At 73.7% G+C, this 57,671-nt stretch carries 44 protein-coding genes, 1 pseudogene and 1 riboswitch (1 of these 46 cut by a window edge); of the genes and pseudogenes, 17 read left to right on the top strand and 28 right to left on the bottom strand.

Annotation, left to right across the window (positions count from 1 at the left end):
- Together ACFWBD_RS16395 and ACFWBD_RS16390 are read left to right on the top strand one after the other, a co-directional pair.
- Window positions 1-9,709 carry the final stretch of a non-ribosomal peptide synthase/polyketide synthase gene (locus tag ACFWBD_RS16395; RefSeq protein WP_385667256.1) on the top strand. 12,605 nt of this gene lie to the left of the window's left edge, so only the last 9,709 of its 22,314 coding nucleotides appear in the window; its start codon lies off the left edge, out of view; the stop codon is at window positions 9,707-9,709.
- Between the two features lie 65 nt (window positions 9,710-9,774).
- Window positions 9,775-9,978 carry an MbtH family protein gene (locus ACFWBD_RS16390; protein WP_385667255.1) on the top strand — a complete coding sequence of 68 codons (204 nt, stop codon included), beginning with the start codon at window positions 9,775-9,777 and terminating at the stop codon, window positions 9,976-9,978.
- 73 nt (window positions 9,979-10,051) lie between these two features.
- On the opposite strand, the gene ACFWBD_RS16385 is transcribed toward ACFWBD_RS16390, so the two are convergent.
- The 3 genes from ACFWBD_RS16385 to ACFWBD_RS16375 all read right to left on the bottom strand — a co-directional run bounded on the left by ACFWBD_RS16385 (window position 10,052) and on the right by ACFWBD_RS16375 (window position 14,904).
- The gene (locus tag ACFWBD_RS16385) at window positions 10,052-11,122 is read right to left on the bottom strand and encodes an iron-siderophore ABC transporter substrate-binding protein (RefSeq protein WP_385667254.1); all 1,071 of its coding nucleotides are present in this window, start codon (window positions 11,120-11,122) and stop codon (window positions 10,052-10,054) included.
- 102 nt (window positions 11,123-11,224) lie between these two features.
- Window positions 11,225-12,886 (bottom strand): ABC transporter ATP-binding protein, encoded by a 1,662-nt coding sequence (locus tag ACFWBD_RS16380; RefSeq protein ID WP_385667302.1) that lies wholly within the window; start codon window positions 12,884-12,886, stop codon window positions 11,225-11,227.
- 269 nt (window positions 12,887-13,155) lie between these two features.
- Window positions 13,156-14,904, bottom strand: coding sequence for an ABC transporter ATP-binding protein (locus ACFWBD_RS16375; protein WP_385667253.1), 1,749 nt, complete (start codon window positions 14,902-14,904; stop codon window positions 13,156-13,158).
- 211 nt (window positions 14,905-15,115) lie between these two features.
- On the opposite strand from ACFWBD_RS16375, the gene ACFWBD_RS16370 reads away from it, so the two are divergent.
- Window positions 15,116-15,871 carry a cobalt-precorrin-6A reductase gene (locus ACFWBD_RS16370; RefSeq protein ID WP_385667252.1) on the top strand — a complete coding sequence of 252 codons (756 nt, stop codon included), beginning with the start codon at window positions 15,116-15,118 and terminating at the stop codon, window positions 15,869-15,871.
- Between the two features lie 17 nt (window positions 15,872-15,888).
- Here ACFWBD_RS16370 and ACFWBD_RS16365 read toward each other — a convergent pair whose 3' ends face one another.
- From ACFWBD_RS16365 to ACFWBD_RS16355, 3 genes are read right to left on the bottom strand one after another with little or no spacing between them, the layout of a single operon-like run.
- Window positions 15,889-16,722, bottom strand: coding sequence for an ABC transporter ATP-binding protein (locus ACFWBD_RS16365; RefSeq protein ID WP_385667251.1), 834 nt, complete (start codon window positions 16,720-16,722; stop codon window positions 15,889-15,891).
- Window positions 16,719-17,771: a FecCD family ABC transporter permease gene (locus ACFWBD_RS16360; protein ID WP_385667250.1), complete on the bottom strand. Its 1,053-nt coding sequence runs from the start codon at window positions 17,769-17,771 to the stop codon at window positions 16,719-16,721. Before ACFWBD_RS16360 ends, ACFWBD_RS16365 begins: the two co-directional genes overlap by 4 nt.
- Complete coding sequence (locus ACFWBD_RS16355; RefSeq protein WP_385667249.1) at window positions 17,768-18,841, bottom strand: ABC transporter substrate-binding protein; 1,074 nt, start codon at window positions 18,839-18,841, stop codon at window positions 17,768-17,770. Before ACFWBD_RS16355 ends, ACFWBD_RS16360 begins: the two co-directional genes overlap by 4 nt.
- Before the next feature lie 88 nt (window positions 18,842-18,929).
- Window positions 18,930-19,055: riboswitch (cobalamin riboswitch) on the bottom strand.
- A 159-nt stretch (window positions 19,056-19,214) separates the two neighbouring features.
- On the opposite strand from ACFWBD_RS16355, the gene ACFWBD_RS16350 reads away from it, so the two are divergent.
- Both ACFWBD_RS16350 and ACFWBD_RS16345 read left to right on the top strand, forming a co-directional pair.
- Complete coding sequence (locus tag ACFWBD_RS16350) at window positions 19,215-20,129, top strand: HipA family kinase (RefSeq protein WP_385667248.1); 915 nt, start codon at window positions 19,215-19,217, stop codon at window positions 20,127-20,129.
- Window positions 20,126-20,413, top strand: a complete 288-nt coding sequence (locus tag ACFWBD_RS16345; protein WP_385667247.1) for a SelT/SelW/SelH family protein — start codon at window positions 20,126-20,128, stop codon at window positions 20,411-20,413. The genes ACFWBD_RS16350 and ACFWBD_RS16345 overlap by 4 nt, the downstream gene beginning before the upstream one ends.
- A 22-nt stretch (window positions 20,414-20,435) precedes the next feature.
- Here the strand turns inward: ACFWBD_RS16345 and aceB are convergent, their stop codons facing one another.
- Both aceB and ACFWBD_RS16335 read right to left on the bottom strand, forming a co-directional pair.
- The gene (aceB, locus tag ACFWBD_RS16340) at window positions 20,436-22,070 is read right to left on the bottom strand and encodes a malate synthase A (protein WP_385667246.1); all 1,635 of its coding nucleotides are present in this window, start codon (window positions 22,068-22,070) and stop codon (window positions 20,436-20,438) included.
- 184 nt (window positions 22,071-22,254) lie between these two features.
- Window positions 22,255-22,866: an NTP transferase domain-containing protein gene (locus ACFWBD_RS16335; protein ID WP_385667245.1), complete on the bottom strand. Its 612-nt coding sequence runs from the start codon at window positions 22,864-22,866 to the stop codon at window positions 22,255-22,257.
- 190 nt (window positions 22,867-23,056) lie between these two features.
- On the opposite strand from ACFWBD_RS16335, the gene ACFWBD_RS16330 reads away from it, so the two are divergent.
- Window positions 23,057-23,371, top strand: coding sequence for a DUF5955 family protein (locus tag ACFWBD_RS16330; RefSeq protein ID WP_385667244.1), 315 nt, complete (start codon window positions 23,057-23,059; stop codon window positions 23,369-23,371).
- A gap of 66 nt (window positions 23,372-23,437) precedes the next feature.
- On the opposite strand, the gene ACFWBD_RS16325 is transcribed toward ACFWBD_RS16330, so the two are convergent.
- On the bottom strand, window positions 23,438-24,235 hold the full coding sequence (locus tag ACFWBD_RS16325) for an IclR family transcriptional regulator (protein WP_385667243.1): 798 nt from the start codon (window positions 24,233-24,235) through the stop codon (window positions 23,438-23,440).
- 267 nt (window positions 24,236-24,502) lie between these two features.
- On the opposite strand from ACFWBD_RS16325, the gene allB reads away from it, so the two are divergent.
- Both allB and alc read left to right on the top strand, forming a co-directional pair.
- Window positions 24,503-25,840 (top strand): allantoinase AllB, encoded by a 1,338-nt coding sequence (gene allB, locus ACFWBD_RS16320; RefSeq protein ID WP_385667242.1) that lies wholly within the window; start codon window positions 24,503-24,505, stop codon window positions 25,838-25,840.
- A 73-nt stretch (window positions 25,841-25,913) separates the two neighbouring features.
- Window positions 25,914-27,029: an allantoicase gene (alc, locus tag ACFWBD_RS16315; protein WP_385667241.1), complete on the top strand. Its 1,116-nt coding sequence runs from the start codon at window positions 25,914-25,916 to the stop codon at window positions 27,027-27,029.
- 176 nt (window positions 27,030-27,205) lie between these two features.
- Here the strand turns inward: alc and ACFWBD_RS16310 are convergent, their stop codons facing one another.
- Entirely contained in the window at window positions 27,206-27,952 is a 747-nt protein-coding gene (locus ACFWBD_RS16310; RefSeq protein ID WP_385667240.1) for an SDR family oxidoreductase, read from the bottom strand.
- 126 nt (window positions 27,953-28,078) lie between these two features.
- Between ACFWBD_RS16310 and ACFWBD_RS16305 the strand changes: the two genes are divergently transcribed.
- Window positions 28,079-28,900, top strand: a complete 822-nt coding sequence (locus ACFWBD_RS16305; RefSeq protein ID WP_385667239.1) for an AIM24 family protein — start codon at window positions 28,079-28,081, stop codon at window positions 28,898-28,900.
- A 102-nt stretch (window positions 28,901-29,002) separates the two neighbouring features.
- Here the strand turns inward: ACFWBD_RS16305 and ACFWBD_RS16300 are convergent, their stop codons facing one another.
- The gene (locus ACFWBD_RS16300; RefSeq protein WP_385667238.1) at window positions 29,003-29,389 is read right to left on the bottom strand and encodes a ribonuclease domain-containing protein; all 387 of its coding nucleotides are present in this window, start codon (window positions 29,387-29,389) and stop codon (window positions 29,003-29,005) included.
- Between the two features lie 110 nt (window positions 29,390-29,499).
- The gene (locus ACFWBD_RS16295; protein WP_385667237.1) at window positions 29,500-29,700 is read right to left on the bottom strand and encodes a hypothetical protein; all 201 of its coding nucleotides are present in this window, start codon (window positions 29,698-29,700) and stop codon (window positions 29,500-29,502) included.
- A gap of 153 nt (window positions 29,701-29,853) precedes the next feature.
- Between ACFWBD_RS16295 and ACFWBD_RS16290 the strand changes: the two are divergent.
- Window positions 29,854-30,675 (top strand): annotated as a pseudogene (locus ACFWBD_RS16290) (cytochrome P450); the annotation flags it as partial.
- 63 nt (window positions 30,676-30,738) lie between these two features.
- Here ACFWBD_RS16290 and ACFWBD_RS16285 read toward each other — a convergent pair.
- Complete coding sequence (locus tag ACFWBD_RS16285; RefSeq protein WP_385667236.1) at window positions 30,739-31,755, bottom strand: Gfo/Idh/MocA family oxidoreductase; 1,017 nt, start codon at window positions 31,753-31,755, stop codon at window positions 30,739-30,741.
- A gap of 128 nt (window positions 31,756-31,883) precedes the next feature.
- On the opposite strand from ACFWBD_RS16285, the gene ACFWBD_RS16280 reads away from it, so the two are divergent.
- The 6 genes from ACFWBD_RS16280 to ACFWBD_RS16255 all read left to right on the top strand — a co-directional run bounded on the left by ACFWBD_RS16280 (window position 31,884) and on the right by ACFWBD_RS16255 (window position 41,999).
- On the top strand, window positions 31,884-32,621 hold the full coding sequence (locus tag ACFWBD_RS16280) for a GntR family transcriptional regulator (RefSeq protein ID WP_385667301.1): 738 nt from the start codon (window positions 31,884-31,886) through the stop codon (window positions 32,619-32,621).
- A gap of 553 nt (window positions 32,622-33,174) precedes the next feature.
- Complete coding sequence (locus tag ACFWBD_RS16275) at window positions 33,175-34,323, top strand: ROK family glucokinase (RefSeq protein WP_385667235.1); 1,149 nt, start codon at window positions 33,175-33,177, stop codon at window positions 34,321-34,323.
- A gap of 69 nt (window positions 34,324-34,392) precedes the next feature.
- Window positions 34,393-34,986 (top strand): sugar kinase, encoded by a 594-nt coding sequence (locus ACFWBD_RS16270; protein WP_385667234.1) that lies wholly within the window; start codon window positions 34,393-34,395, stop codon window positions 34,984-34,986.
- 139 nt (window positions 34,987-35,125) lie between these two features.
- Complete coding sequence (locus tag ACFWBD_RS16265; RefSeq protein ID WP_385667300.1) at window positions 35,126-37,960, top strand: DEAD/DEAH box helicase; 2,835 nt, start codon at window positions 35,126-35,128, stop codon at window positions 37,958-37,960.
- Window positions 37,960-40,443 (top strand): SWIM zinc finger family protein, encoded by a 2,484-nt coding sequence (locus ACFWBD_RS16260; protein WP_385667233.1) that lies wholly within the window; start codon window positions 37,960-37,962, stop codon window positions 40,441-40,443. Before ACFWBD_RS16265 ends, ACFWBD_RS16260 begins: the two co-directional genes overlap by 1 nt.
- A gap of 293 nt (window positions 40,444-40,736) precedes the next feature.
- Window positions 40,737-41,999, top strand: a complete 1,263-nt coding sequence (locus ACFWBD_RS16255) for a sulfite oxidase (protein WP_385667232.1) — start codon at window positions 40,737-40,739, stop codon at window positions 41,997-41,999.
- Window positions 42,000-42,218: 219 nt separating this feature from the next.
- On the opposite strand, the gene ACFWBD_RS16250 is transcribed toward ACFWBD_RS16255, so the two are convergent.
- The 5 genes from ACFWBD_RS16250 to ACFWBD_RS16230 form a co-directional block, all read right to left on the bottom strand.
- Window positions 42,219-42,839, bottom strand: coding sequence for an NAD(P)-dependent oxidoreductase (locus tag ACFWBD_RS16250; protein ID WP_385667231.1), 621 nt, complete (start codon window positions 42,837-42,839; stop codon window positions 42,219-42,221).
- A gap of 73 nt (window positions 42,840-42,912) precedes the next feature.
- Window positions 42,913-43,722, bottom strand: a complete 810-nt coding sequence (locus tag ACFWBD_RS16245) for an inositol monophosphatase family protein (protein ID WP_385667230.1) — start codon at window positions 43,720-43,722, stop codon at window positions 42,913-42,915.
- A 451-nt stretch (window positions 43,723-44,173) separates the two neighbouring features.
- Window positions 44,174-44,701, bottom strand: coding sequence for a hypothetical protein (locus tag ACFWBD_RS16240; RefSeq protein WP_385667229.1), 528 nt, complete (start codon window positions 44,699-44,701; stop codon window positions 44,174-44,176).
- A 150-nt stretch (window positions 44,702-44,851) separates the two neighbouring features.
- Complete coding sequence (locus tag ACFWBD_RS16235; RefSeq protein ID WP_385667228.1) at window positions 44,852-45,010, bottom strand: hypothetical protein; 159 nt, start codon at window positions 45,008-45,010, stop codon at window positions 44,852-44,854.
- A gap of 165 nt (window positions 45,011-45,175) precedes the next feature.
- A complete protein-coding gene (locus tag ACFWBD_RS16230) occupies window positions 45,176-45,985 on the bottom strand; it encodes an inositol monophosphatase family protein (protein WP_385667227.1) in 810 nt (269 codons plus the stop codon).
- Window positions 45,986-46,110: 125 nt separating this feature from the next.
- Here ACFWBD_RS16230 and ACFWBD_RS16225 point away from each other — a divergent pair, with 125 nt between their 5' ends.
- Window positions 46,111-47,022 carry a LysR family transcriptional regulator gene (locus ACFWBD_RS16225; RefSeq protein ID WP_385667226.1) on the top strand — a complete coding sequence of 304 codons (912 nt, stop codon included), beginning with the start codon at window positions 46,111-46,113 and terminating at the stop codon, window positions 47,020-47,022.
- Window positions 47,023-47,183: 161 nt separating this feature from the next.
- On the opposite strand, the gene ACFWBD_RS16220 is transcribed toward ACFWBD_RS16225, so the two are convergent.
- The 10 genes from ACFWBD_RS16220 to ACFWBD_RS16175 form a co-directional block, all read right to left on the bottom strand.
- Window positions 47,184-47,366, bottom strand: coding sequence for a transposase (locus ACFWBD_RS16220; protein ID WP_385667225.1), 183 nt, complete (start codon window positions 47,364-47,366; stop codon window positions 47,184-47,186).
- Window positions 47,367-47,401: 35 nt separating this feature from the next.
- Window positions 47,402-48,601 (bottom strand): threonine aldolase family protein, encoded by a 1,200-nt coding sequence (locus ACFWBD_RS16215; RefSeq protein WP_385667224.1) that lies wholly within the window; start codon window positions 48,599-48,601, stop codon window positions 47,402-47,404.
- A gap of 70 nt (window positions 48,602-48,671) precedes the next feature.
- Complete coding sequence (locus tag ACFWBD_RS16210; protein ID WP_385667223.1) at window positions 48,672-49,949, bottom strand: MFS transporter; 1,278 nt, start codon at window positions 49,947-49,949, stop codon at window positions 48,672-48,674.
- The gene (locus ACFWBD_RS16205; protein ID WP_385667222.1) at window positions 49,942-51,198 is read right to left on the bottom strand and encodes an acetyl-CoA carboxylase biotin carboxylase subunit family protein; all 1,257 of its coding nucleotides are present in this window, start codon (window positions 51,196-51,198) and stop codon (window positions 49,942-49,944) included. Before ACFWBD_RS16205 ends, ACFWBD_RS16210 begins: the two co-directional genes overlap by 8 nt.
- Window positions 51,195-52,826 carry a class I tRNA ligase family protein gene (locus tag ACFWBD_RS16200; RefSeq protein ID WP_385667221.1) on the bottom strand — a complete coding sequence of 544 codons (1,632 nt, stop codon included), beginning with the start codon at window positions 52,824-52,826 and terminating at the stop codon, window positions 51,195-51,197. Before ACFWBD_RS16200 ends, ACFWBD_RS16205 begins: the two co-directional genes overlap by 4 nt.
- A complete protein-coding gene (locus tag ACFWBD_RS16195) occupies window positions 52,823-53,926 on the bottom strand; it encodes an NAD(P)/FAD-dependent oxidoreductase (RefSeq protein WP_385667220.1) in 1,104 nt (367 codons plus the stop codon). Before ACFWBD_RS16195 ends, ACFWBD_RS16200 begins: the two co-directional genes overlap by 4 nt.
- The gene (locus ACFWBD_RS16190) at window positions 53,919-54,296 is read right to left on the bottom strand and encodes a cupin domain-containing protein (protein WP_385667219.1); all 378 of its coding nucleotides are present in this window, start codon (window positions 54,294-54,296) and stop codon (window positions 53,919-53,921) included. Before ACFWBD_RS16190 ends, ACFWBD_RS16195 begins: the two co-directional genes overlap by 8 nt.
- Window positions 54,293-55,522 carry a lysine N(6)-hydroxylase/L-ornithine N(5)-oxygenase family protein gene (locus ACFWBD_RS16185; RefSeq protein WP_385667218.1) on the bottom strand — a complete coding sequence of 410 codons (1,230 nt, stop codon included), beginning with the start codon at window positions 55,520-55,522 and terminating at the stop codon, window positions 54,293-54,295. The genes ACFWBD_RS16190 and ACFWBD_RS16185 overlap by 4 nt, the downstream gene beginning before the upstream one ends.
- Window positions 55,523-55,538: 16 nt before the next feature.
- Window positions 55,539-56,762, bottom strand: coding sequence for an ATP-grasp domain-containing protein (locus tag ACFWBD_RS16180; RefSeq protein WP_385667217.1), 1,224 nt, complete (start codon window positions 56,760-56,762; stop codon window positions 55,539-55,541).
- Between the two features lie 446 nt (window positions 56,763-57,208).
- A partial coding sequence (locus ACFWBD_RS16175; RefSeq protein WP_385667216.1) for a sensor histidine kinase occupies window positions 57,209-57,671 on the bottom strand: 463 nt, incomplete at its 5' end.

The following is a 57,671-nucleotide window of genomic DNA, read 5'->3' as shown; positions in this document are numbered from 1 at the left end:
CGCCTGGAACGACACCGCCCACCCGGTCGAGACCCGCTCCGTCCCGGAGATCCTCGCCGACACCGCCCGCCGCCACCCCGAGCGCACCGCCCTGGTCACCGGCCCGGCCGACGCCCCGCGCCGCACCACCTTCCGCGGACTGCGGGCCAGGGTGGACGAGCTGGCGGCGCGACTGCGCGCCCACGGCGTCACGCCCGGCACGGTCGTGGGGCTCGCGCTGCCCCGCGACGAGATGGTGCCCGCCCTGCTCGGCGTCCTCGCCTCCGGGGCCGCCTACCTGCCCCTGGACCCGGAACTCCCGTCCAGCCGGCTGCGGTTCATGCTCACCGACGCGGCACCCGTCTGCCTGCTCACCACCACCGCGCTCACCGACCGCCTCCCCGCCGCCCCGGCCGTACCGCGGCTGCTGCTCGACGCCCCGTGGCCGGCGGCCGAACGGAGTGCGGACGGTCCGCCGCCGCACCCGCGGCAGGCCGCCTACACCCTCTACACCTCCGGCTCCACCGGCCGCCCCAAGGGCGTCATCGGCACCCACCGCGGCCTGAGCAACCTCTACGCCTCCCATCTGCGCGACCTGATCGAACCGGCCGTCCGCGACACCGGACGGGACGCGCTGCGCGCCGTCCACGCGGCCTCCTTCAACTTCGACGGCTCCTGGGAGCCGCTGCTGTGGCTGCTCGCCGGCCACGAACTGCACGTCGTCGACGAGGCGACCGTGCCCGACCCGGCCGCCCTGCTGAGCCGGCTCACCGAGTCGGCGATCGACTTCGTCGACCTGACCCCCACCTACCTGCGCGAACTACTCCACCACGGCTTCCTGGCCGCCGACGGCCCGCACCCCGTCCCGGCCGTCATCGCCGTCGGCGGCGAGGCCACCCCGCCCGCCCTGTGGCAGCGGCTCACCGCCCTGCCCGGCACGGCCGCGCACGACCTGTACGGCCCCACCGAGTGCGCGGTCGACGCCTACGGCTGGCACCACGGCGACAGCGACTGGGCCGCCCCGCTGGACAACATCCGCGCCCACGTCCTCGACGAGCGCCTGCGGCCCGCCCCGGTCGGCGTGCCCGGCGAGCTGTACCTCGCCGGCGAGGGCCTGGCCCGCGGCTATCTGGGCCGCCCGGCCCTGACCGCCGAGCGGTTCGTCGCCGACCCGTTCGGGGCGCCCGGCGAGCGCATGTACCGCACCGGGGACCTGGTGCGCCGCCGGGGCGACGGCACGCTCGTCTTCCTCGGCCGCGCCGACGGTCAGGTCAAACTGCGCGGCTTCCGCGTCGAGCCCGGTGAGATCGAGGCCGCGCTGACCGGGCACCCCGCCGTCTCCGCCGCCGCGGTCGTCGTCCGCGAGGACCGGCCCGGCGCACCGCGGCTGGTCGCGTACGTCGTCGCGGACCGCGCGAGCGGGGCGGAGCCGGACCCGGCCGCCCTGCGCGCCCACACCGCCGCCGCGCTTCCGGAGCACATGGTGCCCGCCGCGTTCGTCGCCCTCGACGCACTGCCCCGCACCGTGAACGGCAAGCTCGACACCGCCGCGCTGCCCGCCCCCGACCCCACGGCGAGCGCCCCCACCGGCGGACGCCTGCCCCGCACCCCGCGCGAGGAACTGGTGTGCGCGGAGTTCGCCGCCGTCCTCGGCGTCGAACGCGTCGGACCCGACGACGACTTCTTCGCGCTCGGCGGCCACTCGCTCATCGCCATGCGGCTGGTCAGCCGGATCCGCACGGTCCTCGGCGCCGCCGGGGGAGGAGTCTCGCTTCGGGCGGTCTTCGACGCGCCGACGCCCGCCCGGCTCGCCGCCCGCCTCGACGCGGACCGCGCCGTGGTCCGTCCCGCGCTCGACGCCGGACGCCCGCACCCCGAGCGGCTGCCGCTGTCCTTCGCCCAGCGCCGGCTGTGGCTGCTGCACCAGGTGGAGGGCCCGAACCCGGCCTACAACATCCCGGCCCTGTGGCGGCTCACCGGCACCCTGGACCGGGCCGCCCTGGAAGCCGCCCTGAACGACGTCGTCGCCCGGCACGCGCCCCTGCGCACCGTGTTCCCGGCGGTGGACGGAGTGCCGTACCAGCACGTCCTGGACCCCGCGCAGGCCCGCGTCCGGCTGGCCACCGCACCCCACGAGGAGCTCGCCGCGCAGGCCGCCCACCCCTTCGACCTCGCGCACGAACTCCCGCTGCGGGCAGTGCTGTTCGAGACGCCGGCACCGGGAGACCGCGACGGCGGCGCGGACGGCCCCGGGGAACACGTCCTGCTGCTCCTGCTGCACCACATCGCCACCGACGAGTGGTCCGACCGGCCGCTGCTCGCCGACCTCGGCACCGCGTACGCGGCCCGTACGGCCGGACGGACCCCCGACTGGGCCCCGCTGCCCGTGAGTTACGCCGACTACACCCTCTGGCAGAGCGACCTCCTGGCGGAGACCGGCGCCGGCCTGCTCGCCCACTGGACCGAGGCCCTGCGCGGGCTCCCGGCCGAACTGGCCCTGCCCACCGACCGTCCGCGGCCGGCCGAGTCCAGTGGGCGCGGCGGCACCGTCGGCTTCACCGTCCCACCGGGCCTGGAACGCGCCCTGCGGGTTCTCGCCCGCGACCACGGCGTCAGCATGTTCATGGTCGCCCAGGCGGCCGTGGCCGCGCTGCTGCACCGGCTCGGCGCGGGCGACGACCTCCCGCTCGGCGCCCCGGTGTCCGGCCGCGACGACGAAGCCCTCGCGGACCTCGTCGGGTTCTTCGTCAACTCCCTGGTCCTGCGCACCGACCTGTCGGGCGATCCCACCTTCGCCGGCCTGCTCGCCCGCGTCCGGGAGACCGACCTGGCCGCCTACGAGCACCAGGACCTGCCCTTCGAACGGCTGGTGGAGGCGCTCAACCCCGAACGCTCCCTCGCCCGGCACCCGTTGTTCCAGGTGATGGTCGTGCACCTCGCGGGCCAGGGCGGCGGCCCCGCCCTGCCCGGGCTGACGGCCCGCCGGGAGAGCGTGGGCCAGGACACCGCCAGGTTCGACCTCAGCTTCGACTTCGTCGAGCAGGGCGACGGCGCCGGCATCCAGGGCTGGATCGAGTACAGCGCCGACCTCTTCGACCAGTCCACCGTCGGACTCCTGGCCCGGCGGCTCGAATCGCTCCTGGAACAGGTCGCCGCGGACCCCGGCCGCCGCGTCGGCACCCTCGACGTGCTGCGCGAGGACGAGCGCGCCCTGGTCCTCACCGAGTGGAACGACACCGCGCGGCCCGTCCCCGGCCTCACCCTGCCGGAGCTGTTCCGCGCCCAGGTCGCCCGCACCCCCGGGGCCACCGCGGTCGTCTTCGAGGACACCGCCCTCACCTACGCCGAACTCGACCTGCGGGTGGAGCGTCTCGCCCACACCCTCGCCGCCCACGGGGCGCGGGCCGAGGCCACCGTGGCCGTCGCGCTGCCGCGCTCCCTCGCCCTCGTGGTGGCGCTGCTCGCGGTCCACCGCTCGGGCGCCGCCTACCTGCCCCTCGACACCGGCTACCCGGCCGAGCGGCTCGCGTACACGCTCACCGACGCCCGGCCGGTCTGCCTGGTCACCGCCGACGGGGTCACCCTCCCGGACACCGGCGTGCCCACCCTGACGGTGGACGCCGACGGCGGCCCCGACCGCCCGGCGCACGCGCCCCTGCCCACCGCCCACGACCCCCGCCACCCCGCCTACGTCATCTACACCTCCGGCTCCACCGGCCGCCCCAAGGGCGTGACGGTGCCCCACGAGGGCATCACCAACCGGCTCCTGTGGATGCAGGACACCTACCGTCTCGGCTCCGGCGACCGGGTCCTGCAGAAGACCCCGGCCGGGTTCGACGTGTCGGTGTGGGAGTTCTTCTGGCCGCTCGTCTCCGGCGCCGCCCTGGTCGTCGCCCGCCCCGAGGGCCACCAGGACCCGGTCTACCTCGCCGGCCTGATACAGCGGCAGCACATCACCACGGCGCACTTCGTGCCGTCGATGCTGCGTGCCTTCCTCGACGAACCGGCCGCGGCCGGGTGCACCGGGCTGCGCCAGGTGATGTGCAGCGGCGAGGAACTGCCCGCTTCGCTGGCCGCCCGCTTCCACCGGACCCTGCCGGGCAGCCGCCTGCACAACCTGTACGGCCCGACGGAGGCGTCCGTCGACGTCACCGCCCACGAGGTGCCCGCCGACCCGGCCGCCGTGCCGATCGGCCGCCCGGTGTGGAACACCCGCACCTACGTCCTCGACGCCGCGCTGCGCCCGGTGCCGCCCGGCGTGAGCGGCGAACTGTACCTGGCAGGAGTCCAGTTGGCCCGCGGCTACCTGGGCCGCCCCGGCCTGACCGCCGAGCGGTTCGTCGCCGACCCGTACGCGGTCGAGCCCGGCGCCCGCATGTACCGCACCGGAGACCTGGCCCGCTGGACCCGGGACGGCGCCCTGGAGTACCTCGGCCGCGCCGACGACCAGATCAAGCTGCGCGGCTTCCGGATCGAGCCCGGCGAGATCGAGACCGTCCTCGCGGCGCACCCGTCCGTCGGCCACGCCACCGTCGTCCTGCGCGACGCGCACCTGATCGCGTACGTGGTCCCGGCCGGGGACGGCGCGCCGGTCAACGCGACGGCGCTGCGCGCCCACGCCGCCGCCGTGCTGCCCGACCACATGGTCCCGGCCGCCGTCGTCACCCTCGACGCCCTCCCGCTCACCCCCAACGGCAAACTGGACCGCCGGGCGCTGCCCGCCCCCGACTTCGCCGCCGAGGTGAGCGACACCCGGCCGCGCACGCCGCTGGAGGAGACCCTAGGCGCGCTCGTCGCGGACGTCCTCGGCCTCGAACGGGTCGGCGTCGAGGACGACTTCTTCTCCCTCGGCGGCGACAGCATCGTCGCCATGCGGCTGGTCGCCCGCGCCCGCGCCGCCGGACTCGCGTTCAGCCCGCGTGACGTGTTCCGGCACAAGTCCGTCGCGGGACTGGCCGGCGTGGCCGCCACCACCGGCCCCGTCCCCGCCGACGCGGACCACGACGACGCCCCCCTGCTCGACCTCACCGACGACGAGCGCGCCGAACTCGCCGCCCTGCCCGCCGGGACCGAGGTCCTGCCCGTCTCCCCGCTCCAGGCCGGCCTGCTCTTCCACGCCGCCCTCGACTCCGGCGAGGAGGGCCCCGACGTGTACACCGTCCAGGTCTCCTACGACCTGGAAGGACCGCTGGACGCCGACCGGCTGCGCGCCGCCGGACAGGCGGTGCTCGACGCGCACGAGAACCTGCGCAGCGGCTTCCGGCACCTGTCCTCCGGGCGGCCCGTCGCCGTCGTACCGCGCACCGCCGTGCTCCCCTGGCGGCAGCTCGACCTCACCGGCCCGGACGCCGGCCCGGACGCCGGCCCGGACGCCGGCCCGGACGCCGGCCCGGACGCCGGCCCGGACGCCGGCCCGGACGCCGGCCCGGACGCCGGCCGGGTCGACGACGCGGACGCCTGGACCCGGCTGCTCGGTCAGGAGCGGCGCCGCTTCGACCCCGAACGCCCGCCGCTGCTGCGGCTGTTGCTGGCCCGGCTCGGCCCGGACCGGCACCGGCTCGTGCTCTCGCACCAGCACCTCCTGCTGGACGGCTGGTCGCTGCCGCTGCTCACCGCGGAGCTGTGGGCGCGCTACGAGGGCCGCACCCCGGCCGCGCCGGCCCCGTACCGCGAGCATCTGCGGCTGCTGGCCGCCCAGGACCCGGCCGCCTCGGCCGCCACGTGGGCCGACGTCCTCGGCGGTCTCGCCGAGCCCACCCGGCTCGCGCCCGTCGACGCCGACCGTGCCGCCGCCGTGCCGCACACCCACACCGTCGAACTGGACGCCGTCCGCACGGCGGAGCTGGAGGCGTTCGCCCGCGGCCGGGGCGTCACCCTGAACACCCTCGTCCAGGCCGCCTGGGGTGTCCTCCTCGGCCGGCTCACCGGACGGGAGGACGTGGTGTTCGGCGCGACCGTCGCCGGCCGCTCGCCCGAACTGGCCGGGGCCGAGTCGATGATCGGCCTGTTCATCAACACCGTGCCCGTCCGGGTGCGGGTCCGTCCGCAGGAGAGCACCGCCGGTCTGCTGGCCCGGCTCCAGGACGAGCAGTCCCGGCTCATCGCCCATCAGCACCTCGGCCTCGCCGACATCCAGCGGACCGCCGGACTCGGCGAACTCTTCGACACCCTGGTGGTGTTCGAGTCGTACCCGGTGACCGAGGCGGACCAGGAGGGCGCCGGACCGCGCGTCACGGTCCGCGACCACGAGGACTCCACCCACTACCCGTTCGCGTGGGCCGTCGAGCCCGCCGAACGGCTTCGGCTGACCGCCGAGTTCCGCCCCGAGCTGTTCACGCAGGCCACCGTACGGCGGATCACGGACGCCCTGACCGCCCTGCTCACCGGCATGGCGGCCGACCCCGACCGCCCGGTCGGGCGGCTCGACCTGCTCGGCCCCGCCGACCGGCACACCGTCCTCGAGACCTGGAACGACACCGCGCCGCCCGTACCGGCGGCCGGGCGGCCGGGCACCGTGCCCGAACTGTTCGCCGCCCAGGCCGCCGCCGCCCCGGACGAGGTCGCCGTCACCGACGACTCGGTGACCTGGACGTTCGCCGAACTCGACGCCCGCACCGACCGGTTGGCCCGGATCCTCGCCGGGCACGGCGCCGGCCCCGAGCGGATCGTCGCCCTCGCCCTGCCCCGCACCGCCGACCACATCGCCGCGATCCTCGCCGTGCTGAAGGCGGGCGCCGCCTATCTGCCCCTCGACCCCGACCTGCCCGGGTCCCGGCTCACCGGCATGCTCGACGACGCCCGCCCGCTCCTGGTCCTGGCCACCGAGGAGGCCGCCCGCGCGCTGCCCGCCACCGACGTCCCGGTGCTGCTCCTCGACGCCCTGGCCGACGCCCTCACCGACGCGTCGCGCGCCGCCCCGGCCGACGGCCTGCCGGAGGCGGAACCCACCGCCCCCGCCCCCGACCACCCCGCCTACGTCATCTACACCTCCGGCTCGACGGGCCGCCCCAAGGGCGTCGTCGTCACCCAGCGCGGTATCGCCAACCTCTTCCACAGCCACCGCCACGACCTGCACGAAGCGGCCCGGCGCCGCACCGGACGCCGGCACCTGCGCGTCGGGCACGCCTGGTCCTTCTCCTTCGACGCCTCCTGGCAGCCGCAGCTGTGGCTGCTGGACGGGCACGCCCTGCACATCGCGGACGACGACACCCGCCGCGACCCCGAACTCCTCACCGCCTTCATCCGCGACCGGGGCATCGACTTCATCGAGGTCACCCCCTCACTGCTCGCCCGGATGGCGGACAGCGGGCTGATCGGCCCGGAGGGCGACTGCCCGCTCTCCGTGGTCGGCTTCGGCGGCGAGGCGGTGCCCCCGTCGCTGTGGGCGCGGCTGGCCGCGCTGCCGGACACCGAGGCGGTCAACCTGTACGGCCCCACCGAGGCCACCGTCGACGCGCTCGTCGGCCGGGTCCGCGACAGCGCGAGCCCGGTCGTCGGACGCCCCGTCCACCACTCCCGCGCCTATGTGCTGGACACCGCGCTGCGCCCGGTCCCGCCCGGCGTCACCGGCGAGCTGTACCTGTCGGGACCGGGCCTGGCCCGCGGCTACCTCGGCCGGCCGGACCTGACCGCCGAACGCTTCGTCGCCGACCCGTTCGGGGCGCCCGGTGCGCGCATGTACCGCACCGGCGACCTGGCCCGCTGGACCGAGGACGGCCTGCTGGAGTTCGCCGGCCGCACCGACGACCAGGTCAAGATCCGCGGCTACCGGGTCGAACTCGCCGAGATCGAGGCCGCGCTTGACACCCACCCGGCCGTCGCGCAGACGGTCGTCGTGGCCCGCGAACACCGGCCCGGCGTACGGCAGCTCATCGCGTACGCCGTCGTCCCGGACGGTACGCGGGACCCGGCCGCGCTGCGCGCCCATGCCGCCGCCGCGCTGCCCGACTACATGGTCCCGGCCGCCGTGGTCGCCGTGGACCGGCTGCCGCTGCTGTCCAACGGCAAGCTCGACCGGGCCGCCCTGCCCGCCCCGGACTTCACCGCCGCGGGCGGCGGCCGGGCCCCTGCGAGCGACGCCGAGCGCACCCTGCGCGACCTGTTCGCGGACGCCCTCGGGCTGCCCGCCGAGGCGGTCGGCACGGACGACGACTTCTTCTCCTTCGGCGGCGACAGCATCATCGCGATGCAGCTCGTCGCGCGGGCCCGGGCCGGCGGCCTGCGGGTCACCCCCCGACAGGTCTTCCAGCACCGCACCGTCGCCGCGCTGGCCGCCGTCGCGGTCCCGCTCGGCGCCGACGAACGGCACGCCGCCCACGACGACGGCACCGGCACGGTCCCGCTCACCCCGATCATGCGCGCCCTGCTGGAACGCGGCGGCCCCCTCGCCGCCTACCACCAGGCGGCCCTGGTCCGCACCCCGGCCGACCTGACCGAACCCGGACTGCTGGCCGTGCTCACGGCGCTCGCCGCCCGGCACGACATGCTCCGGGCCCGGCTGGTCCGCGACCCGGAGCGGACCCTGCGGGTTCCCCCGGCCGAGGACACCGACGTCAGCTCCTGGCTCACCCGGGCCGACGTGCGAGGCGCGGACGAGGCCGGACTGCGCGCCGCCGTCTCCGCCCACGCCGAGACGGCACGGGCCGGGCTCGACCCCGATGCCGGGGCGATGGTGCGGGCGGTCTGGTTCGACGCCGGACCCGGACACCCCGGCAGGCTGCTGATCCTCGTCCACCACCTGGTGATCGACGGCGTCTCCTGGCGTGTCCTGCTGCCCGACCTCGCCACCGCCTGGGCCGCCGTCCGTACCGGCCACCCCGCCGAACCGGCCCCCGTGGAGCTGTCGTTCGCCCGCTGGTCGCGGCTGCTCGGGATCCGCGCCGGCGATCCGGCGGCCGAGGACGAGCTGCCGTGGTGGACCTCCGCCCTCGCCGAGGGCGCCGGCCTCCCCCTGGCCCGCCCCCTGGACCCCGCCCGGGACACGGTCGCCACCACCCGCTATCTCTCCCTGACCCTGCCCGCCCACCGCACCGGCCCGCTGCTGAGCCGGGTCCCGGCCGCCTTCGGCGCCACCGTCAACGACGTCCTGCTCACCGCGTTCGCCCTCGCGGTCGGCGACTGGCGGGCCCGGACCCAGGGTGCCCAGGGGCCGGGCGGACCGGTCCTGGTCGACCTGGAGGGGCACGGCCGCGAGGAGGAACTCGCGGGCGACGCCGACCTGTCCCGTACGGTCGGCTGGTTCACCAGCGTCGTCCCGGTACGGCTCGACCCGGGCGCCGCCGACCCGGCGGACGCCTTCGCGGGCGGCCCCGCGCTGGACGAGGCCCTGGCCCGGATCCGCGCCCACCTCGCGGCCCTGCCCGCGTCCGGCATCGGCCACGGCCTGCTGCGCCACCTCAACCCCCGGACCGGCCCTGGGCTCGCCCGGCTCGGCGAACCGCAGATCGAGTTCAACTACATGGGCCGCTTCGAGCACCCGGAGGCCGCCGACTGGTCCTACGCCCCCGAGGACGACGCCGCCGACCTCGACGCGGACCCGGGCATGCCGATGTCCCACGCGCTCACCCTCAACGCCCTCACCGAGGACCGTCCCGAGGGGCCGGAACTGAGCGCCCACTGGGCGTACGCGGCCGAACTCCTCACCGAGGACGCCGTACGGGACCTGGCACGAACCTGGTTCCGGGCGCTGGAGGCGCTGGTACGGCGGGCGACCGCCCTGAACGAGCCCTGACCGAAGCACACTTGCCCACGAGTACAGATCAGGTCGGACAGACCCGGAGAGACAAGGACCCCGGCATGAGCAACCCGTTCGAGAACCCCGACGGCGTCTACCGCGTCCTCGTCAACGACGAGGGCCAGCACAGCCTGTGGCCCGACTTCGTGGACGTCCCGGCCGGCTGGACCGTCGCGCACGGCCCGGCCGCCCGCCAGGAGTGCCTGGACCACATCGAGGCCAACTGGACGGACCTGCGGCCCAAGAGCCTCGTCGACGGGTCCTGAGCCCGGCGGGACACGAGGAAGGGGGCGGGCCCGCGCGGGCCCGCCCCCTCCGTCATGCATGCCGTGGGACCGGTCAGGACGCCGGCTGCTCCACCTTCGTCGCCGTCTTGCCGTCCACCGCCGCCGCGAGCTGCGGCACCAGGCGGTCGAGGACGTAGGGCAGGCTCAGCACGGTCGACAGGGACACCGCGTTGCCGTAGTCGCCGCTCTCCTGGATGAAGACCTCACGGCCCTGCTTCACCACGTTCAGGTCGGAGTAGATCTTGTCGCTGTGCAGCTTGGTGACCGCCGTGGTGAGGTCCGGCACGATCCACACGTCGACGTCCTGGTCGAGCAGGTCGAAGCGCTCTTTGCTGATGTTGGCGCCGAACGTGTCCCCGATCACCTTGTCGAGGTCCTTCGGCAGCGAGAAGCCGAGATCGGACAGGATCCGCGAGCGGGTGTCCTGGCTGCCGTAGACGAACGTGCCCTCGTACGGGGTCGCCATCACGGCCGTGGCCCCGGCGAAGGCGGGGTTGGCCTTCTTGGCCGTCGCGAACGTGTCCTCGACGCCCGACACGAGCGTCTCGGCCTCGGCCTCCTTGCCGAGCGCCTTGCCGATCTCCTCGGTCTGCTGCTGCCACGGCACGCCGTAGTCGTTGTACGCCTTCGGCTGGGCGACCACCGGCGCGAACTTCGACAGGCTCTCGTACTGGGCCTTGGTCAGCCCCGAGTACACGGCGAGGATGAGATCGGGCTTCAGGGCGGCGATCTTCTCCACCTGCGGCCCGGTGCCGGTGTCGGTGAGGACGGTCGGCGCCGCCGCGCCGCCCAGCTTGTCCTCGGCCCACGGACCGACGGCGCCCTGGTAGCCACCGAGCCACTCGGTCGTGCCGACCGGCACCTTGCCCAGTGCGAGGACGGCGTCCTGGTCGGTGAGACCGACGGTGACGATCCGCTGGGGATCGGACTTGATCGTCGTACTGCCGTACTTGTGGTCGAGTGTCACCGGGAAGGCGCCGGCGGCGGACGACGAGTCCGACCCCTTCGCGCCGGAGGCCGGGGAACCGGAGTCGGAGTCGCCGCAGCCGACCGCCGCGACGGCGAGCAGGACTACGGAGGCGAGCAGGCCGGACAGCCGTGAGGCTCTGGTGGCGCGGGGCATCGGATGATCCTTCTGTTCGTCGCGGTGCTTTCGGCGGGGGGTGGCTGGATCCGGGGCGGGGGGAGGGCGGGCAGGGGTCTCGTCAGGGGCCGTCAGCGGCCGTCAGGGGTGGTCCGGGGCGGCGGAGCGGCTGCCGGACCAGGCGTGCCACAGGGTGGCGTACGCGCCGTCGGCGGTGAGTAGTTCGTCGTGCGTGCCGCTCTCCACGACCCGGCCGTCACCGAGGACGACCACCCGGTCGGCGGCGGCGGCCTGGCTGAGCCGGTGCGCGACGACGAGCGCCGTACGGCCCCGCAGGGCCTGCTCGGCGGCCTCGTCGAGCAGGCGGGCGCCCGAGCTGCCCGCCTCCGCGGTCGCCTCGTCCAGGACCACGACCGGAGGATCGGCCAACAGCAGGCGGGCCAGCGCGAGTTGCTGGGCCCGGTCGGCGGTCAGCCGGTGTCCGCCGTCGCCGACGACCGTCTCCAGGCCCTCCGGCAGCGCCTCGGCCCAGCCGAGGGCGCCCACCGTGGCCAGCGCCTCCCGCAGCTCCTCGTCGTCCGCCTGCGGACGGGCCAGCCGCAGGTCGTCGGCGAGCGGTCCGGCGAAGACGTGCACCTCCTGCGTGACGAGCCCCACCAGGCGGCCGGACTCGTCCGGTTCGACGCCGCCGATGTCGATCCGGCCGCTCTCCGGCCGGTGCAGCCCCGCCACCAGCTTCGCGAGCGTCGTCTTGCCCGCCCCGGTCGTGCCGACCAGCGCGACCCGTTCCTTGGGCCGGATCTCCAGGTCCACGCCGTGCAGCACCGGGCGGCCGGGCACATACGCGTGGGAGACGGCGGTCAGCGTCACGGACGGGGCACCGGCGGCGGTCGGACGGTCGTTCGCGCGCTCGGCGGACTCGGGCGCCGGCTCGTCCACCACCCCGACCAGCCGGGCCAGTCCCGCCGTCGCCGACTGGGCGTCGTCGAGCAGCACGAGCGCGGTGTTCACCGGTCCGAAGAGGCTGTGGAAGTACAGCGCGGCGGCCGTGGCGGTGCCGACCGACGCGGAGCCGGAGCGCACCAGCAGGAACCCGGTGACCAGGACGGCGCTGAGGCCCGCGTACTCGGCGATGTGCAGACGGCTGTAGAAGCGCAGCACCAGCTGCACCCCGCGCATCGTCAGTTCCACCGACGCCCGCGAGCGGTCGGTGACCCGCCGGGTGTGGCCGGTCTGAAGCCGGTACGCCCGCACGGTCCTGGCCCCGCCGATGGTGTCCAGCAACTGCTGCTGCTGGGCCCCGGTGGCGATACGCTCCTTGGCGTACAGGGGCACGGCGTTGCGCACGTACCACCGCGCGGTGTGCGCCTGCACGGGCAGGGCGACGAGCGCGGCGAGCAGGAACCGCCAGTCCAGCAGGGCGAGAGCGCCCAGGGTCAGCACGATCGACAGCGCGGAGCGCGCCAGCTCGGGCAGGGCGCCGCGCACGGCGTCGGCGACCCGGGAGACGTCGCGCGTGACGCGGGCGTTGAGGTCTCCGGAGCCCGCCTTCTCCAGCCGCTCCAGCGGCAGGGAGAGCGCACGCTCCACGAACAGCTCGCGCAGCCGGGCGAGCACGGTCTCGCCGAGCCGGGACACCAGCGACATGCCGAGCGCGGTCGTGACGCCCTGCACCACGGCGACCCCGGCCAGCGCGAGGACGGGCACGGTGAGCGCGTCGGGGGAGCGCCGCTCGGTGACCACGTCCACGATGTGGCCGAGCAGGGGCTGGGTGAGCAGCCCGACAGAGGTGGCGATCACCATCAGTCCGAACCCGGCCCCGGCCAGCCCCCGATGCGGCCGCAACAACTCACGCACCGCGGCCCGCGTACGAGCGGGACTCGCCGTCGGCAACAGAGCCCGCCCGGCCTCCGCGTGCGCGGCTTCCGCCTGCCCGGCTTCCGCGTGCCCGGCTTCCGCGTGCGTGGCTTCCGCCTGCCCGGCTTCCGCGTGCGCGTCTTCCGCGGGCGCGGACTCAGCCTGCCCCCCCTTCAGCCGTTCAGGAACGGGCTGGGCTCGCTCGGGTTGTGTGGTCACGCCAGCACCGCCGTCCGGTAGGTCGCGTCGGCCCGTACGAGTTCGGCGTGCGTGCCTTCGGCGCCGACCCGGCCGCCGTCGAGGAGGATCACCCGGTCGGCGACGGCCAGCAGCGCCGGGCTGTTGGTCACCACGACCGTGGTGCGGCCGCGCCGGAGCTCGCGCAGCCCCTCGGCGATGCGTGCCTCGGTCACCGCGTCCACGGCCGTCGTCGGATCGTGCACGACCAGGACGGGCGGCCCGGCGCGCAGGGCGCGCGCCAGCAGGACGCGCTGGCGCTGACCGCCCGACAGGGACCGGCCGCCCTCGCCGACACCGGTCGCGGCGCCGCGCGGCAGGGAGCGGGCCACCTCGTCGGCGTGGGCGGCGGCCATGGCGCGCTCCGTCCGGAGATCCGCCGCCCCGTCCTGCGCCCCGTCCATCGCCCCGTCCTTGGCCGGGCCGCTCCGCGGCTCCGCCTCCGGAGTCACGTTCGCGGCCAGCGAGCCGTCGAACAGCACGGCGTCATGGGCGGCCACCAGCACCGCCGCCCGCAGCCCCGCCGGATCGAGCCGGGTCAACGGCACGCCGTCCAGTTCGACCGAACCCGAGTCCGGGTCGGTCTCCCGGCCCAGGCAGCGCAACAGGGCCTCGGCGGAGGCCGGATCGGTCACGGCGATCCCGGTCAGCCGCCCGGCCGGCACATCGAGGTCGACGCCGTCGGGCCCGCCGAGCCGCACCCCGCGCAGCCGCAGCTCCCCGCGCACCGGGTCCGGCACCGGGGCGTCCCCGCCCACCACGGCGGGTTCGGCGGCGAGGACCTGCGCGACCCGGGCGGCCGAGGCCCGGCCCTGTGCCAGTTCGGCGTTGACCCAGGCGAACGTCTCCAACGGCCCCAGCAGGAACAGCGCGAGCCCTACCGCGGACACCAACTGCCCCAGCGTGAGCGCGCCGTCGAGCGCCAGTCGTCCGCCGACCAGCGCTATCAGCGCGATGAACCCACCGGTCAGGGCCAGGACGAGCCCGGTCTGCCAGGACTCGGCACGGGCCGCGCGCAGGGTGGCCGCGAGGGAGGCGCGGCTGGTACGGCGGTACCGCTCGACGGCCGCCTGCTGAGCGCCCAGCCCCTTCAGCACCCGAAGCCCGGCCACCAGGTCGGCGGCCACCCCCGAGGCGTGGGCGGCCCGGTCCTGCTCGGCCTCGCTGCGGCGCTCCAGCGGCTTGCTCAGCAGATGCCCCAGCCACAGCAGCACCGGCGTGCCCAGCAGCACGATCAGCCCGAGCGGCACGGACGTCAGCAGCAGCCACACGGCGCTGACGGTGATGCCGGCGACCGCCCATATCCCGCTCATCAGCGCCATGTTGACCGCGCCGACGCGCTTGGCGTCCTCGGTGGCGACGTTGGCCAGCTCGCCGGGCAGCCGTCCCTCCTCGGCGCCGCCGCGGGCGTCGAGCACCCGGCGCACGATCGCCAGTCGGAGGGTGTGCGCGGCCTCTTCGGCACCGCGCTCACCGGCCCGCGCGCCCAGCCGGAAGCTCCATGACAGCGCCACGTACATCACGGCCAGGACGGCCAGCCAGAGGGCGAGCCGCCCGGCGTCCTGTCCGGCCACGGCCTGGTCGATGACGACACCGATGAGCACCGGGACCAGCGCTTCCCCGAGTTGGTGCACACACCCGAGCGCCGCACCCAGACCGACGCGCCGCGCCTGCCCCCTGACCGAGCGCGTCAGGACGTCCCGCCCCGGCTGTTCCCCTGATCTCACCAGCCACCCTCCGGAAACCGGTCAACTTAGGCAAGGCTACTCTAAGTGAAACCGGGTGAGTCAATGCCTTGCCGGCCCGCCGACCGCGCGCGACGCTCCTGCCTGCGACGGTGGTCAGGCCGGGCCGGGGCCGGTGTGCTTCAGTGGAGCGCCGCGACCGTCCCCGGCCGCGCCGCTCGGACCTCGCATCGCGGAAGGGACCCGGACTTTCGTGCACGTACTGATCCTGGGCGGGACCACCGAGGCCCGTCGCCTCGCCGAACTCCTGGTGGCCGACGCCCTGCCCGGGCTCCGCGTGACGACCTCCCTGGCCGGGCGGGTGACCGCGCCCCGGCTGCCGCCGGGCGAGGTACGCGTGGGCGGCTTCGGCGGGGCCGAGGGGCTGGCCGCGTGGCTGGGCGAGCATGCGGTCGACGCGCTCGTCGACGCCACCCACCCCTTCGCCGGGACCATCAGCCGCAACGCGGCGAGGGCCGCGGCCGACACCGGTGTTCCCCTGCTCGCGCTGCGCCGCCCGGGCTGGGTCCCGGTGGCGGGCGACGTCTGGCACGAGGCCGCTTCCCTGGCGGAGGCCGCCGAGCTGCTGCCCTCGCTGGGCCGGCGGGTGTTCCTCACCACCGGACGCCTGGGGCTGGCCGCCTTCGCCGCCCTGGACGACCTGTGGTTCCTCGTACGGTCCGTCGAAGCGCCCGAGGCGCCGGCCCCGTCCCGCATGGAGGTGCTGCTCGACCGCGGGCCCTTCACCTTCGACGGCGAGCGCGATCTGCTGCGCCGTCACCGGATCGACGTCGTCGTGACCAAGGACAGCGGGGGAGCGGCCACCGCCCCGAAGCTGGCCGCAGCCCGTGCGGCGGGGCTGCCCGTGGTCGTGGTGCGCAGACCGCCGGTGCCCACGGGCGTCCGGGTCGTGGCAGGGCCGGAGCAGGCCCTGGAACGGCTCAGGGGCACCGAACGGGGAGCGCGGTAGCGGGCGCGGACACCGCGTCAGAGGCTCGGCACGGCGCCCAGGAAGCGTATGTGCGGGCGGTCGTCGGGGCCGTCGGCGGTGACGGTGGCCCGGACGCCGTAGACGTCGGCTATGAGGGCCTCGGTGAGGACGTCGTGCGGGCCGCCGCAGGCCACCACGCGCCCCTCCTTGAGGACGACGAGCCGGTCGCAGTACATCGCGGCCAGGTTGAGGTCGTGCAGCGCGACGACGCTGGTGATCCGGAGTTCGGTGATCAGGGTCAGCAGGGCGAGCTGGTGCTGGATGTCGAGGTGGTTGGTGGGTTCGTCCAGGAGGAGTTCGCGGGGTTCCTGGGCGAGGGCGCGGGCGATCTGCACGCGCTGGCGTTCGCCGCCGGAGAGGGAGTGCCAGGGCCGGTGGGCCTTGTCGGCGAGGCCGGTGCGGGCCAGCGCGGAGCGGACGGCGCCCTCGTCGGCGGCGGAGGCGGGGGCCCAGCCGCGGCGGTGCGGGACGCGGCCGAGGCGTACGACGTCGTGGACGCTCAACGCGAGCTGGGTGTCGGCCTGTTGCTCCACGACGGCGATGCGCCGGGCGACGGTGCGGCGGCCCACCCGGGGCAGCGGGCGGTCGTCGAGGGTGACGACACCGGAGTCCGGGGCGAGCACGCCGGCGAGCAGGCGCAACAGGGTGGACTTGCCGGAGCCGTTCGGGCCGAGCAGGCCGGTGACGGCGCCGGGGCGGGGCGTCAGGCTGACCCCGTCGAGGATCAGGGTGCCGCCGGCGGCCCGGGTGACCCGGTCGGCGCGCAGCCCCTCGGAGCCGGTCGCCGCTGAGCCGGTCGCCGCCGGGCCGGTCGTCTCGGAGCCGGTCATCGGGTGCCCTTCGCGCGGTACAGGACGGCGACGAAGGCGGGGACGCCGATGAGGGAGGTCACCACGCCCACCGGCACCTCCTGCGGGTCGAGCACGGTGCGGGCGAGGGTGTCGACCCAGACCAGGAACACCGCGCCGGTCAGGGCCGTGGCGGGCAGCAGCCGGGTGTGGCCGGGGCCGGTGAGGGCGCGTGCGGCGTGCGGAAGCACCAGCCCGACGAAGCCGATCGCCCCGGCCGAACTCACCAGGGCGGCGGTGAGCAGCGCGGTGGTGCACAGCAGCACCAGCCGGGTGCGGGCCACCGAGACGCCGAGGGAGAGGGCCGCGTCCTGCCCGAAGGCGAACGCGTCCAGGGTCCTGGCGTGGCCGAGGCAGACCACCAGCGCCGCGACCAGCGCGGCCGCGCCGACGGTCACGTCCGTCCAGTCGGCGCCGCTGAGCGAGCCGAGCAGCCAGAACAGGATTCCGCGGGTGGTCTCCGCGTCGGCGGCCGTCATCACGACGAAGGAGGTGAGCGCGGAGAACAGCTGCATGGCGGCGACCCCGGCGAGGACCACCCGGTCCGTGGTGCCGCCGAGAGTGTGGCTGAGCAGCAGCACCAGCGCGAAGGAGACCAGCGCGCCGAGGAACGCGCCACCGGAGACCGACAGGAGGCCGCCGCCCGCGCCGAGTACGACGACCAGCACCGCGCCGGTCGAGGCGCCGGAGGAGACCCCGAGGACGAAGGGATCGGCGAGCGGGTTGCGCAGCAGGGACTGCATCACTGCCCCGCACACCGCGAGGCCGGCGCCGCACACCGCGGCGAGCAGGGTGCGCGGCAGCCGCAGGTTCCACACGATGCCGTCCCGCAGCGGCGTCAACTCCGCCCGGCCCCAGCCGAGATGGGCCGCGACCGCGGACCACACGTCACTGACCGCGATGTCCGCGGGGCCGATGGTGATGGCCACGGCGACCGAGGCGCACAGCAGCGCGAGACCGGACGCCCACAGCAGCGCGCGGCGCAGACCGCCCGCTGCCGCAGCCAGGGACGCCGACGGCGCGCCGGTCATTTCGCGAGGCCTTGACCGCGCAGTGCCGCCGCCACCTTCTCGATGCCCTCGACGGTCCTGACGGTCGGGTTCATCGCCTGTCCGGACAGCAGCACGTACCGCTTCTTCTTCACCGCGGTCATGTTCCTGGTGACCGGGTTCGACTCCAGGAACTCGATCTTCTTCGCGGCGGTCTCGGCCGTCTGCTGCCTACGCGTCAGGTCGCCGATGACGAGGAGGTCGGGGTCGCGGTCGGCGACGGTCTCCCAGTTGACCTGGGGCCACTCCTCCTCGGTGTCGTCGAAGGCGTTCTTCGCGCCGAGCGCGTTCGTGACGATGCCCGGAGCGCCGCAGCAGCCCGCGAGGTACGGGGACCGGGAGTTGGCGAACCAGTACATGAGGGTCACGCCCCGGGCGTCGAGGCCGGCGGTGGCCTCGGTCACCCGGGCCTTCAGCCCGGCCACGAGCCGCTCGCCGCGCTCCCGGACGCCGAAGACCTCCGCCAGGTCGCGGACTTCGCCGTAGACCGCGTCCATGGTCAGCGGCTCGGTGCGGACGCCGTCGCCGTCGCCGCTGTTGTCCTTGCCGACGCAGTCGGCGGGGGAGAGGTAGGTGGGCACGCCGAGCTTCTCGAACTGTTCGCGCGGGGCGACCCCGCCCTTGCCGAGGGTGGAGGCGAAGGAGGCGGCGACGAAGTCGGGTTCGGTGTCCAGGACCTTCTCGAAGGAGGGGGCGTTGTCGGCGAGGCGCTTCACCTTCGCGTTCGCCTTCGCCAGCCCCTCGGCCACCGGGTCGGTCCAGGTGGCGGTGCCCACCATGCGGTCGGCCAGCCCGAGGGAGAGCATGATCTCGGTCGTGCCCTGGTTGAGGGAGACGGCCCGCCGCGGAGGGCCGTCGACACCGACCTGCTGCCCGCAGTTGTCGAGTCGGACCGGATAGCCGGCGGCTCCGCCCTCCCCCGCAGAACCTGGGGAACCCGCCGAACCTGAGGAATCCGCCGAACCGGAGGAGCCGCAGCCGGCCAGCAACAGGGCGCCGGCGAGGAAGAGAACGGCAGGACGGGCAGGACGGACGGCACGTGCGAACGGCACAGGGCTTCCTTCGGCGTCGAGGGCTCAAGCGCGAAGCCCGGTCGTACGGTGCTCCCCCCGGCCGTCCGACGGCAGCGGGGTCGCCAGCAGGTCTTCGGACTCGGGGTCACCCGGACGAGGCGCCTTCCCGGACCGCGTACGCCGTCCAGTGGCCGTTGCCCCGCCCGTCGCCCTCACCGCTGCGCGTCAGCTCCGGATTCGCACCGGATTCCCTGACCCGTACACACACGCGTGCGCACATGGGTTCGACTGGCTTTGGCAAGCTACCACACGCCGCCGAGGCCGCCGGCGGGCCGTTTCGGGACGGTGGCTCGGGCCTCTCGCCGGCTGTCACGCTGGTTACTATGCTTCTCCAGGCCAGAGGGAGAGAGTCATGTTGACCGAGGTCACAGCGACCCGCTACCTCGCTCCTCTGCGGGCGGGCGGTTCCGTGCCCGCCGTCGTCGAGGCCGACGACCTGGGCACCTACGTCGTGAAGTTCACGGGCTCCGCGCAGGGCCGCAAGGCGCTCGTCGCCGAGGTGATCGTCGGCGAGCTGGCGCGCGCCCTGGGGCTGCGCTTCCCCGAGCTGGTCCTGGTGCGCTTCGACCCGGCGATCGCCGAGCACGAACCGCACCAGGAGGTACGGGACCTGCACGCCGCGAGCGCGGGGCTCAACCTGGGGATGGACTTCCTGCCGGGTGCGGAGGACTTCACGCCGGAGGTCGCGGCGGCCTTCCCGGTGGAGCCGCTGGAGGCCGGGAGGATCGTCTGGCTGGACGCCCTGACCGTGAACGTCGACCGTACGGTCCACAGCTCCAACCTGATGGTCTGGCCGACGTTCGGCACCGTCCCGCCCCGGCTGTGGCTCATCGACCACGGCGCCGCCCTCGTCTTCCACCACCGCTGGGACGGAGCCGACCCCGAGAAGCGCTACGACTTCCGCCACCACGCCCTCGGCCGCTGCGCCCCGGACACCCGGGCGGCCGACGCCGAGCTGGCGCCCAGGGTGACCGAGGAGCTGCTGCGCCGGATCGTGGCGGAGGTACCGGACGCCTGGCTGACCGACGAGGCGGGGTTCACGGCCCCGGACGCGGCCCGGGAGGCGTATGTGCGGTACCTCCACGCGCGCGCGGGGGCCTCCGCGGCCTGGCTGCCCACCGACTTCCCCGGCCCGCAGGAGCTCGCCGCCGACGAGGCCCGGCGCGCGGCGAGGACGCGGCAAGGACGGCCCGACTGGCTGAAGCAGGTCCCCGACCTGCACGGCAAGCCGGCCGCGGAACAGGATTGGTCGGTGCACCTCGGATGAGCGAACTGAGCGACGCGGGCGGGCGGGTCGAGATCGAGTACTGCACCCAGTGCCGTTGGCTGCCGCGCGCGGCCTGGCTGGCGCAGGAGCTGCTCACGACCTTCGAGGCCGAGCTGACGGAGCTCGCCCTGAAGCCCGGAAAGGGCGGGGTCTTCGTCGTCCGGGTGAACGACGAGGTGGTCTGGGACCGCCGCGAACAGGGCTTCCCCGAGCCGACCGCGGTCAAGAAGCTCGTACGCGACCGAGTGGCCCCGGGGAAGTCCCTGGGCCACTCGGAGAGGTGAGCGTTCCGGTCGGTGCCGGTGCTCAGCCCCTGAGCTGCTCGTACGCCGGCAGGGTGAGGAAGTCCGCGTAGTCGTCGTCGAGGGAGACCGTCAGCAGCAGGTCGTGCGCCTGCTGCCAGTGGCCGGCCGTGAAGGCCTCCTCGCCGATCTCCGCGCGGATCGCGGCCAGTTCCCCGGCGGCGATCTCGCGGGCCAGCCCGGGCGTGGCCTTCACCGTGGTCCCTTCGCGCTCGAACTCCACCCCCGCGTTGATCCACTGCCAGATCTGCGAGCGGGAGATCTCGGCGGTGGCCGCGTCCTCCATCAGGTTGAAGATGGCGACCGCGCCCAGGCCGCGCAGCCAGGCCTCGATGTAACGGATGCCGACCTGCACGGCGTTGACCAGGCCCGGGTACGTCGGCCTGGCCTCCAGCGAGTCGACGGCGATCAGGTCGGCCGCCTTGACGTCGACGTCCTCGCGCAGCCGGTCCTTCTGGTTCGGCCGGTCGCCGAGCACGGCGTCGAAGGAGGCCAGGGCGATCGGCACCAGGTCCGGGTGGGCCACCCACGACCCGTCGAAACCGTCGTTCGCCTCGCGGTCCTTGTCCGCCTTGACCTTCTCGAAGGCGACCCTGTTGACCTCCTCGTCGCGGCGGGACGGGATGAAGGCCGCCATACCGCCGATGGCGTGCGCGCCGCGCTTGTGGCAGGTGCGGACGAGGAGTTCGGTGTACGCCCGCATGAACGGGGCGGTCATCGTGACCGCGTTGCGGTCCGGGAGGACGAACTTGGGGCCGCCGTCACGGAAGTTCTTGATGAGGGAGAACAGGTAGTCCCAGCGGCCGGCGTTCAACCCGGATGCGTGGTCGCGGAGTTCGTACAGGATCTCGTCCATCTCGTACGCGGCCGTGATCGTCTCGATGAGCACGGTGGCGCGGACGCTGCCCTGCGGGATGCCGACGTGGTCCTGCGCGAAGACGAACACCTCGTTCCAGAGGCGGGCCTCCAGGTGCGACTCCGTCTTCGGGAGGTAGAAGTAGGGGCCCTTGCCGAGGTCGAGGAGACGCTGGGCGTTGTGGAAGAAGTAGAGGCCGAAGTCGACGAGGGCGCCGGGGACCTGACGGCCGTCCGCGTCGACGAGGTGACGCTCGTCCAGATGCCAGCCACGCGGCCGCATGACGACCGTGGCGAGCTCGTCCGCGTCCTTGAGTGCGTACGACCTGCCCGACCCCGGATCCGTGAAGTCGATGCTCCGGGTGTAGGCGTCGGCCAGGTTGATCTGACCGAGGACGACGTTCTCCCAGGTCGGCGCCGAGGCGTCCTCGAAGTCCGCGAGCCAGACCCGGGCGCCCGAGTTGAGGGCGTTGATGGTCATCTTGCGGTCGGTCGGGCCGGTGATCTCGACCCGGCGGTCGTCCAGGGCCGCGGGGGAGGGGGCCACCCGCCAGGAGTCGTCGGCGCGGATCGCGGCGGTCTCCGGGAGGAAGTCCAGGGTGGAGGTGCGGGCGATCTCGGCGCGGCGCTCCGCGCGCCGGGCGAGGAGCTCGTCACGGCGCGGGGTGAACCGCCGGTGCAGTTCGGCCACGAAGGCGAGCGCCGCCTCGGTGAGGACCTCCTCCTGCCGCGGCAGGGGCTCGGCGTCGACGATGGCCAGCGGGGACGGCGCTGGTGCGGACATGAGCGGTCACTTCCTTCAGCGGTGGCACCGGGTGCCAGTCGAACCGGGTACGGCGGGCGAGGGCCCCGGGCGGGCCGGGCCCTTCTGAACAGTGGATACTAGTTTCCTCATTGTGGAACTTCAATGATTTGTTGATGTCGAGACTCTCTGCGTCGAGGCAAGGCGGCGCTCGGTGCCAGGCCGCTCACTCGAGGTGTGCGAGATCCTGCGGGGTGTCGATGTCGAAGGGGCGGGCCACGTCCGCGCACTCGACGAGCGTGATCGCCTCCTCGTGCTCCTTCAGATAGGCGCGTGCCCCCCGGTCGCCGGTGGCGGTCGCCGCGATGCCGGCCCAGTGGCGTGCCCCGAACAGGACGGGATGGCCGCGCACCCCGTCGTAGGCGGCGCAGACGAGCGAGGACTCGTCCTCGTAGGCGGCCAGCACCCGGGCCACGGCCGGCGGCCCGATGCCGGGCTGATCGACGAGGAGGACCAGCGCGGCCCGCGCCCCCGTCCCGGCGAGCGAGCCGAGCCCGGCCCCCAGCGACGTGCCCATGCCCTGCTCCCACTGCGGGTTCGGCACGATCACGCACCCCTCCAGCCGTGCCCGCTCCCGTACGGCGTCGGCGGCGGCCCCGAGCACCACGTGCACCCGCGCGCAGCCCGCCGTACGCAGCACCCGCACCGCGTGTTCGACGAGCGGCCGCCCCCGGTGTTCGAGCAGCGCCTTGGGGCGCCCGCCGAGCCGGCGGCCCCCGCCCGCCGCGAGGAGCAGGCCGGTCACCTGGTCCGCGACCCGGTCTTCGCTTTGCGTCATGCGTCCTGCATACCTGACGTGGCGTCGACCGCGCGGTTTCAGGGGGCTGAATTTCGGTCCGCACAGTGGCGCGCGCCGCGTCGGGTGGCGTTTACTGACCCGCGCGTCCTGCGGTGCCCGGGCGGTACCGCGGGGCTGCGGGGCGGGTGAGCGCGCACGCGCGCTCAGTGGAGCGCGCGGGGGGAGAGCTGTGTTGCGAAGCTTGAGGCAGAGGGCAGTGACCGGCGGCTACGAGGATCCGAGGGTGGCGGAACTACGGACCGCGGTGTCCCGGCTGCGCCGCGAACTCGCCACGTATCCGGCCGAGTTCCCGGACCGGGCGATAGCCGAGGACGAACTCGCCGCGCTCGCCGCGATGGTGACCCACGGTGTCCCCGAAGTCTCCCGGTTACGCCGTTCCTTGCTGCTGATCGCGGGCGCGATCGGCTCGGTGAGCGCACTGGCCCGGGGCCTGTCGGAGGTACGTCACGCCGTGGAGCTGTTCGGGCAGACGCCGCGCCGCTGAGCGGTCGCGGGCGCTGTCGGACGCGTCACGGCGAGAGCCCGCCCCGGACCTCGCAGGGCAATACACCTAGACCGCGGGACCGGAAGTCGTCAGCGCCTGCGACAGTTCCACCGCCACCTGCCGCAGCACCGGCACGATCTTCTCCGTGGCCGACTCCGTGACGCGGCCCGCCGGGCCGGAGATGGAGATGGCCGCGGGGGTGGGGGAGTCCGGCACCGGCACCGCCAGGCAGCGCACGCCGATCTCCTGCTCGTTGTCGTCGACCGCGTATCCGGCCTGGCGCACGTCCGCGAGGGCCGCGAGGAAACCGTCCGGGGTGGTGATCGTCCTGTCCGTGGCGGCGGGCATGCCGGTGCGGGCGAGCAGGGCGCGCACCTCGTCGTCCGGGAAGCCCGCGAGCAGCGCCTTGCCGACGCCCGTGGAATGCGGCAGGACGCGGCGGCCGACCTCGGTGAACATCCGCATCGAGTGCTTGGACGGCACCTGCGCCACGTACACGATCTCGTCGCCGTCGAGCAGCGCCATGTTCGCCGTCTCGCCGGTCTCCTCGACCAGGCGGGCCAGGCAGGGGCGGGCCCAGGTGCCCAGCAGCCGGGCGGCGGACTCGCCGAGCCGGATCAGCCGAGGGCCCAGCGCGTAGCGCCGGTTGGGCTGCTGACGGACGTAGCCGCAGACCACCAGGGTGCGCATCAGGCGGTGAATGGTCGGCAGGGGCAGCCCGCTGCTCACGGACAGCTCGCTCAGGCCGACCTCGCCGCCCGCGTCCGCCATCCGCTCGAGGAGATCGAAGGCGCGCTCGAGGGACTGGACCCCGCCGCTGGCTGACTTGGCGGAGTCGGTGGTGCTGGCGCTGGACGTCGGCACGGCGCGTTCCTTTCGAAACTGGCGGAAGGGCTGAAGCCTACCCGGCGGTCGGTTGACTCCCCGCTTGCGCATCGTTAGATTCTGCCGGCCGGAACAGTAATTTCATTATGCGGAAACGTCCAGAGTGCCGGGGGTGGGTGCACCCTGGGGGAGTGGACTCTTGACGGCGTGGGGGCGGGAGGGAAGACTCCTTCAACAGAACGTTGAATTCCGTTACGTGGAAGTTTCTTCGGCGTGACCGGAGGAGAACGGAAGAGAGGGGTCCGGGTGTCCGACGCCGAACTGGTGCTGCGCTCGACGCGCGTCATCACTCCCGAAGGGTCACGGCCCGCCGCGGTCGCGGTCGCCGCCGGCAGGATCACGGCGGTACTGCCGTACGACGCCCCCGTCCCCGAGGGCGCCCGGCTCGAGGACTTCGGCGACGACGTCCTGCTGCCCGGCCTGGTCGACACCCATGTGCACGTCAACGATCCCGGCCGCACCCACTGGGAGGGCTTCTGGACCGCCACGCGCGCGGCGGCGGCCGGCGGCATCACCACCCTCGTCGACATGCCCCTCAACTCCCTCCCGCCGACCACGACGGTCGACCACCTCCGGGTCAAGCGGGAGGTCGCCGCCGACAAGGCGCACGTCGACATCGGCTTCTGGGGCGGCGCCCTGCCCGACAACGTCAAGGACCTGCGCCCCCTGCACGAGTCCGGCGTCTTCGGCTTCAAGGCGTTCCTCTCCCCCTCGGGCGTGGACGAGTTCCCGCACCTCGACCAGGACCGGCTCGCCCGCTCCCTCGCCGAGATCGCCGGATTCGACGGCCTGCTGATCGTGCACGCCGAGGACCCGCACCACCTCGACGCCGCCCCGCAGCAGGGCGGCCCCCGGTACGCCGACTTCCTGGCCAGCCGCCCCCGCGACGCCGAGGACACCGCCATCGCGCATCTCGTCGCGCAGGCGAAGCGCCTGCACGCGCGCGTGCACGTGCTGCACCTCTCCTCCAGCGACGCGCTGCCGCTGATCGCCGCCGCCAAGGCGGAGGGCGTCCGCATCACGGCCGAGACCTGCCCGCACTATCTGACCCTGACCGCCGAGGAAGTCCCCGACGGCGCCAGCGAGTTCAAGTGCTGCCCGCCCATCCGCGAGTCCGCCAACCAGGACCTGCTCTGGCAGGCCCTGGCGGACGGCACGATCGACTGTGTGGTCACCGACCACTCCCCGTCCACGGCCGACCTCAAGACCGACGACTTCGCGACGGCCTGGGGCGGCATCTCGGGCCTGCAGCTGAGCCTGGCGGCCGTGTGGACGCAGGCCCGCCGGCGGGGCCACGGCATCGAGGACGTCGTCCGGTGGATGTCCGCCCGCACGGCGGCCCTCGTGGGCCTCTCCGGCAAAGGCGCGATCGAAGCGGGCCGCGACGCCGACTTCGCCGTCCTCGCCCCCGACGAGACCTTCACCGTCGACCCGGCGGCACTCCAGCACCGCAACCGCGTCACGGCGTACGCCGGGAAGACCCTGTACGGCGTCGTGAGATCCACCTGGCTGCGCGGCGAACGCATCGTCTCGGACGGCGAGTTCACCGAACCGAAGGGCCGGCTCCTCACCCGCACCCCCTGAGCCGGAGGGGCGCCCGGCCCGCACTCCGGCTCCACCCGCACCGGCCGACTCCCGAAAGGCAGACCTGATCACCGTGACGGCGACAGAGAGCTTCACCGGCGACGCGAACCCCTACGGCGGCGGTGACCCGTACGCGGACTACCGCACCGCCGACTTCCCCTTCACCCGGTACGCCGACCTCGCCGGCCGGCAGCTCGGAGCCGGGGTCGTCGCCGCCAACGACGAGTTCTTCGCCCAGCGCGAGAACCTGCTGGTGCCCGGACCGGCCGTGTTCGACCCGGAGCACTTCGGGCACAAGGGCAAGGTCATGGACGGCTGGGAGAGCCGCCGCCGCCGGGGCGCCGGCGCCGACCACCCCTGGCCGACCGCCGAGGACCACGACTGGGCGCTCGTCCGCCTCGGCGCGCCCGGGGTGATCCGGGGCATCGTCGTCGACACGGCGCACTTCCGCGGCAACTACCCGCAGGCGGTGTCGGTCGAGGGCGCCTCGGTGCCGGGCTCGCCGTCCCCAGAGGAGCTCCTCGGCGACCATGTCAAGTGGACGACGCTGGTCCCGCGCACGCCCGTCGGCGGCCACGCGGCCAACGGCTTCTCCGTGTCGGTGGAGCAGCGTTTCACCCACGTGCGGGTCAACCAGCACCCCGACGGCGGCATCGCCCGGCTGCGCGTGCACGGGGAGGTCGTGCCCGATCCCGAGTGGCTGACGGTGCTCGGCACCTTCGACGTCGTCGCCCTGGAGAACGGCGGCCGCGCCGAGGACGCCTCCGACCTCTTCTACTCGCCGGCGAGCAACACCATCCAGCCGGGCCGCTCCCGCAAGATGGACGACGGCTGGGAGACCCGCCGCCGCCGCGACCGGGGCAACGACTGGATCCGCTACCGCCTGGCGGCCCAGGCCCGGATCCGCGCGCTGGAGATCGACACGGCTTATCTGAAGGGCAACAGCGCCGGCTGGGCCTCGGTGTCGGTCAAGGACGGCGAGAGCGGCGAGTGGACGGAGATCCTCCCGCGAACCCGCCTCCAGCCCGACACCAACCACCGCTTCGTCCTGCCGGCTCCGGCGGTCGGCACGCACGCGCGCGTGGACATCTATCCCGACGGCGGCATCTCCCGCCTGCGCCTGTTCGGCTCCCTCACGGAAGCGGGCACGGCGGCGCTGACGGCCCGCCACCAGGAGCTCGGCGGCTGAGCCGACCGCCACCCCCGTGAACACCCCGGACGGCAGGGGGCGTTCACGGGGCGGTGACGCGATGCGGGCCGCCCCGCCCTCCGCGAGAGCCTCGCCCGACCGGGATCCGGACCGGGATCCGGACCGGGATCGGGACCGGGACCGGGATCGGGACCGGGATCGGGCGAGGCCGGTCTCTATGCCGCGTGCCCGCCGTCCACGGCGAACTCGGCGCCCGTGACGTACGAAGCCACCGCCAGGTGCGCGACCGTCGCGGCCACCTCCTGCGCCGTGCCGAAGCGGCCCAGCGCGGTCATCGTCGCCTGACCCGCCGCGTACGGGCCGTCCGCCGGGTTCATGTCCGTGTCGATCGGGCCGGGGTGGACGAGGTTCGCGGTGATCCCGCGCGGGCCCAGCTCCCGGGCGAGGGCCTTGGTCAGACCGACCAGGGCCGACTTGCTCATCGCGTACAGGGTCCCGCCGGGGCCGGGCACCCGCTGGGTCATACAGGTGCCGATCGTGATGATCCGGCCGCCGTCCGTCATCCGCCCGGCGGCGGCCTGCGAGGCCAGGAACACCCCGCGCACGTTCACGGCGAGCACCCGGTCGACGTCCAAGAGGCCGAGCCCCTCCAGCGGCCCGAGGACACCGACACCCGCGTTGTTCACCAGCACGTCGAGGCCGCCCAGCGCCCGGGCCGTACGGTCCACCGCCCCGGCCGCCTCCCCGGGGTCCGCCGCGTCCGCGCGCAGGGCCACCGCGCGCCGTCCCAGCGCCTCCACGGCCGCCACGACGTCCTCGGCCGCCTCCTTGTCGTTCACGTAGGTCACCGCCACGTCCGCGCCTTCGCCTGCGAGCCGCAGGGCGGTGGCCGCTCCGATGCCGCGGCTGCCGCCGGTCACGAGGGCCACCTTGCCGTCCAGCGTCTTCTCGGTCGTTGTCATGGGTCCATCCCAGCGGCCGGCGCCCCGTCCTGCTGGCGGCGAACGGACGTCGAGGTCCTGCCCCGCACCGGGTACGCCGTCCGAGAAGAGCGGAACTCTTTCCTCCGCTTCCCGCGTTCTCCTTCTGTGACCCTTCAGCAAGAGATCGTCGGCAGCGCGATGCAGATGGCGGTCGTCAGCCTGCAGCCCGGCCGGACCGTGTACTGCGAGGCGGGAAAGTTCCTCTTCAAGACGACGAACGTGACCATGGAGACCCGGCTGGGCGGCCCCTCAGGCGGCAGCGGCGGGCAACCGCAGGGCGGTCCGTCCGGCGGCGGCATGGGCGGCATGCTGCGCCAGGCCATGGGCACGGCCATGCAGGCCGGCCAGCGCGCGCTCGCGGGCGAGTCGCCGGCGTTCCAGTACTTCACCGCCCAGGGCGGCGAGGGCACGGTCGGCTTCGCGGGCGTGCTCCCCGGCGAGATGCGCGCCCTGGAGCTGGACGGCACGCGCGCGTGGTTCGCCGAGAAGGACGCGTTCGTGGCCGCCGAGTCCACCGTCGACTTCGGCATCGCCTTCCAGGGCGGCCGCACCGGCATGAAGGGCGGCGAGGGTTTCGTCCTGGAGAAGTTCACCGGCCGCGGCACGGTGATCATCGCGGGGGCCGGCAACTTCATCGACCTCGACCCGGCCGACTTCGGGGGCCGCGTCGAGGTCGACACCGGCTGCGTGGTCGCCTTCGAGGAGGGCATCCGGTACGGCGTCCAGCGCGTCGGCGGTCTCAACCGCCAGGGGGTCATGAACGCGGTGTTCGGCGGCGAGGGCCTGTCCCTGGCCACCCTGGAGGGCAGCGGCCGCGTCATCCTCCAGTCCCTCACGATCGAGAGTCTCGCCAACGCCCTGAGGAAGGCCCAGGGCGGCGACAAGCAGGGGCCGACAGGCGGACTGTTCTCGACGAACGAGGGTTGAACCGATGAGGTGCGCGTGCCGGACGTGCCTCGCCCCGCGGCCTTCAGACGTGGGGGGTCCGCGGGGCGAGGGTCTGTGGATCGGACGAGCGGGCGGTGTCGGTCAGCAGCCGTAGTTGATCAGGTTGAAGGTGACGTAGTGGTCCGCGGTGTAGTAGTCCTCGGCGGACTTCTTCCCGGTCACGACGCGGCGCGCGCCGCGCGTCGAGGAGCCCGGGGTCTTCACCGTGTACTCGTGGTAGTAGCCGGTGGTCTGGCTGGGCAGGACGCCTTCCCGGTTCTGGAAGACGGCGCCGTCCTGCGAGTACGGGAACGGCCCGCCCGCATCGATCAGTTCGAGCGTGTCGTACGCCTGGGAGGGCAGCTTCGTGTAGCAGACGCTGCCGACGGCCGCGTGGGCCGTGGTGGCGGAGACGGCGCCGCCGACGAGGAGGGCGGACAGGACGGCCGCCGAGGTGACAGTACGAGTGATCCGTGGGGGGAATCTCATGGCCTCATGATGACGCGCGTAGACAGTGTCATGTCAATGACAAGGCGCGGGAATTTGCCTTCGGGTCCGAGAAGTTTTCACGGTGTTAACCGGCGTCCGGACTCCCGCGCTCAGCCCGGCCTCCGGCTCTCCGCGGCGGCGAACAGGACGAACGCCGGCACGATCAGCGCGGTGCTCGCGTACACCTCGTAGCCGTCGAGGAGGCCGAGGCGCTGGACGAGGCCCACGCGCCGGCGGGTGAACTCGTGCAGCAGGCCCAGGACACCCTGCCCCAGGGCGGTGAAACCGGGTACTCCCAGCAGCTCCTTCATGCTCGGGACTCTCGCCCCGCGGAACCCCCGCCGGCCATCGGCCGCCGGGCGGGACCCGTACGACGGAAGACTGCCGATCGGCGGCCCGGCCGCGCCGAAAGTGGACGCCGCCGTGACTTGGGTCGGCCGTTCCCGGCCTTCGGTAGGGGATTCCTGCTCGACGCGATGCTGCCGCACGGCCGCGCCGACCTCGTCGAGTCGCTCGCCCACCCCCTGCCCCTGACGGTCATCTGCGAGCTCCTCGGCGTCCCCGAAGCGGACCGCCCGGCGTTCCGCAGGCTGTCGGGCGAGGCCGTCGCGCCCACCAGCTCGGAGACCGAGTACGACGCGTTCGTACGGCTCGGCACGTACCTGACCGAGCTGATCGAGGACAAGCGGTGTGCCGGGCCGAGCGGTGACCTGCTGGACGACCTGATCCGCACCACCGCGCAGGACGGCGACCGGCTCTCGGCGGGCGAGCTGCGCGGCATGGCGTTCATCCTCCTCATCGCCGGACACGAGACCACCGTCAACCTGATCACCAACGCCGTCCACGCCCTGCTCACCCACCCGGATCAGCTGGCCGCCCTGCGCGCCGACATGAGTCTCCTCGACGGCACCGTCGAGGAGGCCCTGCGCTACGAGGGGCCGGTGGAGAACGCCACGTACCGGTTCGCCGCCGAACCGCTGGAGATCGCCGGCACGTCCGTCGCCCAGGGCGAGGCGGTGATGATCAGCCTGACCGCGGCAGGCCGCGACCCGGGACGCTATCCGGCCCCCGACGGCTTCGACGTCCGCCGCGACAGCCGGGGCCACCTGGCCTTCGGTCACGGCATCCACTACTGCCTGGGCGCCCCGCTGGCCCGTCTGGAGGCACGCACGGCGTTACGGTCCCTGCTCGACCGCGCCCCCGCCCTGGCACTCGACGGCCCGCCCGGCGACTGGCTCCCCGGCCCGCTGATGCGCGGGATGCGCAGCCTCCCGGTGCGCTGGTAGGACGGCGGCCGACCCATTCCGTGTGCCGACCGGGCCCCGGCGTCTCCGGGGCCGCATCCTGCCTCACCCCGTCCCGGAAGTCACCGGGATCTCCGCGAGCCACACCGCCCTGCGGTCTCGCCGGGACACCTCGCAGGCCTCGGCGATCCGCAGGGCCTCGAGCGCCTCGCGGCCGCCGCAGGGGTTGGCCCGCTCGCCCCGCACCACGTCCACGAAGGCGTTCAGCTCCGCCGTGTACGCGGGTTCGAACCGCTCCAGGAACCCCGTCCACGGTTTGTCCGCGGCCGGGGGGCCGGTGGGTTCGGTGGACGCGATCGGGGTGCGGTCGTCCAGGCCGACGACGATCTGGTCGAGCTCCCCGGCCAGCTCCATGCGGACGTCGTAGCCCGCCCCGTTCAGCCGGGTCGCCGTCGCCGTGGCGAGGGTGCCGTCGTCGAGGGTGAGGACCGCCGCCGCCGTGTCCACGTCCCCCGCCTCGCGGAACATCGCGGGTCCGGCGTCGGAGCCGGCGGCGTACACCTCCGTCACCTCGCGGCCGGTCACCCAGCGCAGACAGTCGAAGTCGTGCAGGAGCGCGTCCCGGTAGATGCCGCCGGACACCGGCAGCCACGCGGCCGGCGGCGCCGACTGGTCGGACGTCAGCGCCCGTACGGTGTGCAGCCGGCCGAGCCGCCCCGAGCGCACCGCCTCCCGGGCCCCTGTGTACCCCGCGTCGAAGCGGCGCTGGAAGCCCATGTGAAGGATCGTTCCGGCGGTCTCGACCTCGGCGATCGCCTGTAAGGTCCCCGCCAGATCGAGGGCGATCGGCTTCTCGCAGAAGACCGGGAGCCCGGAGCGCGCTGCCCGACCGATCAGTTCGGCGTGGGCCGAGGTGGCCGTCGTGATCACCACGGCGTCCACGCCCCAGCGGAAGATCTCGTCCACCCCTGGGGCGGCCGTCTCGCCCAGCCGGTGCGCGAGCTCCTGGGCCCGCGCAGGGTCCGCGTCCGTCAGGATCAGGGATCCGACCTCGCGGTGACGGCTGAGTGTGTTCGCATGAATGGTGCCTATGCGGCCCGTCCCGATGACCCCGATGCGCATGAGACAAAGGTGCGTTCCAGGCCGGGCGCTGTCAATGCGTATGTCCTGACAACCGAACTACACGACTTCCCGTCAACCGGTCGCGGAGCTACGCTCGGGCCGTGCCGAAACCAGAAGTGGACCCGACCGTGCAGCTAGAACTACGTGTGGACCGAAGTTCTCCGGTGCCGTTGTACTTCCAGCTCGCCCAGCAGCTGGAGGCCGCTATCGAGCACGGCTCGCTCACCCCCGGCAGCCTGCTGGGCAACGAGATCGAGCTCGCCGCGCGGCTCGGCCTGTCCCGGCCGACCGTCCGCCAGGCGATCCAGTCACTCGTCGACAAGGGCCTCCTGGTCCGCCGCAGGGGGGTCGGCACCCAGGTCGTGCACAGCCAGGTCAAGCGCCCGCTGGAGCTCAGCAGCCTCTACGACGACCTGGAGGCCGCCGGCCAGCGTCCGGCGACGACGGTGCTGGTCAACACCATGGTCCCGGCGTCCGCCGAAGTCGCCGCCGCGCTCGCGGTGGCCGAGGGCAGCGACGTGCACCGGGTGGAGCGGCTGCGCCTGGCGCACGGGGAGCCGATGGCCTACCTGTGCAACCACCTGCCGTCCGGCCTGCTCGGCCTGGACACCGGGCAGCTCCAGGCCACCGGCCTGTACCGGCTGATGCGGGCCGCCGGGATCACCCTGCACAGCGCCCGCCAGTCCATCGGCGCCCGCGCCGCCACCACCGCCGAGGCCGAGCGGCTCGCCGAGGAGGAAGGTGCCCCGCTGCTGACGATGCAGCGCACGACCTTCGACGACACCGGCCGGGCGGTGGAGTTCGGCGACCACATCTACCGGCCGACCCGCTACTCCTTCGAGTTCCAGCTGCTCGTACGCCCCTGAATCCCACCGGCGCGCGATCGGCCCACCTTGGTCGCATTGTCCAGACAATGTGACCGGATATCGGGACAAGGTGACGGATGGGCGGTCCCCGGCCCGGCTGTGCGTGTTTTTCTGTGCCCGGTCATGGGCCGTTCGTGTCCGGTGCGAGGTCATCGGATGCGGGCGTTCGACGGAACACGGCAAGAAGGGCACGGCCTCACGGCAGGGCGCGGCAGGGCAGGGCGGGCAACACGGCACGGCACGGCTCCGGACCTGGGCGGGGTTTCCTGCGCGCCGGCAGCCTCGGCACGGTCCTTCTCCGCGACCGCGATCGGCACGGTCCTCTCCGCGACCGCGATCACCCCGGGGGAGCTGACGCGCCGGATGGCGGGTGGCAGCGGCCCGGACGACCTCCGCCACCAGCTGCGGCGGGCCTGGGGAGCGCGGGCCCGCGCCGACGCGCGGCCGTACCGGGGGCGACCGGCCGCGACGAGCCCGCGCCCGGCACAGACCGTCCGCCCCCGCCGCCGCCCCGCTCGGCACCCGGGGGGAGGGTGAGGCAGAATCGGCGGCGATGAGCACCTACGGCAACTTCACGGCCCCCATCGGCTCCCGCCGCGCCCCCGTACTCCGCACCGTGGGCACGAGGGAGCGCCGATCGCACCTCACCGCACCCCGAGTGCCGACGGTCGGCATCGACATCGGTGGCACCAAGGTGATGGCGGGGGTCGTCGACGCCGACGGCAACATCCTGGAGAAGGTCCGCACGGAGACTCCGGACAAGTCCAAGAGCCCGAAGGTCGTGGAGGACACGATCGTCGAGCTGGTCCTGGACCTGTCCGACCGCCACGACGTGCACGCCGTCGGCGTCGGCGCGGCGGGGTGGGTCGACGCGGACCGCAACCGCGTCCTGTTCGCCCCCCACCTGTCGTGGCGCAACGAGCCGCTGCGCGACCGCCTCTCCGGCCGTCTCGCGGTTCCCGTCCTGGTGGACAACGACGCCAACACCGCCGCCTGGGCGGAGTGGCGCTTCGGCGCGGGCCGCGGCGAGGACCACCTGGTCATGATCACCCTCGGTACCGGGATCGGCGGCGCGATCCTGGAGGACGGGCAGGTCAAGCGAGGCAAGTACGGCGTCGCCGGTGAGTTCGGCCATATGCAGGTCGTGCCCGGCGGCCACCGCTGCCCGTGCGGCAACCGCGGCTGCTGGGAGCAGTACAGCTCGGGCAACGCGCTGGTCAGGGAGGCCCGCGAACTGGCCGCCGCCGACTCGCCGGTGGCGTACGGCATCATCGAGCACGTCAAGGGCAACATCGCCGACATCACCGGCCCGATGATCACCGAGCTGGCCCGCGAGGGCGACGCCATGTGCATCGAGCTGCTCCAGGACATCGGCCAGTGGCTCGGCGTCGGCATCGCCAACCTGGCGGCCGCCCTCGACCCGTCCTGCTTCGTGATCGGCGGCGGCGTCTCGGCCGCCGACGACCTGCTGATCAGCCCCGCACGGGACGCCTTCAAGCGCCAGCTCACCGGCCGCGGCTACCGCCCCGAGGCCCGGATCGTCCGCGCCCAGCTGGGCCCCGACGCCGGTATGGTCGGCGCGGCCGACCTGGCCCGCCTGGTCGCCCGCCGCTTCCGGCGCGCCAAGCGCCGCCGCGTGGAGCGCTACGAGCGCTTCGAACGGTTCACCGAGGCGGCCCGCCGTACCCAGGACACGGCGTGACCGCCGTACCGCCCCGCCCCCAGGACACCGCATGACCGCCGCACGACCCCGCACGACCCGGGACACCGCATGACAGCATCGCTGCCCCGCCAGGCCGCGCCCCCCGACGAGCCGCACCGCCCGCCGGAGGACCGCCGGCACGTGATCCGCCGCAGGGCCCTCACCCTGCTGATCATCGTGCTGCTCATCGGTGTCCCGGCCGGCTACCTGGTGATCTCCGCCAACCAGAGCCGCGACAGCGGCAAGGACAAGGAGGCCAAGTACTCGGCGACCGGCCTGACCGAGGGCTGGCCGTCGAAGGTCCAGCGCCGCCTGTACCAGGTACCGATCCCGCACCCCTCGAACCAGGTCGCCTACTACGAGACGAACAACTGGAAGACCAGCCGTCTGTACGCGCAGTTCCAGACGACGCAGACCGGACTCGACCAGTTCCTCGCCGGCATCGGCGTCGCCAGGGCCGACCTGAAGAAGGGCGAGATCACCATCAGCGCCCGCGACCAGGAGGTCACGGGCTGGAAGTTCGACGGCCCCGGCTCGCGCCCCGGCGACGACTTCGGCATCGTCCACGAACAGAAGAAGCCCATGCCGACGCTGGATGTCGTGGTGAACACCGGCAACGCGATCTACCCCTTCGTCTACGTGGTCTCCCGCACGGTCCCCTGACCGGCCCCGACGAGGCCCCGCCCGGACCGGAACGCGGTGACGGGGCCGGCCGCCGGGACCGATTGTCAGACCCCGCCCGTAGAGTCGAAGACGACTGATCCGACACGCGGGCGGGAGGTGGACACCCGGCATGAGCGTCATGGCCGACGGCACGGCCGCGGCGGAGCCCGGCTCCGTCTGCGTGCGACTCGCCGCCGTCTTCCTGCCCGCGCCCCTTCCGCGCGAGGGCCGCGTCGCCTTCTGGGACCCGGCGGACGGCCCCTTGCCCACCACGGCGGACGCGGAGCACACGGAACTCACGGTCGTCCGGCGCCACGGCTCGGCGATCCGCCGCAAGCAGGCCCCCGCGCTGTCCCTGCCGCTCGACCGGGCGCTCCCGCTGCTCGTGCGGGCCCGCCGCGACCCCGCCGCCCACCCGGCGACCGCCTGCTGGGGCGCGGCCGCGCTGCACGCGCTGCGGCTCACCGCCCGCGGCCGTCTGCTGCCCGGCCTGACGCCCACGGGCCACGACGCCTGGCGGGCGGGCCCGCTGGACCCGGAGGACATCGCACATCTGCGCGCGGTCGCCGCCGCGCTCCCGCACGAGGGCCACGCGGTGCCGCTGCCCGGCCCCGGGCCGCTCCGGCTGCCCCGCCCCGAGGCCCTGATGCGGTCCTTCCTGGACGCGGTGGCGGACACCCTGCCCCGCACCCCGGCCGCACCGCACGCGTGCGGGAAGCCCTTCGCCGACCGCCGGCCCCAGCGGCTGCCCGGCGCGCACGACTGGGCCGCGGAGGTCGCCGCAGGCATGGACGCGGGCGTGCGGATCTCGCTCCGCCTCGACCTGTCCGCCTACGACATGTTCGACCGGCTCGACGACGGCGAGCGGGCGCGCCGGGCGGGCGCCGCGATCGTCCAGGTGCACAGCCTCGCCGACCCCACCCTGATGACCGACGCGGCGGCCCTGTGGGCGGGCGAGGCGGACGCCGCCTTCGGGGCACGAGCACGCGTGGACGCGGCCCTCGCGGTACGGCGCGCCGCCCGCGTCTGGCCGCCGCTCGCCCGGCTCGCCGAACAGGACGCACCCGACGTCCTGGCCCTGTCCGAAGACGAGCTGAGCGATCTCCTCGGGGTGGCGGCCACCCGGCTCGCGGCGGCCGGGGTCGCCGTGCACTGGCCGAGGGACCTGGCGCAGGACCTCAGCGCCGCCGCGGTGGTCAGGACCGCGCCCGGCTCCGCGACCGACGGCACCGGCTTCTTCGAGAGCGAGGAACTGCTCCAGTTCCGCTGGCAGCTGGCGCTCGGCGGCGACCCGCTCAGCGAGGCCGAGATGGACACTCTGGCGGAGGCCCACCGTCCGGTGGTCCGGCTCCGGGACCGGTGGGTCCTGGTCGACCCGGCGCTCGTGCGCAAGGCCCGCAAGCGGGAACTGGGCCTGCTGGACCCGGTCGACGCCCTGTCCGTCGCCCTCAGCGGCACCGCGGAGGTCGACGGCGAGAGCGTCGAGGCGGTCCCCGTCGGCGCCCTGGCCGCCCTGCGCGACCGCCTCACCACCGGTGTGCACCCCGCCGACCCGCCCGCCGGCCTGAACGCCACCCTGCGCGACTACCAGCTGCGCGGCCTGGCCTGGCTGGACCTCATGACCTCCCTGGGCCTCGGCGGCTGCCTCGCCGACGACATGGGCCTCGGCAAGACGATCACCGTCATCGCCCTGCACCTGAAGCGGGCCCGCACCGAACCGACCCTGGTGGTCTGCCCGGCCTCCCTCCTGGGCAACTGGCAGCGCGAGATCAACCGCTTCGCGCCCGGCGTCCCGGTCCGCCGCTTCCACGGTGCCGGCCGCAGCCTGGCGGACCTCGGCGGCGGCTTCGTCCTCACCACGTACGGCACGATGCGCTCGGCGGCGCCCACCCTGGCCGGGCAGCCCTGGGGCATGGTCGTCGCGGACGAGGCCCAGCACGTGAAGAACCCCTACTCGGCGACGGCGAAGGCGCTGCGCACGATCCCGACCCCCGCGCGCGTGGCCCTGACCGGCACCCCCGTCGAGAACAACCTCTCCGAGCTCTGGGCCCTGCTCGACTGGACGACACCGGGACTCCTCGGCCCCCTGAAGTCCTTCCGCGCCCGGCACGCGCGCGCCGTCGAGAACGGCGAGGACGACCAGGCGGTGGAGCGCCTCGCCCGGCTGGTCCGCCCGTTCCTCCTGCGCCGCAAGAAGTCCGACCCCGGCATCGTGCCCGAGCTGCCGCCCAAGACCGAGACCGACCACCCGGTCCCGCTCACCCGGGAACAGGCCGCGCTGTACGAGGCGGTGGTGCGGGAGTCCCTGCTGGCCATCGAGACGGCGGACGGCATCGCCCGGCGTGGGCTGGTGCTGAAGCTGCTGGGCGCGCTCAAGCAGATCTGCGACCACCCGGCCCTGTACCTCAAGGAGGAGACCGCCTCCGTCGGCGACGCCCTGGCCGCCCGCTCCGGCAAACTCGCCCTGCTGGACGAGCTGCTGGACACCCTGCTCGCCGAGGACGGCTCGGCCCTCGTCTTCACGCAGTACGTCGGGATGGCCCGCCTGATCACCGCCCATCTCACCGCCCGCGCGGTCCCGGTCGACCTGCTGCACGGCGGCACCCCGATCCCCGAGCGGGAGCGGATGGTGGACCGCTTCCAGGCCGGTGCGACCCCGGTTCTCGTGCTCTCCCTGAAGGCCGCCGGCACTGGCCTCAACCTCACCCGCGCCGGCCATGTCGTCCACTTCGACCGCTGGTGGAACCCCGCGGTGGAGGAACAGGCCACCGACCGCGCCTACCGCATCGGCCAGACCCAGCCGGTCCAGGTGCACCGCCTCATCACCGAGGGCACGGTCGAGGACCGTATCGCCGAGATGCTCCAGGCGAAGCGCGCCCTGGCCGACGCGATCCTCGGCTCCGGCGAGTCGGCCCTCACCGAACTGACCGACCGTGAACTGTCCGACCTGGTCAGGCTGCGGAGGGAGGCGTGATGGGGGAGACGGAGAAGGCCGAGACCGCGGCCGAGAGCACAGCCGAGACCGCCGCCGCCGGCACGGCCGGGGAGCAACGGGAGAAGGCCGCCGGCCCGGCCGACGAGGCACGCCGTGCGCTGCGGGCGGCCCGGGAGCGCTCGCAGGAACAGGATCCGTCGCAAGGACCGTCGCAAGGGCCGTCGCGGGAACCCTCGGTGCGGCCCGCGGGCCCCGCCCTCAGGCCCGGCGACGCGGCCCGCGCGGCCCTGCGGCGCACGGCGGAATCCGCGCCGACAGCGGACGCCGTGACCATGGCGGACCCGACCCCCGCGCAAGCCGCCCAGACCGACGACGCCGACCCCACCACGGCTCCCACTCCACCGGCGACCACTCCACCGGCGACCCCTGCGTCGGCGAACCGCGCGTCGGCGAACCCCGCGCCGACTCACCCCGCGTCGGCGACCCCTGCGCCGAGTCACCCCGCGCTGACTGACCTCGCGTCGGCGACCCCTGCGCCGAGTCACCCCGCGCTGACTGACCTCGCGTCGGCGACCCCTGCGCCGAGTCACCCCGCGCTGACTGACCTCGCGTCGGCGACCCCTGCGCCGAGTCACCCCGCGCTGACTCACCCCGCGTCGGCGACCCCTGCGCCGACTCACCCCGCGCTGACTGACCCCGCGTCGGCGAATCCTGCGCCCACTGGTCTCTCGCCGACGGCCCCCTCGTCGGCCGGTGTCCCGCCGGCGGGCGCCGAGCCGCGCGCCCCGCAGGCCGGCACCGGCTCGCGCCCCGGGGACATCGCGCGAGAGGCCCTGCGCGCCGCCCGCGCGGAGGCCCGGCAGGGCCGGCAGGGCCTGGCCGAGACCCGGACGCGGGCAGGTCGCGGGACCCCGCGCGGCGACGGCGGCCTCCGCCCCCGCACCGACGCACGTCCCACCGACGCCCGGCGACACGTCAGCGCACATGATCGTGTCGCCGACGAACGAGCGCGTGTCGTGAGGGAGTTGCTCGCGGGTGCCTTCCAGATGCCGTCGGAGGAGACGGCCGAGCCCGAGCCCGAGGCCGAGCCCGAGCACCAGCCCGAGTACGAGCCCGAGTACGAGGCCGAGGGCCGGGCCGAGGGCGAGACCGGTCCCGGCAGCGCGACGGCGGACGACGGAAGCTCACCCGAACGTTCCCCCTTCGCGCCCCTCCTCGGAAGCGCGCCTCCCCTGCCTCTCGAACCGTCCCGCACCCCCCGCTCCATGGCCGCCCCCGCACGGGACGGCGACCACCGCCGCACCTTCCCCGCCTTCCCCCCTCGCGCCGGCGGATCCTTCGCCGGGACCTGGTGGGGCAACGCCTGGGTCACCGCGCTGGAAGAGGGCGCCCTCGACCCCAACCGCCTGGCCCGCGGGCGCGGTTACGCGGAGCAGGGACACGTGGACGCGATCACCGTGACCCCCGGGCTCGTCCTGGCGTACGTGCAGGGCAGCCGCCCCCGCCCCTACCGCGTGCAGGTGCGGCTGCGCACCCTCGGCGGCGAGGACTGGGAGCGCTTCCTGGAGGCGGCCGTCGAGCGCCCCGGGCACATCGCCGCGCTGCTCGACAAGGAGATGCCCGAGTCCCTCGCCGAGTGCGGGGTGCCGCTGCTGCCCGGTCCGGGCGACCTCGAGCCGCAGTGCAGCTGCCCCGACCGCGGTCACCCCTGCAAGCACGCCGCCGCCCTCTGCTACCAGACCGCGCGGCTGCTCGACGCCGACCCGTTCGTGCTGTTCCTGCTGCGCGGCCGGGGCGAACGCGAGGTGCTCGACGCGCTGTCGCGCCGTAACGCCGCCCGCGCGGCCCGAGCCGCCCAGGAGCAGGAACCGGAACCCCTGCCGGGCGTACGGGCCGCCGAGGCCCTCGCCGAGCGCCGGCTCCCGCCGCTGCCCGCCCCGCTGCCCGTGCCCCCGCACCCCGAGCAGCCTCCGGCCTACCCGTCCGCGCCGAACGGCCCCGACTCCTTCGCGCTGGACCACCTCGCGACCGACGCCGCCGCCCGCGCCCACGCCCTGCTGGTCACCGGCCAGGACGAGATCGGCGAACTGACCCTCTGGCGGGACGCCGTACGGCTCGCCGCGTCCCGCCCCGGTTCCGGGCTCACCGTCACCACCCGCGCCCTCTACGCCGCGCTCGCCTCCGCCGCCGGCCGCACCCCGGTCGAACTGGCCCGCGCGGTGGCCGCCTGGCGGCAGGGCGGCCCGGACGGGCTCACCGTCCTGGAGGAGACCTGGGACCCGCCGGCCGGCCGCTTCGACCGGGCCCGGCCGCTCCTCCTCGCCGCCGACCTCCCGGCCTTCCGGCCGCGCCGCAACCACCTCACCCACCCCCGCGGACACGTCCAACTCCGCTTCGGCAGAGACGGGTTGTGGTACGCGTACGAGTCCGAACCGGGCCATGACGACTGGTGGCCACGGGGCACCCCCGGTCCGGATCCGGTGGGCGCGCTGACCGGCCTGGGCGGCTCGGACGAGCTCTGACGCGTCCAGGACCGCAGCGGCGCGCAGCGCGGCCCGGCCGGTGACCGCCGCCCGAGACCGTTCCAACTCCCCGAATCCGCTTCCCACTTCGCCTCCGCCTCGTACGATGGCGCCCGTGACTCTCGACGACCACCGCCCCGCCCCGCGGTACCGCGCGCTGCTCTCGCGCGGCTGTTGTTGATCCTCACCTCCTCCCTCCCCACCTTCACCGCCCTCCCGCCGTGGACGCGCCGCGCCTTCTGACGCCCTGGCCGCGTCCCGGTCCAGGCACCCGCCTCCGGAAAGGCAGGCCCATGCCCACGTCTCCCACGCCCGAATCCGCCTACGACCGCCGCAGACTGCACCAGTGGCTGGCCGGCGAGGCCCGCGCCGACGGTGTCTCCCGGCGTGATCTGCTCCGTCTCGTCGCCGCCGCCGGACTCGCCACCGCCGTGACTCCCGCGTTCTCCGCGCCGGCTGCGGCGGCGACGTCACCCGGTATCGTCAAGGCGCTCCCCGACGACTGGTTCACCGTCCGGGGCACCAACGCCGAGACGAAGTTCGCCTCCCTCGCCGGAACCGGCTACCACACCCCCGTCGATCACTTCTTCGTCCGCAACCACACCTCCACCCCCGTCCTCGACGCCGCCGGCTGGACCCTCACCGTCCACGGCGACGGCCTGACCCACGCCCACCCCGTCGAGTTCACCCTCGACGACCTGAAGAAGTTCCCCGCGGTCACCCGCACGGCGTTCGTGGAGTGCGCGGGCAACGGCCGCAGCTTCTTCACCTCCCAGCAGGGCCAGAGCGTCACCGGCACGGCGTGGACGCTGGGCGCGATCGGCACCGCGCGCTGGCGCGGGGTCCGCCTCGCCGACGTCCTGCGGCGGGCGGGGCTCGACCGTGACGCCGTCGACGTCCTGCCCCGCGGCCTCGACGCCGACTACGTCACCGCCGACGGCACCGACCTCGGCCGGGTCCGCCGCCCCCTGCCGGTGTCCAAGGCGCTCGACGACGTCATCCTCGCCTACGAGATGAACGGCGAGCCGCTGCCGTACGACCACGGCTTCCCCGTACGCGTCCTGGTGCCGAACTGGATCGGCATCGCCTCGACCAAGTGGGTCGGTGACATCGAGGTGTCCGCGCAGCCCCTCTACTCGCCCTGGAACACCGACTTCTACCGGCTGTTCGGCAGCGCCCACCCCGAAGGCGGCGGCGCCCCGCTGACCCGGCAGACCGTCAAGAGCGCCTGGGAACTGCCGTGGGACGCGAGCCTCGGGGCGGGCGGCGTGCACCGGCTGACCGGACGCTCCTGGTCCGGCGCCGGCGCCGTCGTGCGCGTCGACGTCAGCACCGACGGAGGGAACCGCTGGCGGCGCGCCCGGCTGGACGACGCCCCGCGCCGCGCGGGCTGGGTCCGCTGGTCCACCGACTGGCGCCCCTCGGCCCCGGGCGGGTACACCCTGCTGGCCCGGGCCACCGACAGCACCGGCCGCACCCAGCCCGGCACGGCCGTCCCGAACACACAAGGCTATCTGTTCGACGCCGTGGTCCGCCATCCCGTACGGGCGGTGTGAGGGGAACGGGCGTAGGGCGCAAAGACGTCGGCCGAGGCTCCGGCACGGGATTCGCGGGGTCCCTCTGTACGATGCACGCGCGTCGGGTCTCACCTGCCGCCCGGCGGGGCGGGTGAAGCCCGGTGCAGAGGATCTTCGCGGGGCTGCCACAACCTGGGACGGCTTGCACGCTGGTCCGGGAACGGCGTCGAAGCCCGGGCGGGTACGCCAGGCGGACACTCAGCGGTCGAGGGGCACGTAGGTGCCGCCGGGCAGGTCCGGTGTTTCGGCGGCGTCGAGCAACGCGGCGGCGACGGTGGCGCGGCTGACGCGGGCGGGGAAGAGCCGATGGGGTGCCTGGCTCAAGTCCACGGTGCGACGGTGTTCGCTGAGCGGTCCGGCAGACAGCGGCCCGCAGTGAAAGACCGTGCCCCCGGCGTCGAGGATGGTGGTGTCGGCGGTGACCTTGTCGGTGAGTTCGGCACCCATGGCCCGCAGCAGGGTGCGCGTCAAGGCGCCGGCCGCGGCGGCGGAGGCGCCGGTGCCGAACGCCCCCATCCAGATGATGCGCTCGGGGGCGGCGGCCACGGCGCCACGAGCACCCGCGGTCAGCACACCGACCTGGTCACGGCTGGGGATACCCAGTGCGGAGATGATGGTGGTGGCGTCTTTGAGCGCACGGCCGATGGCGTCGGTGTCCCGTACGTCGGCGCGCACTCGGATCAGCTGGTCGTCATGGCCGGTGGCCGGGAGGCGGTCGGGATTACGGGCGACGGCCGTGACGGTGTGGCCACGATCAAGGGCCTGCTGGATCAGCTGCTGCCCGGTGGCGCCCGTGGCGCCCAAAACAGTGAGATGCATGGTCGAACTCCTTATAAGCAGGCGGTACTTGGGGGTTTTGCTTGTTCTGCGGGGTGACGGACGCCGCGGCGGTTCAGGTGGTAGCGGACAGCACGTTCAGAGCGGCGGCGTGCACTCCTGGCGCGGCGACCAGCAGGTCGGCGCCCGGCCGCCAGGGCCGGCCGTACAGGTCGGTGGCTATGGCGCCGGCTTCGGTAGCGAGCAACACGCCGGCGCCCACCCCTGACATCTCGGGCTGGAACTGCCAGTAGGCGTCGTACTGGCCGGCGGCCACGCCCAGCAGCGGGAAGGTGGTGGGGATGGTGCTGCGTACCAGCAACGCGCTGCCCAGCATGGCGGCGAATGCCTTCGCCATGTGCCGGCGTTGCGCCTGGTCTTCGCCGCCGTCCTGGCTGGTGGTCATCATCGCCATTTCGAGGTCGGTCTTGGCGGACGCCTGCAGCCGAGTTCCGCTGCGGAAGGCACCGCCGCCGCGCACGGCGGTATAGGTGACGTTGCCGATGGGCTGATGCACCACGCCGAGCACAGGCTCGTTGTCGCGGACCAAGGTGATGGTGGTGCCCCATTCGGTCAGCCCGTGCAGGTGGTTGATCGCGCCTTCGACGATGTCGCTCACCCACCACTCGCCGGCGGGCAGGTCGCCTTGGTGCTGTTCCTCCTCATCCTCGCCCAGCCAGGTGGCCTGCGGCCGGATCGCGGCCAGGGCCGCCTGAACGCCCTCGGCGGCTTCTTCTTCCATAGGTCCGAAGCGGCTCATGATGTCCTCACGGGTGGCCGGTCGGGCCTCTGGTGAGTAGCGGGCAAGTACGCGGGCGCCGATCCGTTCGGCGACCTCGACGACGGCGGGGAGCATTGCGGAGTCGTCGGTGAGGGTGCTCGGCACGGCGGGAGCGGACTTGGCAGGAGTAGACATGGCAGGGACCTCCGAGAGGTGAGGGACATGAGCAGAAGCCGCTGCTTCAGCGGTGGTTGTTCGTGTACGGGTGATGCGAGGCGCCACCGCGGGCGGCCCGCGAGGCGGCCGAGGGCGGGTTCACAGGGTTGCGGCGAGCGGGGCGAGGGCGTCGGCGTGCAGAGCCGACGTGCTGACGCGATGCTCGTCAGCCGGCTCCGACGGCCGGCCCTTCGCGGGTGATGATGCCGCCGGTTTTGGCGAGCGACACCATCCCGCCCAAGCCGGACCGCGCGCTCCCCGTACGGCCGGTGCATAGGCATACGTCCTGCGGCGACCCGGGACAGCTGGTGGGTGACCGGCACGGGCATACACACGTAGAGGACCGCACGCGGCACACGCTGACCAAGGCCCCCTGTGCCACGATCGTCCGGGGGCTGCGCTACTTGCGAACTCGGCCCCACGGTTTGAAGACCGAGAGCACTGTGGCAAAGCTCAGGAGCGCCAGGGCGGTGGCTCCGAGGAACGAGACGAACCAGATGTCCTGCAACGGCTGCTCGCCCGTGGCGAGTTCGGTGATGGGGCCCAGGAAGGCCAGCATCATCGCGCAGGCGACGACGTTGAGGACCAGCTTCACAGCGACCCACCAGTAGCGTACGAGGCCCCACTTGGTCGCCAACCCCAGCAGGACGCCGGTGAGCAGGCAGACCGTCCCTGCTACGAGTGCTGAGAGCAGAAGAGGGACGACGAAAAAGTCCGCGAGTGCGCGGTATACGGTGGTGCGGTCCTCGCCCGCGCGTGCCCAACCGATCGCCACCAGGACGATGGAGATGACATCGATGCCGATCCAGGCTCCCGCCGAGACGACGTGCGTGACCAGGATGCTCTTGCGCAGCCGGACCGGGATGCTCCACGAAACCCGGCGAGCCCGTTGCGGTGGGGTGGTTGGCGCTGTGGAAAGCGTGGTCATGGCTGTCCTAGTCTGTGGATCTTCTCGGCTACGGCTCAGCAGTCGGAGCCTGTGACGGGGGCCCGCCCTGAGCGGATAGATGACATGCGGTGTGCGGCCGTCCGGCCTGTCTGTCTGTCTGTCCGGAGCACTACGGACGATGGCCTCGCTCTATGCGCGCCACAGCCAGTCGATCCGGTCATCCATCGGCTCGAAGCCGGCGCGCACCAGGTTGTGCAGGGACGGGTTGTGTTCAGCGGGGCCCGCCGCGTCCGTCCCGGCGACGATCCATCGGCAGCCCTCGTCCGCGGCCCTCCGTACGCCCGCCACGACGGCACGACGGCACATTGCTCGGGGCGGAACGGGGCGGACCCGACGGCCAGGCGCACGCGCCTTCGTGCACACCCACAACTCCCCACCAGCCACAACACCCGGCTCGGCCCGCGCGATTGCGAGTTGGGGTGGCAGGCCAGGGTGGTCCGGCAGGGGACCTGATCAGATCGAGGACAGGACGTCCAGCGCAGTGGTGTGGATCTGGGGGGCGGCGGCCAGGAAATCGCGGCTGGCCGCGTTCCAGGGCTTGCCGTCCAGGTCGGTGACGGTGCCTCCGGCCTCGGCGACCAGCAGGGCGCCCGCGACGAGACCGGAGCGGACGTCGGAGAACTGCCAGAAGGCGTCCATACGTCCGGCGGCGACGTGGATGAGCTGCAGCGTGGCCGGCACGGACACGCGCACGACGAGACCGGCGACGAGCATGGCGGTGACCGATGCGCCGATGCGGCGGAAGGTGTCGGTGCTCTCGCCGGGCCGGGCCTGCCCGGTGCCGATCAGCGCGGCACCCAGGTCGTTCTTCGCCGACACCGTCAGCGTACGGCCGTTGAGGTGGGCGCCGCCGCCGGCGGTGGCGGTGTAGGTGTCGCCGGTCAGCGGGAGGTGGACGACCGTGAGGACCGGCTGGTTGTCGCGCACCAGGGTGGCGGTCACGGCCCAGTCGGGCATGCCGTGGACGTGGTTGATGTTGCCCTCGGCCGGGTCGACGACCCACCACTCGCCCGGCGGGAGCGCCCCGCCGGCCAGCTCGTCCTCCGCCCACTGCGATCCCGCCCTCGCCCGCAGCAGCGGCTCGCGCAGCACGGCGAGGACCGCGTCGTCGTTCGCGTGGATCTCGCCGACGACCTCCTCCAAACTCACGCCCCGGGCATGGGCCGTGTAGCGCTCCCGCAGGGTGACTCCGGCGTCCTCCACCGCAGCGGTCACCGCGGACAGGAGCGTGGCGTCGGGGTCGAAAGGCATGGCTGTGGTCATGGCGCACTCCCTGGATTCGGTAGAAGCGGGGATGTTCCGGAAGCTGTCCTCCGCCCCACATCTCGAAGGTAGAAGCTGCGACTGTTAACAACAAGTGCATGGTTTTCACTTATACAGTTACTGCCATGCAACTGGATCTGAACCTGCTCGCCGCCCTGGACGCGCTCCTCGAGGAAGGAAGCGTCCAGGGTGCCGCCGCCCGCCTTCATGTCACCTCCCCGGCGATGAGCCGCTCCCTTGGCCGTATCCGCAAAGCCACCGGCGACCAGATCCTGGTCCGCACCGGACGCCACATGACTCCCACCACCCGCGCCCTGGCCATGCGCACCCAGGTCCACGCCCTGGTACAGCAGGCCCACCACCTGCTGTCCGCTCAGACGGAACTCGACCTGGCGACTCTGGAGCGGGTGTTCACCGTCCGCTGGCACGACGCCCTCACCACCACCTGCGGGACCGCCCTGATCGCCGCGGTGCACCGCCAGGCCCCCGGGGTGCAACTCCGGCTGACCGCCGAGCCCGGTGACGACACCCCCGAGCTCCGCCGCGGTGAGGTCGACCTCGCCTCCAGCGCCGGCCCGCCGTCCCTGCCCGACATCCGCCACCGCCTCATCGGCCGCGACCGGCTCGTCCTGGCCGTCCGCCCGGGCCACTCCCTCACCCGACAGCCCGTCACCCCCGAGAGATACGCGGCGGCCGATCACCTCACCGTCTCCCGGCGCGGACTCCTCCACAACCGGATCGACGACGTCCTGAGTGCCCTCGGCCACAAACGCCGCGTCATCGCCTCCGCCCCCACCACCGCCACCGCACTCCAACTCGCCCGCGACACCGACCTCGTGGTCACCCTCCCCGACGCGGCCACCCGCTCCGCCCGCCACCAACTCGGCCTGAACACCCTGCCAGTGCCACTCGACCTACCCGAAGTACCCCTGCACCTGCTCTGGCACCAACGCCACGACAACGACCCCGCCCACACCTGGCTACGCGAAACAGCCACCCAAACCCTGCGCACCCTGTTCACCTCACCCAGCCAGTAGCAGCCCAACAGGCCACACCCGCCGGACCGCGGAGGGCGGTACCCTCCGCCGAGCCCCACACAGCCGCACGGCCACGGCCTGTGGGCCGTGCGGCCGTCTGTGCGACCTGACGGAAGTGCAAGCCCAGCAGACCGGTACCACCGTCCGTCTGCATCTGACCCTCAACTGACAGGCGAGCCGATCATCGGCAGAGTGGTCGTGCCGAGGGCGGCCAGGGCGGTCTGGAACTTGTAGGCGATCGCGTCGATCACCTCACGGTGATCCCGCCGGCGGCCACCCCGCTTCGGCGTCCGGGCCGGGAGCGACGGCTCGATCCGCGTCCGCTGCGCATCAGCCAACGGCACGGAACGCTCGCCCGCCCCCATGCTTTCGCCGCCGGCTACTTCGTCTCGCGGTTCGCGGAGAAGGCGGGCGCTTTCCCCAGCACTTCGATCGTCTCTTCCATCTCGCGGACTTTACGGCGCAGTTGCGCAAGTTCCTCGTGCTCGGCCGTGGTCAGCGCGCCCGCCGGCCCTTGGCCTCGCTCCGCCGCCAGTTCCTCCGCGATGGCCGCCGCGAACACGTCCACGTCGTCCTCGGTGGTGTCGAAGGAGGTCATCCAGCGGACCTCGCCGGCCTGCTCGTCCCAGGTGTAGAAGCGGAAACGCTTCTGGAGGCGCTCGGTGACGGCCGGCGGCAGGACGGCGAAGATCTGGTTGGCCTGCACCGGGCGGGGGATCTCCAGGCCGGGCAGTTCGCGCACCGCCTCGTACAGCCGCTGGGTCATCGCGTTGGAGCGGGCCGCCGAGCGCAGCCAGAGGTCGCCGCCGAGCAGCGCCTCGAACTGCACCGACATGAAACGCATCTTGGAGCCCAGCTGCATGCTCGTCTTGCGCAGGTGGGCCATGCCGCGTACCGCGTTCTCGTTGAGCACGATCACCGCCTCGCCGAAGAGCAGCCCGTTCTTGGTGCCGCCGAGCGAGAGGACGTCCACGCCGGCGTCGGTGGTCATCTCGCGCAGGGACACGCCGAGGGTGGCGGCGGCGTTGGCGAGCCGGGCGCCGTCCAGGTAGACGAGCATGCCGAGGTCGTGCGCGTGGTCGCAGATCGCACGGATCTCGTCCGGCGTGTAGCAGGTGCCGAGCTCGGTGGACTGGGCGATCGAGACGACCCTGGGCCGGGCCCGGTGCTCGTCCTCGAAGCCCCATGCCTGACGGTCGATCAGCTCAGGGGTGAGCTTGCCGTCCCATGTGGGCACCGTCAGGAGCTTGATCCCGGCGACCTTCTCGGGCGCCCCGCCCTCGTCGACGTTGACGTGGGCCGACTCGGCGCAGACCACGGCGTCCCAGCGGTCGAGCATGGTCTGGAGCGCGAACACGTTCGCGCCGGTGCCGTTGAAGACCGGGTACGTGTGCGCGGTGGGGCCGAAGTGGCCGCGCACCACTTCCTGGAGGCGCTCGGTGTAGACGTCGGCACCGTAGCTGGCCTGGTGGCCGCCGTTGGCCAGGGCGATCGCCGCAAGGATCTCGGGGTGCGCACCCGCGTAGTTGTCGCTGGCGAAGCCGCGCTCGTCCGGGTCGTGTCGTCGCTGTAGGGTCATGGTGCTCGCTCACTTGTTTCGGTCGTACGGGTGTGACACATGTGGTCCGGACGGGCGCCGGCCGGTCCGCTCAGGCCGACGCCGGCTCCGTCCGCGCGCGGGCCTTCTCCAGGCCGCGCACCAACGGCGGCGCGGCGAGCCCGAGCAGGGCGAAGAGCGCCGCGAGGACCAGCCAGCCGGTCGCCGCCGCGCCGACGACCAGGGAGGTCATCAGCCACGGCCCGGCGAACTGCTGGAGCCCGCGCCCCAGGGAGAACACCGCCTGGTACTCCCCCTGCCGGCCCGCCGGGGCGAGCCCGAAGGACAGGCCCCAGCTCGCCGACGCCTGGTACAGCTCGCCGAGGACAAGCACCAGCGCGCCGCCCAGCAGGGCCGCGCTGTCCAGGAGCGCGCCGTGTCCCCCGCTCACCGCGAAGACCAGGCAGGACGCCCCCAGTGCCCACCCCGCCCAGCGCAGCATACGGGCCGCTCCCGCCGGGGTACCCGCGCCTCTGCTGACCGTGACCTGGAACAACAGCACCAGGACGGTGTCCAGGATCAGCAGCCCCGACACCAGCAGCGCGGGCGCGTCGGTGCCGGTGACGATCCACAGCGGCAGACCGACCGTCAGCAACGGGTGGTACAGCTCCAGAGCGCCGCACACCAGCGCGACCGCCACATAGCGCACGTCCCGCAGCGCGGCGCTGCGCAGCACCCCGCCCGGCGCCTCGGCGGCGGTGGCCCGGGGCCCGGCGCCCGCGGGCAGCCGCATTGCGAGCAGCACGGCGACGGAGACCGACTGGAGGGCGGCGTTGGCGAGGACCGTGGCGTACAGGGCGGTCGAGGTGCCGGCCGCGATGGCGGCTCCGGCCAGCGCGGCGCCGCCGAGGAAGCCCAGGTTGAACAGGCTGCGCATCTGCGCGCTCACCCTGACCCGTTCCGCCTCGCCCACCAGCGCGTCGGTGAGCGACGCCTGGAGCGCGCCCGCCGAGGTCTCCAGGACCGCGATGGCGCAGGCGACCGCGAGGAACGCGGCGAAGCCGTCCACCAGGCAGTACGCGGAGAAGCCGGCGGCCGCGAGCAGGAAGTTGACGGTGAGTACCCGGGCCGCGCCGAGCCGGTCCGCGAGTCGGCCGATGGGCACGGTGCAGACCAGACCGCAGAGCCCGGCGACCGACAGGGCGAGGCCCACGCGCTGGGCGGGGATGCCGATGGTCCGGGTGAAGAACACGGCGCTGGACGTGAGGAACACCCCGAGCCCCAGGGACTGGATGAGCGTGAGGACGCCGAGTCTGCGCGCGTTCCCGGCGGCCGGAAGGATCTCCCGGAACCAGGCGTGCAGCATGCCGTACCGGCGTGCCTCAGCCATGCGGCTCAGCTCCCTCGGCCCGCTCGGCCTGCTCGGTCCGCAGCCCGTAGACCTCCATCGCGGTGTGCACGGCGGCGCGAACCCCGGCGGCGCTCCGCCCTCGGAACCGGAAGATCCCGCAGCCCTCGTCATAACTGCCGGGCCCGGTCATGATCTGGCCGATCGCGGGCAGTTCCTCGTGGTAGACCTCGGGGACGGCCGACCCGGGCGAGGTGCGCGCGACGACCCGTCCGGGCAGCTCGCGCGGGGCGGGGTAGATGAGCCAGCCGCCGGCCCGGGGCCCGACCGGCTCGGACGGCTGCCACAGCGGGGGCAGGCCCAGGGCCGCCCGGAACGCCTCGGCGAACAGGTCGATGCCGTAGAGGTCGACGTGCAGGAACGGCACCTGCGCGCCGCCCGGCCGCAGCCCGACCTCCAGGAACACCAGCTCGCCCCCCGGACGTCGGATCGCCTCCAGGTGGAACGCGCCGTCGCGCAGCCCGAGCGCCCGCAGACAGCGGTCGGCGAACGTGGTGAGCTTGTCGCGCTGGGGGCCAGGGTCGAGCAGGACCGAGCCCAGCGGGCGGCCGTGTGCGTAGTCCAGGCAGGTGTGGACGTACTGGGAAGCGGTGACGAAGTGGAGGCGGCCGGAGCGGCGGACGCCGTCGACGTGGAAGATGTCCCCGTCGACGTACTCCTCGCACTCGTACGCCTCGGGGTCGACGCCCTTGAGCGCGTCGCGCAGTTCGTCGGCGCTGTGGACGACGGTGACTCCCTGGGAGCCCGCCGCGGCGCGCGGCTTGAGGACCAGGGGCAGACCGCCGAGGGCGTCGACGACCGCCTCCGCCGAGGGCGCGTCGTCGAGGCTCCGGAACCGGGGAACCCGCAGTCCTGCCGCGCCTACCGCGCTCTTCATGGCGGGCTTGTCCTTGAACCGCCGGACCAGGTCGAGGCCGTAGCCGCCGGGGACGCCGAGTGCGGCCGAGAGCCGGGCGGCCGTCAGGATGTCGTACTCGGACTGGCCGAAGACGGCCTCGGGCGTGCCGTGCCGGTCCGCGATCTCCCGCACGAGGGGCAGCAGGTCGTCGTGGTCGAGGCTGTCGCGCACATGGACCTCGGTCGCCCCGTCCTGGTCGAGCGCGGGCAGCCCGCCGGGCGTGGTGAGGTACACCATCCGGCAGGGGTGGCCGTCGAGGAAACGGTGGTATTCGCCGAACTCGTCGCCGGAGCGGTTGAGGACGACGTACAGCGGTGTGGTCCGGTCGGTCACGCGTCCGCTCCCGGTCGCAGGGTGTCGGGCAGGCAGGCGTCGAGATCGGCGGCGCTCACCCGGCCGAAGCCGGGCGCGGGCCGGTCACGGTGGGCCGGGGTCCTGGCGAGGAAGGCCGCCGCGCGAGGCTCCCCGGCGCCGCCGAGGCGCTGCCAGACGAGCTCGGCGAGGTCCGGCATCACCGGGAACGCCAGCAGGGACAGGCCCTTGAGCCACCAGTAGGCGCCGTCCTCGGCCGCGTGGGCGACCGCGTCGTCGGCGCACCAGCGGTCGAGCGCCGCGACCGCGCGCCGGGTCGAGACACGGGCGCCGTCGAGCGCCGCGGACTGCTCGGCGAGCAGGGCTTCCACGAGGTCGGCGACGGCCGGGGCGGGCGCCTGCGGCGGCCCCTCGGGCAGCCGGCTCCAGGCGGCGTCGATCCGCTTGCCGAGGCCGTCGGCGAGCGTGGCGTTCGCGGTCCGAAGGAAGTCCGCCGTCTCGAAGCTCGCCGCCCCGGACTCCAGATCGGCCCCGGCGAGGTAGTACCGGACGGTGTCCACGCCGATGGCGGGCGACGCGGCGATGTCCGCCGCCCAGATGGCGTGCCGGGCGCTGGTGGAGAACTTCCGCCCGGCCAGCCGGTAGAAGTTGTTGATCAGGCACCGGTCGTACGGCTTCATGTCGCCGTGCAGCAGGCTGGTGCCGACGATCGAGACCAGGGTGGGGATCACGTTGTCGATCCCCAGGGTGGTGATGGTGGTGACCCCGGAGTCGGGGTCGAAGGCGTTCACGCCGGTGCCGGAGAGCCGGCCGTGGACGGCGCCGGCGAGGCGGGCGAACATGAAGATCCCGGCGTACGGGAAGAGGGCGCGCGGCACGTCCGGCTCGGGCGCGGGCAGCGGAAGTCCCCACGTCTGCGGGGCGCTCAGCCGTACGGTCATGCCGTCGCGCTCCAGGAAGCGCGCCACGGTCGCCCGGTAGCGGTCGGCGACGCCCAGGTCCACGAGCGTGCTGTCCAGGAGGTCGCGGTCCGGCAGCCGCAGGAAGAGGCTGGAGATCTCCCGCCAGGTCAGCGGCCCCTCGTCGAGCAGGGGGCGCGGCTCGACGACCGACTCGGGCAGGAAGTGCGCACTGCACTCCTCGCAGAAGTAACTGGCGATGCCCGCACCGCACTCGGGGCAGCGGCCCTGGAGCCAGCCGCCCACCACCCAGCGGTCCGACGCCGCGCAGTAGGGCACGCGCTCGGTGCGCGTGAGCACCGCGCCCCGGGCCGTCAGCCGCTCGATCGAGGCGGCGACCTCCTGCTCGAACCGCTCTCGCCAGGGCTGCCGATCGGGGACGACGAACGCGTCGATGCCGATGCGCAGCGCGGCCAAGTCGTCCTGGATGCGCTGTCCGTAGCGGGCGGCGACCTCGCCGGGCGTGGAGTCCTCGGCGTGCGCCCTGAGCGTCACGTACGACTCGTACACATCGCTGCCGGTGATCACCAACGGCAGGTCGCCCCGGACCCGCAGATGCCGCGCGATCATGTCCGACCACAGGAAGGGGCCGCCGATGTGGCCGAGGTGCAGGGGGCCGTTGGGTGTGGCCTCGGGCGGCACCAGGAGGTAGTGCCGGGGGGTGTGCGTGTCCCCGGTCAGCAGGCTCATGTCCGCGTTCTCCCGTCGAGCAGGTTCAGTGCGTCCTCGGCCATGGCCGGGGCGAGTCGGTAGCCGGAGCCGGAGCCGCCGATGGCCATGACCACGTCGTCACCGCCGACCGTGTCCACGACCGGCAGACGGCCGGGGGTGAAGCAGTCGCTGAAGACGCGGCCGCCGAGCAGGTGCGGCAGGAATCCCGGTATGTGCCGGGCGAGCAGGGCTCGGGCGAGTTCCCGGTCGCGGGCGTCGATGGCGAGCGGTTCGTCGGGGCCTCGGTCCCAGTCGGGTGAGGTGATGCTGAAGATCCAGTGGCCGCCGGGGCGGTGGGGCAGCAGGAAGGCGTCGGCGTCCTCCAGGACGAGTGCCGGGGCGCCCGGCGGGGGCGGCGTCATGATGTGGAACGCCACCACCTTCTTGACCCGGGCCCCGCGCTCGCGGGCCGCCGCCGCCACCGGGCCGTCGAGGACCCAGGGGCCGGGCGCGAGGACCGCCTTGGCGGCGGTGATCCGGCTGCCGTCGGCGGCGACCAGTTCGACGCGCCCGCCCCTGCGGCGTACTTCGGTGACCCGGAAGCCCTCCAGGAGGGTGTTGTCCGGGCGGCCGAGGACCTCGTCGAGAAGCCGGTCGGTGAGCCATTGGGGCTGACCCGCCGTCATAGGTGCGGTGGCCAGCAGGACTTCGTGGCCGCCGTGGGCGAGCCCGGGGAACGTCCGGTCGAGCAGGGCCCGCTGCTCCCCGGTGACCGGGCGGGTGCGGCCGCCGTCGGCCATGGTCGCGTCGAGCGCGGCCGTGTTCTCGCGCGCCACCAGCCAGCGGACGTCGACCGGCGCGCGTCCGGCGTCGCCGAGTCCGGCGGCGAACTCGTCGAAGAGCGCGGTGCTGCGGGCGGCCAGGGCGCGCTGGGCCGGGTTGTGCCCCGTGGGCGTGTCGAACCCGGCCGAGAGACGGGTCGCGCCCGTCCCCCGTCCGGCGTGCGTGATCACGGCGACGCGGCGGCCCGGGTCCCGGCGCACGGCGTAGTACGCGGCGAGGGCGCCGACCGCGCCCGCGCCGAGGACGGCGAGGTCGTAGTGGGGCGCCTCACTGGTCCCGGTGGTGCGCTCACTCATCGGGCGCCGACCACCAGAAGGAGTAGATGACCAGTTCCTCGCCCTGGTCGGCGAAGATCTCGTGGACGGCCCGCGAGGCGAAGCCCACCAGGGAGCCGGGCCCGACGAGCGACCGTTCGCCGTCCACCTCCAGGGTGCCGGATCCGGCGTGGACCACCCAGATCTCCTGGACCGCGTGCTGGTCGGGCGAGCTGGTCCCGCCCGGCGGCACGGTGAAGCGGGCCGCCTTGAACGGCACGCGGGGGAAGACCGAACGGGCGAAGTCCGCCTCGGCGACGGTCACTCCGTCGGGTTCCGCTTCGGTCGGACCGAAGGGGACCAGGGCGCCGATCGCATCGGCCTGGAACTGCGTGACCTGATGAGCGGTCATACCGGATACCTCGTCTCACCAAGCATGCTGTTGAGGATGACCGCGCTGCGCCAGGCGAGCAGGCTGAGATTGGGATCGGCGACGCCCCAGGAGTGCCGGGCGCCGTTCTGGAGGTAGATCCGGTTCTCCGCAGGCCCGTCCCATGCGACCGAGAAGTCGTCACCGACGACGAGCGTCCCGCCGTCCCGCCGCAGCCGCGCGTCCAGCGGAGCCATGAAGTCCGGCAGCGCGTAGGCGTATCCGGTGCTCAGGATCACGATATCGGCGGCGAGCACGGCGGGTGCGTCCGGGCCCGAGGACTCGACGACGAGCTTCCATTCGTCGGGGCCACCCTCGACCGCGGTGACCGCGCTGTCCGCCCGGAAGCGCAGCCTGCCGGGGTTGTTCTCGATGAACTCGTCGCGGTAGCTCAACCGGTAGATGTCCTGCAGGACTTGGAGGTCGATGCCGTCGCTGGTGTACTTCTGCCGCTCCAGGAGTCGGGCCTTGTGGTCGGCGGGCAGCGCGTGGAAGCGGCGTACGTAGTCGGGCGTGTAGAGGTCGTTGGCGAACGGCGAGTCGTCCATCGGCAGGAACGACGAGCGCCGGCTGACCCAGGTGATGCTCTCGGGGGCCGCGCCGGCCGCCAGGTGGCGCACGATCTCCGCGCCGCTCTGGCCGCCGCCGACCACGACGACCTGCCGTCCGGTCACCTCGGGGGCCCGCAGCAGGAACTCCCCGGAGTGGAAGACGGTGGAGCCGAGGAAGGGGCGGAACGGCTCGGGAACGAACGGGGTGAGCCCAGTACCGAGCACGAGATGACGTGCCGTCACATCGTGCTCGCCGGTACGGAGGTGGAAGGCCCCGTCGTGGAAGTCCACACTGCGTACGTCCGCCCCGAACGTCAGGCTCGGCAGCCGCCCGGCGACCCACTGGAGGTACTGGTTGAACTCGGCGCGCAGGACGGCCGGGAAGTCCGCGGCCAGGAACCGGTAGAGCCGGCCCTCACTCGCGAGGAACGACAGGAACGAGAAGGGACTGGTCGGGTCGACCAGCGTCACCAGGTCCTTGAGCAGCGAGACCTGGAGGGTGGCCTCGGGCAGCAGCAGTCCGGGGTGCCAGGAGAAGCTCTCACGGCGTTCCAGGTGGGCGCCGCGCAGCCCTTCGACCGGATGCGCGAGCGCGGCGAGGCTCATGTTCGCGGGGCCGATGCCGACGGCCGCGTAGTCGAGTATGTGTGCGTTCATGGTGGGATCCGCCGGGTCAGGCCGGGACGACGAGGTCACCGAGCGCCTGCCAGCGGTCGAGGGCGCCCTGCGGCGAGTCGGCGGTGAACAGGGCGTGGCCTAGGCGCGAGCGGCAGTCCTCGACGCCCGGGATGGCCTCACCCGGCGCGAAGTACACGGCGGTCTCGGTGACTTCCGGCAGTGCCTCCAGCTCGGGCCACCCGGTGAGCTCCTGGTACGAGGAGCGGCCGGCGGCGGAGAAGAAGCGGATGCCGGCGCTCTCGGCCTGCGGCCGCGCGAAGGCACCGGCCGCCTCCAGGCCGACGCCGAGCGCGGTGGCGACGGCCACCCTGGGCAGGCTGACGCCGGTCACGAGCCGCAGCAGCTCCACGATCCGGTCGCCCGGCAGCCGGGCGCCGATCTCGATGAGCACCGGACCGTCGGCGGCCAGGCGCAGTTCGCAGTGGAAGGGGCCGCTGGTGATGCCGACGGCGCGGACGACGTCGCCGACGTACGTCTCGACGCTCTTCAGGGTGGTGTCGTCGACGAGGGCCGGGGTGAGGTGGCCCAGCTCCACGAAGTCGGGCTCGGGGCCGAGCAGCGTGCGGCTGAGGGCGACGACGGTGACCTCGCCGCTCTCCAGGACGTAGCCGTCAGCACTGAACTCGGGGCCCTGGACGTACTCTTCGACCAGCACCCGGTGCTCGTGCAGCTTGCCCATGTCGGGCTCCGGGTCGGTCACGAGCCGCTGGAACGCGGCGGTGAGCTGGTCGAGGTCGTCGGCGCGGCTGACGTGGATGCTGCCGGAGCAGGCGACCGGCTTCAGCACGCAGGGGAAGCCGACCCGTTCGGCCGCGGCGCGCAGTTCGGCGTCGGTGGTCGCCTGGGCGAAGCGCGGGGTGCGCAGTCGGGCCTCCGCCACTGCGGCCCGCATGACGCTCTTGTCCCGGACCCGGTCGACGGTCGCCACGGGCAGGCCGGGCAGGTCCAGTGCCGCGGCGACGCGCGCGGTCGCCGTCACATAGATGTCGGAGCCCGGCAGCACCGCCTCGAACGGCTCGGCCCGGTGCAGTTCGAGCACGGCCGCTTCGAGGGCGGCCTGGTCGTTGGTCTCCACCGTCAGCACCGAGTCGGCCGCCGCGCGTACAGCGTCGGAGAGCCGGCGGTCGCCGGAGTCGGCGGTGGCGACGACGACCCGCAGTCCCATCTCGGCCGCGACGCCGATCAGGGTGGCGCCCCCGGAGGAGGCGGGTTCGACCACGAGGACGCGGGCAGGACGAAGTGCATCTGTGTGCGGCAAAGCGAAATCCCCCGAGGAAGTGCTGTATGGACCGGAATCGTGATCGCGATCCTGATCTTTCTATCCGGGCGCCTTGGTCCCGGTCAATGGATCACCGTAAAAATAGCGGCGAGAGCGAACCTGAGCCGCACATTTTCCGGAACGAGGGCCCCGTCAGCGCCTGTTCGGGTCCCGGAAGCGGCCGAACGCCTTCGTGAAGGTTCTCAGCGGCGAGACCTTCCCTCGGCCGGCTCCGGCGCGGGCGGACGGGGCACGCCGTCGCCACCGGTCGCCTCGGCGAGGGCGGCGACTGCTTCACTTCGGCGTGGGCGCAAGCACCGGCTGCACGGAGTTCGTCCACCTCGCCGAACCTGAAGCCCGGGAGAAGAGCGTGCTCCCTGACCGGTTCCACCAGCCTTCCGCGGTCATCAGCCTCCGTCCGCGGCACCGTCCGCACTCACGGGAACCCGCCACACCAGCCGGGTGCCGCCGCCCTCCGGCCGTTCGCCGAGTGTCAGGGTCCCGCCGAGGGTGACGGCCCGCTCCTTGATGTTCCTCAGCCCGCTGCGTCCGACGTCATCCGGCACCCCGCAGCCGTCGTCCGTCACCGTGAGCGTCAACTCGCCCCGGGCGCACTGAAGCCGGACGTCCACCGCCTGTGCCCCGGAGTGCCGGGCCGCGTTGCTGAGCGCCTCGCCGAGCACCGCGAGCGCATGGTCGGCGATGTCGCCGGGGACATCGGTCTCGACGAGCCCCTCGATGCGCAGTGCGGGCGGGAATCCGAGTGACGTGGCCGAGGCTCTGACCCCCGCGGCCCCCCCGCCCCGCCGGCCGGCGCGCTCCCCCCCCACCCCCCGGTGGGTGCGCAGTGCGAAAATAGTGGAACGGGAT

This window comes from Streptomyces sp. NPDC060002, from assembly GCF_042737245.1.
Taxonomy (GTDB): Bacteria; Actinomycetota; Actinomycetes; order Streptomycetales; family Streptomycetaceae; genus Streptomyces.
The sequence above is the reverse complement of the archived record's forward strand: the minus strand, read 5'-3'. Positions and strand labels throughout refer to the sequence as shown.

Coding starts and splice junctions, on each gene's coding strand:
- ACFWBD_RS16390 (WP_385667255.1), top strand. CDS start 9,775: ATGAGCAACCCGTTCGAGAACCCCGACGGCGTCTACCGCGTCCTCGTC.
- ACFWBD_RS16385 (WP_385667254.1), bottom strand. CDS start 11,122: ATGCCCCGCGCCACCAGAGCCTCACGGCTGTCCGGCCTGCTCGCCTCC.
- ACFWBD_RS16380 (WP_385667302.1), bottom strand. CDS start 12,886: ATGGTGATCGCCACCTCTGTCGGGCTGCTCACCCAGCCCCTGCTCGGC.
- ACFWBD_RS16365 (WP_385667251.1), bottom strand. CDS start 16,722: ATGACCGGCTCCGAGACGACCGGCCCGGCGGCGACCGGCTCAGCGGCG.
- ACFWBD_RS16360 (WP_385667250.1), bottom strand. CDS start 17,771: ATGACCGGCGCGCCGTCGGCGTCCCTGGCTGCGGCAGCGGGCGGTCTG.
- ACFWBD_RS16350 (WP_385667248.1), top strand. CDS start 19,215: ATGTTGACCGAGGTCACAGCGACCCGCTACCTCGCTCCTCTGCGGGCG.
- ACFWBD_RS16345 (WP_385667247.1), top strand. CDS start 20,126: ATGAGCGAACTGAGCGACGCGGGCGGGCGGGTCGAGATCGAGTACTGC.
- aceB (WP_385667246.1), bottom strand. CDS start 22,070: ATGTCCGCACCAGCGCCGTCCCCGCTGGCCATCGTCGACGCCGAGCCC.
- ACFWBD_RS16335 (WP_385667245.1), bottom strand. CDS start 22,866: ATGACGCAAAGCGAAGACCGGGTCGCGGACCAGGTGACCGGCCTGCTC.
- ACFWBD_RS16310 (WP_385667240.1), bottom strand. CDS start 27,952: ATGACAACGACCGAGAAGACGCTGGACGGCAAGGTGGCCCTCGTGACC.
- ACFWBD_RS16300 (WP_385667238.1), bottom strand. CDS start 29,389: ATGAGATTCCCCCCACGGATCACTCGTACTGTCACCTCGGCGGCCGTC.
- ACFWBD_RS16295 (WP_385667237.1), bottom strand. CDS start 29,700: ATGAAGGAGCTGCTGGGAGTACCCGGTTTCACCGCCCTGGGGCAGGGT.
- ACFWBD_RS16285 (WP_385667236.1), bottom strand. CDS start 31,755: ATGCGCATCGGGGTCATCGGGACGGGCCGCATAGGCACCATTCATGCG.
- ACFWBD_RS16275 (WP_385667235.1), top strand. CDS start 33,175: ATGAGCACCTACGGCAACTTCACGGCCCCCATCGGCTCCCGCCGCGCC.
- ACFWBD_RS16270 (WP_385667234.1), top strand. CDS start 34,393: ATGACAGCATCGCTGCCCCGCCAGGCCGCGCCCCCCGACGAGCCGCAC.
- ACFWBD_RS16265 (WP_385667300.1), top strand. CDS start 35,126: ATGGCCGACGGCACGGCCGCGGCGGAGCCCGGCTCCGTCTGCGTGCGA.
- ACFWBD_RS16260 (WP_385667233.1), top strand. CDS start 37,960: ATGGGGGAGACGGAGAAGGCCGAGACCGCGGCCGAGAGCACAGCCGAG.
- ACFWBD_RS16255 (WP_385667232.1), top strand. CDS start 40,737: ATGCCCACGTCTCCCACGCCCGAATCCGCCTACGACCGCCGCAGACTG.
- ACFWBD_RS16250 (WP_385667231.1), bottom strand. CDS start 42,839: ATGCATCTCACTGTTTTGGGCGCCACGGGCGCCACCGGGCAGCAGCTG.
- ACFWBD_RS16240 (WP_385667229.1), bottom strand. CDS start 44,701: ATGACCACGCTTTCCACAGCGCCAACCACCCCACCGCAACGGGCTCGC.
- ACFWBD_RS16230 (WP_385667227.1), bottom strand. CDS start 45,985: ATGACCACAGCCATGCCTTTCGACCCCGACGCCACGCTCCTGTCCGCG.
- ACFWBD_RS16225 (WP_385667226.1), top strand. CDS start 46,111: ATGCAACTGGATCTGAACCTGCTCGCCGCCCTGGACGCGCTCCTCGAG.
- ACFWBD_RS16215 (WP_385667224.1), bottom strand. CDS start 48,601: ATGACCCTACAGCGACGACACGACCCGGACGAGCGCGGCTTCGCCAGC.
- ACFWBD_RS16210 (WP_385667223.1), bottom strand. CDS start 49,949: ATGGCTGAGGCACGCCGGTACGGCATGCTGCACGCCTGGTTCCGGGAG.
- ACFWBD_RS16200 (WP_385667221.1), bottom strand. CDS start 52,826: ATGAGCCTGCTGACCGGGGACACGCACACCCCCCGGCACTACCTCCTG.
- ACFWBD_RS16195 (WP_385667220.1), bottom strand. CDS start 53,926: ATGAGTGAGCGCACCACCGGGACCAGTGAGGCGCCCCACTACGACCTC.
- ACFWBD_RS16190 (WP_385667219.1), bottom strand. CDS start 54,296: ATGACCGCTCATCAGGTCACGCAGTTCCAGGCCGATGCGATCGGCGCC.
- ACFWBD_RS16185 (WP_385667218.1), bottom strand. CDS start 55,522: ATGAACGCACACATACTCGACTACGCGGCCGTCGGCATCGGCCCCGCG.